Consider the following 57,362-nt stretch of genomic DNA (forward strand, 5'->3'; position numbering starts at 1 on the left):
TCACCGAGGAGCAACGGGTGGAGCTCTACACCGCCTCGCGGCTGACCATCGAGCCGGATTCGCGCGCCGAGCGCGGCTACCTCGATCTGCTGGCCGGTCGCCTCGGTCTTCCGGATGCGCTGGTCGACCACATCGAGGCGACGGTTTCCTCTGCCAAGGTTGGTTTGTAAGCGTATCAAACGGCCAGTTGCCTTTCCCGGACGGCTGGCCTAAGCCATGTCTCCTTATCTGGAGGAGCGCATGCGCGATCTATCGAATTTCAAGGGTTGCCCGGAACCCCGGCCGGTGACCCTCAAGGGGCGTTTTGTCACCGTCGAACCCTATGTCCGCGAGCAGCATCTGCAAGCGCTGTGGGATGGCCTCGGCGGCATGGGCATCAACCCGCTGCTGCGTTATTTTGCGCAGCCCGATTTCACCGGGATGGATGATTTCGCCAACTGGCTTCATTCGGTCTACTCCAAATCGGGCTGGCTGACGCACATCTTCCGTGACAACAGCTCCGGCAAGATCGTCGGCATGGCGAACTACATGCGGGCCGATCCGGCCAATGGCGTGATCGAGGTCGGCGGCGTCGCGCACGGTCCCGACATGAAGCGCTCGCCGCTCTCCACGGAAGTTCACTATCTCATGGCGAAGCATATCTTCGAGGCACTCGGCTACCGGCGCTACGAGTGGAAGTGCGATAATCTGAACGAGGCGAGCAAAACGACGGCGGCCCGCTACGGTTTCACCTTCGAAGGCGTGTTTCGCCAGCATATGATCTCCAAGGGCCGAAATCGCGATACGGCGTGGTTTTCGATGATCGATTCCGAATGGCCCGTCCTGAACGCAGCGTTCGAGGCCTGGCTGTCGCCTGACAATTTCGATCCGGACGGCAAGCAGAAGCGCCGGCTGGAGGAGATCCGCGCCGAGATCAGCAAGGAATCAGCCGCATGACGGCTCCGAAATCGGAAGGCCGTTCGCAGGCGATTGCGGCGGCCATCATCCTCGTGGCGGCTGGCCTGGTCCTCTATTTCATGCCGACCATTGTGCTCGCACTCGGCAGCTACTCACCTTATCTGGCGGCTGGCGTCGGCGCCTGCCTGATCCTTGCCTTCTTCGTTGTCTTCTGGCTGAGAGCACGCTATCAGCGCCGGCGCGGCAAGTAGCGCTGCAGGCGTTTGACTAGCTCTGCAGCGAGGCGCCGAGCAGCAGCGCGCCCATGGCAATCACCAGCAGGGCGCCTAGAATTTCTATCGTATTGCCGATCCAGGTCGAGGCGGCAGAGCCTCGGCCTGCGAGCCGCATCGCCGTGCCCTTGGCGGCAACGGCGAGCGTTGCCAGGAGTGCGACTGTTACAGCGGTGCCGAACGACATCGCGATCACCGACAGGACCCCGCCGAGATAGAGGCCGTTCAGCAGCGAGAAGGTCATTACCAGCAGCGCGCCGGAGCATGGGCGCAGGCCGACCGCGATGATGGCCGACCAGGCTTCCCGGATATTGAACTTTTCCGCGCCAAGTAGGGAGGGGTCTGGCATGTGTGATTGGCCACAGGTCTCGCAGGCCATGCCTGCAATGAATTTGTGTCCGGCCTTGAGCGCGTCTGCCTCGCCGAAGGCGTAGCTCGAGCCCTGCTTTTGTTCCTCATTCTCCTTCCAGTCCAGCATCATGCTGACGGGGCCGGAGGAGGTTGTCATAACCTCGCGGCGTGGCATGCCGCCGATGATCCCGCGCAGTTTGCGAAACAGCAGCCAGCACCCGAAGAGGGTGACCATGATGAAGCTGGCGATCTCCATCGCCTGCGTCGCTGCCGTTAGGGTAACGCCGGTGCCGCGCAGCACCAACCACGCTCCGCCGACCAGCGCGATTGCGACCACTCCCTGGAGGAAGGCGGACACGAAGGAGATCGATACGCCCCGCCTCAGCTCGATTTCGTTGGCGATCATGTAGGAAGAGATGACGGCCTTGCCGTGTCCGGGCCCGGCGGCATGAAAGACGCCATAGGCGAAGGAGAGGCCGATCAGTATCCAGAGATGCCACGAATCCTCGCGCATGGCGCGGAGCGCGCCCGTCAGCGCGCGATAGAAGGCCTGCTGCTGCGCGTTCACATAGAGTAGAATCGGTGCCAGCGGGCCGCCGGTCGGCTGGAAGCTCGGTTCCGACGTGCCGATGCCGAGCGGCGACTGCGCATGTGCAACGGCCATGCCCGCGATGAGCGCGAGTGCTATTTCCAGGGCAAGCGGCCGAAGGCGGTGCCTCAGCATGTCACGTCCAGTCGCGTCGCAAAGAGCTTAGACATGTTCGTCCCCGTCGGATCGTTGAAGAAAGCGTCGGTTAGGGACTGCTTGTTCTCGGCGATCACCTGGTCTGCATCCGGGCGAACGACCTGGTGCTTGCAGCTCTTGAAGCTGTCTCCGGCCAGGACCAGCTCGTTGTCGCTCGGAAAGTCGATCGACGTATAGAGCGTCGGGTCGTAGACGCCGAAGGTCAGGCGGCCCTTGAGCGGCATTTTTTCCGCTGGCTTGACCGCGAAGAACATCAGGAGCTGGCCCTGCTTGTAATCCACATGGATCAGATCGGGCTTCCCCACCTTGATGTTCTTACCGTTCATCGTGAGGTTCATGTAGTAGTCGTAGTCGACCAGAGAATCCCGCACGGTCTTGCCGACCTCGGCCAGTTCGTTCGGATCGAGCTTCAGGTCAGTGTTCTTGTCGAAATCCATCACGACGGATGACGAGAAGACCTCGTCGAAGCGCCAGACGTTGCGCAGTTCGGCAACATTGCCGTCATCGTCGGCGACGACCTCCAGCCGCGCCTCGACGAACACGTGCGGGTGTGCAAAGGCGGCGGCTGGCAGAAGCGACAGGAGCGACGCCATCAGGAATGTCGATTTCTTCATGCGTGCTCTTGCTGGGGGATCCCGTTGTTCACCGTGATTCCTCGCCAGAAAATGGGACGGAATTGGGACCAGCGCGGAGCGCCCGGCCGATCAGGGGTGCTTCCTGAACCAATTGTGAAGATAATCGACGAAGATTCGCACCTTGGCCGGCAGATAGCGCCGGTGCGGATAAACGGCATAGATGCCGCGATCGGTCGGAATGTAATCGTTGAACAGCGTCACCAGCTCTCCGTCTTCGATCGGCTTGCGGGCGATGAAATCAGGGATCAGCGCAACGCCAATGCCGGCAAGCGCCGCGCGCAGCGTCGCATGCGGGCTGTTGACTTCCATGGGGCCGGCGACGGCAACCGCGAAGGAGCTGTTGTCCGGATTGTAGAAACGGATGCTGCCCTGACTGCGCGAGTTGGTGTCGATGATGAAGGGGACGTTCGAGAGATCCGAGGGGTGGGCGAGATCGGGATGACGCTCTATGAAATCTGACGTTGCGCAAAGATGGACGCGGAAATCCGAAATCTTGCGGGCGATCATGCCAGAGTCCTCGAGCTTGGTCACGCGGATCGCGACGTCGAAGCCTTCCTCGATCAGATCGACGAACCTGTCGTCGGCCGCGATATCGAGGGCGAGATCGGGGTTTTCCTTGGCGAAATCGATCAGCGATTGTCCGACATCGGCATCGACAAAGGTGCGTGGCACCGAGATCTTCAACCGGCCTTTCAATTGCGCATTATTCTCGCGCACGAGATCGGCGAGGTTGTCGATCTCCTTGAGGATATCGGAAGCAGTACGATAGTAGGTGTGACCGGCTTCGGTCATGGAGAACTGGCGGGTGGTGCGGTTCAGCAGCAGGGCACCGAGTTCGTCCTCCAATTCACGCACGTATTTGGACAGCAGCGCCTTGGAACGGCCGGTGCGCCGCGCCGCGGCCGAAAAGCCTTCTGCTTCAACGACATCGATGAAGGCGCGGATGCGGGTGAGTGTGTCCATGGCTGATGTCTCCGAGCGCGTCGAACCGGCAGTCAAATCAATTGCTTGCTTGCCGTTTCACCACGTTGAACAAATTGCGGTGTATTGTTCAATTATTTTCTGCCGGGAGATGCGAAAAAACCGCTTGATTATGACGGTGAATATTCCTATCTCGTGGTCAGCCCAAAGTCGCACGTGCCCATGGGTGTCCGCCGAACCCTCGAATTGGTGAGGAAATCGGTAAGGTACCTGGAATTAACCCCTCCAGTCGCTATTCCGGCCAACCGGAAAATGCGAGGACGCCTGAAGCAACGACGGTGCGGGCCTTTTTGTTCTCTCCCTGCTTTCCATCAGCGGGGGTTACTGAAGAGGCACACCTTCATTGCCGGAAGTGCGGTTGGGATTCTCCCTCCAATCCATGGCAGACAAAGCCGGATCCATGTCGCTTATGCGGCGTTGATTCATCATTTGCGCGATCCAAGCGCTTGCTAAGGTTCCGGGGTCTCCACCGGCTGGTTCCTATGCGAGTGATTGGTTGCCCTTTGTCCTCCGGGTTTCCCGGAGCTCTGGAATTGGAAGAGGGATTGATATGACCACCCAGCGCATCCGCGACTTTCTCGCAACCCGACGTCCCGATGGTCCCTGCCTCGTGGTCGACCTCGACGTCGTGCGCGACAACTTCTCTGCTTTCCGCCATGCGATGCCGGACAGCGCGATCTACTATGCCGTCAAGGCAAACCCGGCTCCTGAGGTCCTGAAGCTGCTCGCCGACATGGGTTCCAACTTCGATTGCGCGTCTGTCGCTGAAATCGAAATGGCGCTCAACGCCGGTGCGACCGCTGCCCGTATTTCTTACGGCAATACGATCAAGAAGGAACGCGACGTTGCCCGCGCGCATGCGCTCGGCATCAGCCTCTTTGCGGTCGACAGCCACGAGGAAGTCGAGAAGATCTCGCGTGCCGCTCCCGGCGCCCGCGTGTTCTGCCGCGTTCTGACGGATGGCGAAGGTGCTGAATGGCCGCTATCGCGCAAGTTCGGCTGCGTGCCGCAGATGGCCGTCGACGTTCTTGTCTACGCGCACCAGCTGGGCCTCGAGTCCTACGGCGTATCGTTCCATGTCGGCTCGCAGATGACCAAGGTCGATGCCTGGGATGCGGCGCTTTCCGATGCCAAGCGCGTCTTCGTTCAGCTGGCCAAGCAGGGTATCCACCTGCAGATGGTCAACATGGGCGGCGGCTTCCCGACCAAGTATCTGCGCGACGTTCCGTCGGCGGAAGCTTACGGTCGTGCGATCTACCAGAGCCTGCGTGATCACTTCGGCAACCAGATTCCGAAGACGATCATCGAGCCGGGTCGCGGCATGGTCGGCAACGCCGGTGTCATCAAGACGGAAGTCGTGCTGATCTCGAAGAAGTCGGACAACGACGCTGCCCGCTGGGTGTTCCTCGACATCGGCAAGTTCGGCGGTCTCGCCGAAACGATGGACGAAGCCATTCGCTACCCGATCCGCACCGAGCGCGACGGCGACGAAATGGAGCCTTGCGTAATTGCCGGCCCGACCTGCGATTCGGCCGACGTGCTGTATGAAAAGAATCTCTATCCGCTGCCGATCTCTCTTTCGATCGGCGACGAGATCCTGATCGAGGGCACCGGCGCCTACACGACCACCTACTCGGCGGTCGCGTTCAACGGCTTCGAGCCGCTGAAGGCCTACGTCATCTAATGGAGCTCGCCCCGTAACCAGCCGGGGCGGCACTCTCACAATTCATATCAATCGCCGCTCATAACGGTTTTGGGTACGGGAGGCCACGATGGCCGCTGTTCTTGATGCTGTCCGCGCATTCTTTGCGCCTTCTGTTTTCACCATCGACGCCGAGAATGCCGGCGATGTCGTGGCGCGCGAGAATTTGCTCGATCGCGTCATGGGCCCGAACCGTCGCAAGAAGTCGTCGGAGAAGATCCGCCGCGGTCGCGTTCCGGCGGAAGGTCTGGCGCTGGTTGCGCGTGATCGTGACGGCCATGTCATCGGCACCGTGCGTCTGTGGAATGTCGAGGCTGGCGTCAATGCCGAGGGCGCGCCGATCAATGCATTGCTGCTCGGACCGCTGGCAGTCGATTCCAGCTTCGAAGGCAAGGGCGTCGGCTCGGCGCTGATGCGCGCTGCCGTTCTGGAAGCGAAAAACCGTGGGCACGGTGCGATCCTGCTCGTCGGCGATGCCCCTTACTACGAGCGGTTCGGCTTTTTTGCCGAGAAGGCTCAACATCTCGTCATGCCGGGTCCCTTCGAACGCTCGCGCTTCCTGGCGCTGGAGCTCACCGAAGGCTGGCTTGACGGTGCTGCCGGCATGATCGTTCCCTCGGGACGGATGCTGGCAAGCGCGCCGGTCCGCAGGGCGGCGTGATCGGCACAGCCTCTCCCCGACGGGGAGAGGCCTTTTTTCCCGGTTTCGGAAATCAAGTTTAGAGGCGCCGGAAGACCGGCGAACGCGTAGCCTAAACTTTTACGACTGCTTGCCCCCTTAGGCTTCGATCACTTCACGACGCTTGCGTCGATCAATTGTGTTCCGGCAGTCTGAACGACATTTTCAGGTATAGCGGCGATGAAGAACATCGTGAAAGCATAGACCGCGAATATAGTCGCTGCGGCAGTGGCCCTTAGAATCATTCATGCACTCCTATTCTCAGGAGTTCAATGTGGGCTCAAAAAGTGGCTTTCCAAAGAGTTTTCTGAACGCCAGATGAACAAAAAACTGTGAGAGCTAAAATTAATGATATTTTAGCAACACCTGAGTTTCGGCGCGGTGAGTATTGTATTCATGGTTTGTTCTCATGGATCTGCAATTATTTCAATCATTTAGATGAAAATTTCGGCAGAAGTTTTCCGCGCGCGGTGCAGGCTGATCTATGATCGGCTTGTCGTCGGGCAGGGAGCCGGGTTCATGAACCGTGCGTCCACCGTTCATATTTCTGCGCTCGACGGCGGCCGCAGAAGGTGGGTCTCACGCCGTCGGGGCGGGTAATCCAGCCGGAGAAGCCAGGTCGGGAGACGTTCCTGCCCGTGCTGGTCAAGCCGGCAAGCCGGATGCGGTCGGGCAGGCGGAGCAGCCTGACACATCATACAGCAATACCTCAGCCGTCTGCCCATCCCGTTGGGTTGCCGTCGCGGAGCAATGGCTCAACGCGGCACTTCGGCTTGCCCCGTGAACGCGGCTATGCCTGCAGTGTCGCTTCGCGATCGCCGACGGCGGCCGACCATAAACTTTCACGTCCGCGTGAGCCGCGCCGGGCGAGCGATGATTTCGCGGCGCGCCTACGCTAGTTCAGCGGGATGATCACGCGCCTCGCTTTTTTCGTCGTTCTTCTGCTGTCCCCATTTGCTGCCGTCGCGCAGCCGGAGAATGACCGGACGGCGGTTCTCCTCGGGAGGTTATCGTCACGCGCGGATTTGAAACCGCTGAAGACGGTGATCGTCGCCAGGGATGGGCGGACTGTCGCGGAGCAAGGCTATCGCGGCCACACGGCGAGCGAATCCGTCAACATCAAGTCCGCGTCCAAGTCGATTGTCTCCAGCCTCGTCGGCATTGCAATCGACAAGGGGCTGCTCGCAGGGCCGGAGCAGAAGATTGCATCCATTCTGAAAGCCGACCTGCCTGCCGATCCCGATCCGCGGCTCAACCAGATTACCATCGGCAACCTGCTCTCCATGCAGGCGGGGCTTGGTCGTCTGTCAGGTCCGAACTACGGCCGCTGGGTCGCCTCGCGCAATTGGGTGCGTTTCGCACTTGCCCAGCCTTTCGACGACGAGCCCGGCGGTCAGATGCTCTATTCGACCGCTTCCACTCACCTTCTCTCGGCGATTCTGACGAAGGTCGGCGGGAAATCGACGTTGGCTCTGGCTCGCGAATGGCTCGGGCCGGTCGACGGTTTCCGAATCGGCGCGTGGGAGCGGGATCCGCAGGGTATCTATCTCGGCGGCAATCAGATGGCGATGACGGCTCGCTCGCTGCTGGCTTTCGGCGAGCTCTACCGCAACGGCGGCAGGACGGCTGACGGCACGCAGGTGGTACCGGCGGACTGGATCGCGCAGTCGTGGCAGCACCGCACCAATTCCCGCTTCTCCGGCGACGACTATGGCTACGGCTGGTTCTCGCGGCAGATCGGCGGCGAAGAGGTCCACTTCGCCTGGGGTTACGGCGGCCAGATGCTCTACATCGTGCCCTCATTTGGCATGACGGTCGTGATGACATCGGACGAGAGCGGCCCGTCCGCACGCACCGGCTACCGGGATGCCCTGCACGGCCTTTTTGGCCGAGATTATTGCAGCCAGTCGCCCAACCTGAATGAGCGATTTCGGCCCATCGTTAAAAAGCGAGCGAGCTGTAAAAACAAAATTCAACAGCGCGGTTATAAGGTGCGCCGGCCATAGGTTGGAGAGCGCCCGAAATGATACTGGACCTGAGAACGATCTACGTCGTTTCGGCCATGACATGCCTCGTGCTCGGTAGCGTGCATCTCGCGGCGTATGGGACCGGCCGCTTTGGACGCTGGCCGGCATGGTGGGGCATCAGCAATCTCCTGATCGGTATTGGCTCCTTGTGCGTTTCGCTGCGGAATTTCGTTCCCTCGTTCGTCTCCCTTGACGTCGGCAACGTCGTGACAATCGCCGGTTACCTCCTGACATTCGTTTCCGTTCGCGTTTTTGCGGAGCGGCTTGTCGACAAACGCTACTGTGCGCTTGCCGTTGCCGGCGTCAGCTTGCCCGTTCTGCTTTTCACGGTCGATCCCGCCACGGTGTCAGCCCGTATCTTCTATGTTTCAATCGTATGCTGCCTCTGTGATCTTGCGATCTTGCGGGAAGGCGCCGCCATTCACCGGCGCGAGAAGCTGTTCTCGGCCGGGCTGCTTGCCTGGCTCTATGCGCCGACCGCGGCGATCTTCCTGGCTCGTAGTCTGTTTGCGGCATCCGGCCAGATCGCCGGACCGGGCGCCTTCGGCGATAGTGTTGTTCATGGATGGATGGGTGCCACGGCGGTGGTCTTCTTCGCTCTGCGCAGCGTCGTGATTGTCCTGATGGCCGCCGAGCGCAGCAGGAACAAGCTCATCGATCTGGCGCATCGTGATCCGCTGACCGGCGCGCTCAATCGCGGCGGTCTGGCCCAACGCCTGCCATTCAAGCGAGCGCAGTCGTTTGCGCTGCTCGCCATCGATATCGACAATTTCAAACAGTTGAACGACCAACACGGCCATGTGTTGGGCGACGACATATTGCGGCTCTTTGCCCGAGTGGCGCAGACGATGTTGCGGCCCAGCGATCTGCTGTCCCGTCAGGGCGGCGACGAGTTCCTGGCCGTTCTGAAGGACATAACCGATGCCGAGGCGGTGCAGACCGCCGAAAGCATGAGGCTGGCGTTTTCAGCGGCCGTTGGGCAGGTCCCGGGGCTGACAGTCTTTCCGACCCTCAGCATCGGCGTTGCCACTTCTGGCGAGACAGATGTCGATTTCGAACAGCTTCTGCGAAAGGCGGATGAGGCGCTATATGCTTCCAAACGCCGGGGCCGAAACCGCGTCGAAGCGTCGGAGGGTGAGCAGGCCGCCTGAGCAGTGTGCGGTGGCGGCGAGGCCTCTTCGCAAAAGGTGACGAGGCACCACTGCCCTTGCGGAGCCTCGGCTATCCCTCACCTCGAGCCGGTATTTTTGGGCGGCACGCTCTTGCCTAGGCTGCGATATCGACCACGCCACAATCGCCGGCTTCGGACGCGAAGGCCAGCAGCTTGCCGTTCTTGCTCCAGCTCATCGAGGTAATCGCGCCCTTGCCAGGGCGGCGCAGCAGCGCTTCCTTGCTGTCGGCAATGCGCACAGCGAGGATCATGCCGTCGATGAAACCGATCGCCAGGATGTCTTCGACAGGGTGGAACTTCACCGAGGTCGCCATGATGTTGGCGCGGGTGCCGAGTTCGAGCGGTGCCTTGCCCATCGGGCCGTCCTTGCCCTGGAACGGCCAGACGATCGCGGCCGGCGCGCCTGAGGAGGCAAGCCATTTGCCCTTCGCCGACCAGGAGAGCGATTTCACCTTGGCCGGGTAGCCCGTCATGCGCATGTGGCGGGTCTCGGCGCCGGCCTTGGCGTCGAGCTTCCAGCCATGCAGCGCATTCTCCTGCATCATGGTGACGAGGAAATTACCATCCGGCGAGAAAGTGACGCCGGTGTGGGCGCCTTTCCATTCGAGATCGACGGGCTTGGCAGCGGTCCCGACCCAATGCAGCGACACGCCATTATAGCGCGCAGCGGCAATGCGCATGCCCTTCGGGGCAAAGGCGAGGCCTTCGACGGTGCGCTCTTCGGTAAATTCCTTGGTCGTGCCGTCGGCGAGGCGCACGAAAGCGCTCTTGCCATAAGAATAGGCGACGGCGCCCTGCGGGCCGGCGGCAAGCTGCGAAATCCACTTGCGCGGCGCGCTGGCAAGCTCGGTCACGCCGGCGTCGGCCGCGATGCGCAGCACCTTGCCGTCCTCGCCGCCGGAGATCAGGCTCTCGCTGTAGGGATCTCGGATGCAGCTCAGCATGCCCTGATGGGCTTCGCTCACCTTCTCGCCGCCATCGAGACGGTGGAAGGTGCCGGCGGCATTGGCGAAGAAAGGGGTGTCACCTAAAAATTCGACGGCCAGGATATGGCCGTCGAGATCGAACGGGGCAACTGTCGGCATCAGGCTGCCGCCTCGCACGCCTTGAAGGAGGCTTCGAGCTTTTCGCGATCGAGTTCGCGGCCGATGAAGACGAGCCGGGTCTCATGCTTCTCACCGTCCTTCCACGGGCGCTGGTGATCGCCTTCGACGATCATGTGCACGCCCTGCACGACATAGCGTTCCGCATCGTCCTTGAAGGCGATGATGCCCTTGAGGCGCAGGATGTTCGGCCCCTGCGTCTGCGTGACCTTCTGGATCCAGGGGAAGAACCGTTCAGGGTTCATTTCACCGCCGCGCAGCGAGACCGACTGCACCGTCACGTCATGGATCGGCGACATGGCGCCATGATGATGGTGGTCATGGTCGTGATCATGGTGGTGATGGTCATGATCGTGGTCGTGATCATGCGCATGGTGATGATGGTGGTCATGATCGCAATCCGGACCGCAGACGTGATCGTCGTGGTCATGGTCGAGGAAGTGCGGATCGTTTTCCAGCGCGCGCTCCAGATTGAAGGCACCCTGATCGAGAACACGTGCGAGATCGACACCGGAGCGGCTCGTCTTGTAGACGCGCGCCGAGGGATTGATGGCGTGGACGATGTCTTCGATCTGCGCCAGCTCTTCCGGTGTTACGAGGTCGGTCTTGTTGATCAGGACGACGTCGGCAAAGGCGATCTGGTCTTCGGCCTCGCGGCTGTCCTTCAGGCGCAGCGGCAGATGCTTGGCGTCGACGAGGGCAACAACGGCGTCGAGTTCCGTCTTGGCGCGCACGTCGTCATCCATGAAGAAGGTCTGGGCGACCGGAACCGGATCGGCCAGGCCCGTCGTTTCAACGATGATGCCGTCGAAACGGCCGGGGCGGCGCATCAGCCCTTCGACGACGCGGATCAGGTCGCCGCGCACGGTGCAACAGACACAACCATTGTTCATTTCGTAGATCTCTTCGTCGGATTCGACGATGAGGTCGTTGTCGATGCCGATCTCGCCGAACTCGTTGACGATGACTGCATACTTCTTGCCGTGGTTCTCCGACAGGATGCGGTTGAGCAAGGTGGTCTTGCCGGCGCCGAGGTAGCCGGTGAGAACGGTAACCGGAATTGGCTTCTGCTGGGTGGGGATCGCGTCGGTCATAAGAACCTCGAGAGATGGCACGCCCGGGGGCGGGGCTGAAAATTCGTCGGTCACATATAAGGAGTTGCGAGCGGCAGTTCAAAGGGTTTTGTATGTTATAAGATCACATCGCGACGGGATGGTTTTCAATCAAGCTCTGCTGCGTCGAATGCGTCGACGTCCTGCAGCAGTTCGACCAACCCCTTTACGGAATGTGCAATCAGTGCCTCGCCTTTTTCCGCTGTCGCCAGCGATGCGTTGCCTGCCACGCCTGATGGGCTGAGATCCGACATTTTCCATCCGAAGGCATGTGGGCCGTAAGCACGCAAATGTTTGAAGCGGGCGGCAAAGTCGGACTGGCGGGACGGGAAGTCAGCGGCCTTGGTCACGTCGACCTTATCAGGGTGAAGCGCCAGCATCACCGACGTCTCGATGTCGCCGCCGTGGATGTCGATCGCTTTTGCCTCGGGCGAGATGATACCGGCGGGAACGCCGAAGCGTGTCCAGCTCGTCGCCACCGCTAGCATGTTGAAACGGACGCGAGCTTCCGTCGCAACGATCGTCATCAACGGCGAGTTGCCGCCATGGGCATTCAGCATCACCAGTTTACGAATGCTCATGTCGGAGAGCTTTCGGGCAATGCCCAGCCAGCGTTCGATGGCCTCGCCATATGTCAGCGTTTGCGTGCCCTTCACGTCCATATGCTCGACCGAGTAGCCGACATTTTCGGTCGGTAGGAACGTCACCGGCAGGGCGGCGGGAAGGGTGGCCTTGAGCCGGGCAACGATGCCTTTGGCGATCAGCGTGTCGGTCTCGAAGGGCAGGTGAGGGCCATGTTGCTCACGCGCGCCGAGCGGCAGAACAGCGATCCATCGGCAGCGGTCTGCGGGCGGCAGGTTCGGATCGTTATCCTCGAAGTCGCGAGAAGGCTCCGTCATCCGGCTAAGACCTCTTGTTTATGACGAAATGATGCGCAATGTCATAACGCAGCGTTCTCAATGCTTAGCGCATAACCCCTTAAATCGAAATCGATTTAGGGGACACTATTATGAATGTTCTGGCTCCCTTGCACAGGCAAGGTGCGTGCAACGCAGCAAAGTCAAAGGGATGGCGATGGGGAAGAAGCACAAGGACGGAAAGAAGCAGAAGTCCAAGAAGAAGGACCAGACCGAATATACAGTCGTCGATCTTTCGCCGGCTTTGACGCAGGCGGCTCGGTCGATGCGCACCGTCTTGTCGCGCAACCTCCTCGAAAGTGGCCTCTATGCCGGCCAGGACGGCGTGATCCTTCTGCTTGCCGAAAGTGACGGGATGACCGCCGGCGGGCTGGCGCAGAAGCTTGGCGTCAAGGCGCCCACGATGACACGCACGATCGGGCGCATGGAGGCGCAAGGGTTCCTCGAGCGCAAGGCGGATGCCGACGATGCCCGCCTGACCAAGGTCTATCTGACCGAACTTGGCCGCGGCAGTGTCAAGGCAATCGAAATGGCGTCCTCGGCCTGCGACCGGATGGCAACCCAGGAATTTTCCGAGAAGGAAATCCGCAATCTTGTCCGTCTGTTGAAGGCAATCGACGGCAACTTGCAGTCCGCCGCCATTCCTCTCGATGAGCCTGAGGAAATCTGACAGATTTGTGAAATTACGAATTGCCTCGCTGCGTTTAATCTTTTAATTAAACATTTTAATAATGCTCGACTCTTCTGATGTCGGGCGCATGAAAAACCGCGCGTTGCCTGGGGAGGACACGTGGCTCAAAAGATAAAGCTTTCGACGATCGCCGAAACGCTCGGCATTTCCACAGCAACCGTATCTCTTGCCTTACGTGACAGCCCGCTCGTGGCTGGCGCCACCCGAGACAAAATCAAGGAACAGGCGCGGGCGCTCGGCTATATCTACAATCGCCGCGCTGCCAGCCTGCGGACGTCCCGCTCCGGCATCATCGGCGTCGTCGTGCACGACATCATGAACCCGTTCTATGGAGAAATCCTGAAGGCGATTGAAAGCGAGCTCGATCGCAGCCGGCACACCTTCATTCTGTCGAACCATTACGACTCCGTCGAAAAGCAGCGCACCTTCATCGAAACGTTGCTGCAGCTCGGTGGCGACGGCGTCATCATGTCGCCGGCAATCGGCACACCACCGGAGGATATGCAGCTCGCTGAAGACAACGGCATGCCGGCGATCCTGGTTGCCCGCTCGTTGGACGGATTGGACCTTCCGACCTATCGTGGTGACGACAGCTACGGCATTTCGCTCGCTACCAACCATCTGATCGGCCTTGGCCATCGGTCGATCGCCATGATCGGCGGCACCGACCAGACGTCCACGGGGCGCGATCGCTATCAAGGCTACGTCAACGCGCTGCGCAAGGCCGGCATCGAAGTGGATCCGGGTCTGCGCATTCCCGGCCCACGCTCGATGCAAGGGGGCTTCGAGGCAGCGGTGCATTTCCTGTCGTTACCGCAAAAGCCGACAGCCGCCGTCTGCTGGAACGATCTCGTCGCGATCGGCCTGATGAACGGCATCGCCCGCGCTGGTCTCGTTCCGGGCAAGGATATCTCCGTCACCGGCTATGACGATCTCGAGGAAGCGTCGATATCGATGCCGGCGCTGACGACGGTCTGGAACGGCCAGGCGGAAGTCGGACGTCTTGCAGCCCGCGCGCTTCTCGATCGCCTGGCCGGCAGCCACGAGCCGGACGGCCTCCATCTCATCAAGCCCGAGATGCGCATCCGCCAGTCGACCAGCCCCCACCGTCCGCGCTCGTAAGCAAGCCAAGAGGAAATGCCATGTCCCGCATCGCTGTTCTCGTTCCCGGGAAGATACACGAGCGCGTCCTGACGCGCCTGAAGGAGAGCTTTGACGTTATCGAAGCCAATCCGGCGACGCTTGACGCGCAGGCCGCGGGCAAGATTCGCGGCGTCGCCGTCTCGGGCGCGTTCGATGCGGCTGCGATCGACGGCCTTCCGAATGTCGAGCTGATCTCCAGCTTCGGCGTCGGCTATGACGGCGTTGATGCGAAGCACGCGGCCACTAAGGGCGTGATCGTTACGAACACGCCCGATGTGCTGAACGACGAGGTCGCCGATACTGCGATCGGGCTGTTGCTCAACACGATCCGCGAACTCCCGCGTGCGGAAAATTGGCTGCGTGCCGGTAACTGGAAGCCAGGACAGAACTATCCGCTGTCGCGTTTTTCCCTGAAGGGGCGGCATGTCGGAATCTACGGTCTTGGCCGCATCGGCCAGGAGATCGCCAAGCGCCTGGAGCCCTTCAAGGTGAAGATCAGCTACCACACCCGCACGCGCCACGCCGATGCGCCATACGGCTACTATCCGTCGCTGAAGGATCTCGCCGAGGCCGTCGACACCCTGATTTCCATCGTCCCGAAAACCCCGCAGACCCACAAGACCATCAATGCGGAAATCCTCTCCGCACTTGGCCCTGACGGCGTTTTCATCAATGTCGGGCGTGGCTGGACGGTCGATGAGGATGCGCTTGCTCACGCCCTGAAGTCCGGAACCATCGGTGCCGCAGGTCTCGACGTTTTCTACGACGAGCCTGATGTGCCGGCTTCGCTGCTCGATCTGCCGAACGCCGTGCTTCTGCCGCACCTTGCGTCAGGCTCGGTGCCGACGCGCAATGCGATGGCGGATCTGGTCGTCGATAATCTCGTTGAGTGGTTCGCAAAGGGCAGACCTTTGACGCCCGTGCCGGAGACGCCGCCAAAGGCGTGAGGCCCCATCGACCGGTCCTTTTGAGGGCGGGCGAAACGGAAGCTTGCGGCACGGCTTGAACGAAGCGGAGTGCGCATACATCTATCAGGATGCCGGTTCTGTTCACTGCAACCGTGCCGGGTCTCGCTGATCGAACATGGTTAGGAACGAAGCGTCATGAACGAAATGCGACGCAAGCTGACGACCATCTTCTCTGCCGATGTTCAGGACTATACGCGGCTGATGGGCGCCGACGAGGAGGGTACTCTCGCCATGCTCAAGTGGTCGCGCGATGCGATGTCGCGCCTGATCGGCGCGCACGGCGGCCGGGTGATCAATACCTGGGGCGACGGCCTGATTGCCGAATTTCCGAGCGTCGTCGAAGCGGTGCGCGCTGCCATCGACGTCCAGAACGAGCTCGTCGGCATGAATTCTGCCCGGCCGGCGGAGGGACGGATGCTCTACCGGATCGGCATCAATCTCGGCGATGTCATCGCCGAGGGTGACGATATTTATGGTGATGGCGTCAACATCGCCGCCAGGCTTCAGGCCTCGGCACCGGCCGGTGGCATCGTGATTTCCAACACGGTCTATGACCAGGTCCGCAACAAGGTTGCGGTTGGCTTCGACTTTCTTGGGCCGCTGACGGTGAAGAACGTCAGCGAGGCGGTGCCGAGCTATGCTGTGCGGATTGGAGACGACGTGTCGACAGCGCCCGCGCCACCGGCTCGTCCGCTACCCGCGGCTGCCGCGCCCGAACCGAGCCAGCCCTTTGGTCCGAGGGTGCGGAAGATTGGCGGCGTGTTCGCGGTTATCGCCATCGCTTTGATCGCGATCAATCTCGTGTCGTGGCAGGGCGTCTTCTGGGCCGTATGGCCACTTCTCGGCCTTGCCTTCGTCTCGGCGATGGCCTGGGTCCGCAAGCAGAGCCGTTTTGACCAGCGAATTGCCGGATTGGTCGTCATCGGCATTGGCATCGTCATGATCAATCTGCTGGCATGGCATGGGGTGTTCTGGGCGATATGGCCGCTCCTAGGCTTGGCGGTCACCGTCGGCCTGCGATGGGCCATGCGAGGGTAAAGGCCAGAGCTCCTGCTCTCGCTTCTCTGCCTATTCGAATAGTCTCATCAGGCCCATGGTCACTCTATCGCCATCCGGCAGGGCCAACGATCTGCCGCGCGCCCGCATGGGACAAATTGATTCGACTGCCTGTGACCGCTGTGATCCACTCGCCAGGTCTTATTGCCAATCTCAAAGTATCCAAACCAGGGAGCTGAACATGGGCAATACTTCTGTGCAGAGCGAGACTACGGTCAGGACTCCGGCAATGCGGACGGCCGACATGAAGCTTGAGGTCATCGTCGTCCCGGTGTCGGACGTTGACCGTGCCAAGCAGTTTTACGCCAATCTCGGTTGGCGGCTCGACGCCGATGTCGTCACGGGCGACGATTTCCGGGTCATTCAATTCACGCCTCCGGGTTCGCCGTGCTCCGTCATCTTCGGCAAGAATGTGACGGCCGCCGCGCCCGGTACGGCGCAGGGGCTCCATCTTATCGTCTCCGACATCGAGGCGGCTCGCGCCGAACTTGTGAAGTATGGCGTAGACGTGAGCGAGGTGTTCCATGATGCTGGCGGCGTATTCCATCATGCCGGCGAGAATTCCCGATTGACGGGACCGCATCCAGAACATCGCAGCTACGCCTCTTTTGCGTCGTTCAGCGATCCCGATGGCAACGGCTGGCTGTTCCAGGAAGTGACGGCGCGATTGCCTGGCCGAATAGACGCCGACGAGACGTTGTTTGCGTCGTCAACCGATCTTGAGGCAGCTTTGCGCCGGGCGGCGGCCGCCCATGGAGAGCATGAGAAGCGCATCGGCAAGCACGATGATGACTGGTCCACCTGGTATGCGGCGTACATGGTCAGCGAACGGGCAGGCCGGCCCCTGCCATCGTGAGTTGCTCGATGACGCGTCGGCGATTTGCGGGTCGATCAGGCGGAGGTCTTTTCGGCCGCTTTTGAGAGTTTGGCTGCAGCGTAGCCCCTCACCGCATCGCCGAAGGCGGTGAAGATCTGGTTCGATGGCTTGTCGGTCTCAGCCCAGTATTCCGGATGCCATTGAACCCCGACCGCAAAGGCCGGAGCATCGGTCACGGACACGGCCTCGATCGTACCGTCTTCGGCCACCGCCTCCACTTGCAGGCGCGGCGCGGTCTTGGCGATGGCCTGGCGATGAAGAGAGTTCACCCTAATCTCGCCAGGGCCGACGATGGCCGCGATGCAGGAGCCTTCCTTGACGAAGACGCTCTGGCGGATCGCGTACTTGCCGTCACGGTCCACCTCGGCCGGCGTGCGGTGATCCCATATGCCCGGCTGGGTCTGGATCTCGCTGGCGAGCGTGCCGCCCAGTGCGACGTTGAGCTCCTGAATGCCGCGGCAGATTGCGAGCAGCGGAATGGCGCGGTCGATGGCGCGGCGGATCAGCGGCAGGCTTGTGGCGTCACGCGCGATATCGAAGGGCCCGTCGGCGTCGGTCGCCGTTGCGCCGTAATAAGACGGGTGCACGTTGCTGGCCGAGCCCGAGACGAGAACGCCGTCGACGCGGTCCAGAATCGCGTCCGTGCCGTAGCCTTCCTCGAACGCCGGAATGATGAAGGCCATGACGCCGGCGGCGTTCAGCGCAGCGCGGACATATTGATGCTGGACGGCGTGCCATGTGGCACCGTCGAAGGTGCGGATATCGGCAGGAACGGCGACGATCGGCTTCGTCATTTTAACCCCGGTCGGTAGATGCGGTTCGTTATTGTGAGAGCCGAGAACGGCTTGGAAGTCAACGTCTCGGCGCAATCGCTGGCGGAATTGCGGCGCTGTCGGCCGGTTGCTCGGGCGTGTCTTGCCTAACTCGCTGATTTTGATGCAAATGCGCTTGGCGCCATATTGCCGTCGTGATGCCAAAGACTAATGGGACAGTGCTTGAAACACGGTCGCCACCGTGCTTAGGTTCCCGCCATTGCTGCGGGCAGAGACGAGGGTTCACCTCGCAGCACCATCTATACGGGAGGTTTTTGATGGATCGTCGTTCATTCATGAAGAAAGCAGGAACCGCCGGGGCCGGCGCGGTCGCTGCTGCGGGTACATTGGCGGCGCCCGCCATTGCACAAGAGAACCCTAAGATTTCCTGGCGCATGACGTCGTCTTTCCCAAAGAGCCTCGATACGATCTATGGCGCGGCGGACGATATCTCCAAGCACCTTGCCGCAGCGACTGATGGTAACTTCACCATCCAGCCCTTTGCCGCAGGCGAAATCGTTCCGGGCCTGCAGGCGGCTGATGCCGTCAGCGCCGGCACGGTCGAGGCAGCGCATACCTGCTCCTACTATTTCGTCGGCAAGGATCCGACCTACGCGATCGGCACGGCAATCCCGTTCGGTCTCAACGGACGCCTGACCAATGCCTGGTTCTACGAAGGCAACGGCAACAAGCTGATGAACGAGTTCTACGCCACGCAGGGCATTTACGGCCTGCCGGCGGGCAATACGGGCGCTCAGATGGGCGGCTGGTTCCGCAAGGAAATCAATACGCTTGACGATCTGAAGGGCGTCAAGATGCGTATCGCCGGTCTTGCCGGTCAGGTCATCAGCAAGGTTGGCGTCATTCCACAGCAGATCGCCGGCGGTGACATCTATCCGGCCCTCGAAAAGGGCACGATCGACGCTTCCGAATTCGTCGGCCCGTACGACGATCTGAAGCTCGGTCTGCACAAGGTTGCGAAGTACTACTACTATCCCGGCTGGTGGGAAGGCGGTCCGACCGTTCACGCCTTCTTCAATCTGGAAAAGTGGAACAGCCTGCCGAAGCACTATCAGGCGGCGCTGACCGATGCCTGTGCCTTTGCCAACACCAACATGATGGCGAAATACGATGTGAAAAACCCGCCGGCGCTGAAGCAGCTGGTATCGGAAGGCGCGACCCTGCGGCCCTTCAGCCAGGACATCTTGGAAGCTTGCTTCCAGGCGGCCCTCGGCATCTATGCCGAGATTTCGGCATCCAACCCGTATTTCAAGAAGATCTACGAGGATCAGACCGCGTTCAAGCGCGATGCCTACCTCTGGGCGCAGCTGTCGGAATACACGTTCGACACGTTCATGATGATCCAGCAGCGGGCCGGCAAGATCTGAGCGCTGGCTCAGGCCGAGACAAGAAAAAGCCCCGGATTTCGGTCCGGGGCTTTTTTGTTGTCAGTTGATCTTGGGTGGTTGGCTGAGATCGGTGGCCGGTGGCGCGGGAGTTGCCGGCGCGGGCGCCGGTGGCTGGCCGGGCAGGCCATTCAGCGGCGGCAAGGTCAGGCCGGGCATCTGTGGTGAAGCGCCGCCCGGTGTTCCCAGCGGTGGCAGCGACAAGCCGTTGCCGCCGAAGCCGGGCACCTCGATCTTGATCGAGTTCGGATCGATCTTCGGCCCCTTGTCGAGCCAATAGGTTACCGATTGTGGCCAGAAAATCACGATCGCAACCAGGATCAGTTGCATGCAGACCCAGGGCAGGGCACCCATGTAGATATCCGAGGTCTTGACGCTGCGATCGGCGATGGAGCGCAAGTAGAAGAGCGCGAAGCCGAACGGCGGATGCATGAAGCTCGTCTGCATGTTGACGCAAATCAGCACGCCGAACCAGATCAGGTCGATGCCGAGCGCCGAAGCAACCGGCGCCAGCATCGGGATGACGATGAAGGCGATCTCGAAGAAATCGAGGAAGAAGGCCAGCACGAAGATGAAGATGTTGACGAAGATCAGGAAGCCGACGGGGCCGCCGGGGATACCCGACAGCATGTGCTCGATCCAGCGCGAGCCATCCATGCCCTGGAAGACGAGGCTGAAGCAGGTCGAGCCGATCAGGATCATCACTACCATCGAGGTGATGTGCATGGTGGAGCGCATCGCTTCCTGCATCAGCGGCCAGGTGAGACGGCGATGGATGGCGGCAAGCACCATGGCGCCGACGACGCCAAGCGCACCGGCTTCGGTGGGCGTCGCCAGTCCCATGAAGATCGTGCCGAGGACGAGGAAGATCAGCACGATCGACGGCACCATTCCCGACAGCACCTTCAGGAGCAGCCCCCAGGTGAAGTCGCCGCGCACTTCCTTCGGCAGCGGCGGCACGGTGGCGGGCTTCAAGATCGACAAGATCAGGATATAGCCCATGAAGATCGCGACCTGCAGGATCGACGGGCCGATAGCGCCGAGATACATGTCGCCGACCGATTTGCCGAGCTGGTCGGCAAGCACGACGAGCACGAGGGAGGGCGGAATGACCTGGGTGATGGTGCCGGAGGCGGCGATAACGCCGGTGGCGAGCCGTGGGCTGTAGCCATAACGCAGCATGATCGGCAGCGAAATGACGCCCATGGTAATGACCGAGGCAGCAACGGTGCCGGTGATGGCACCGAGCACGGCGCCGACAAGGATCACCGCGTAGGCAAGGCCGCCCGGAATGCGGCCGAACAGCTTGCCGGTTCCCTCCAGCAGGTCCTCGGCAAGGCCGCAGCGCTCCAGGATAGCGCCCATGAAGGTGAAGAAGGGGATGGCGAGCAGCAGGTCGTTGGAGACGATGCCGAAGAAGCGCAGCGGCAGCGCTTGCAGGAAGGCTTCGCTGAAATGTCCGGTGGCGATGCCGATAATGCCGAAGAACAGGCCGACGGCAGCCAGCGAAAAGGCAACCGGAAAGCCGTAGAGCATGAAGAGGACCATGCCCACGAACATGGCCGGCGGAATGATGCCGAAATCAAACAATGGTGTTCCTCCCGGTCCGGCTTACTGCAGCGGCTTTTCGTATTTTGTATCGATCAGGATGTAGCCGGTGAGGGCAGCAATCCTCTTGATCAACTCCGAGATGCCCTGAAGGGATAGCAACCCGAAGCCGAGGAGGAGGATGAGCTTGACCGGCCAGCGGATCAGGCCGCCGGCATTGGCGGAGATCTCATGCTGCTGGTAGGAGGACAGGAAGAACGGCCAGCAGAGCCAGGTCAGGAAGATGCAGGCCGGGATCAGGAACACGATCAGGCCGATGATGTCGATCCAGATCTTCGTCTTGTCGGAGACTGCGCCATAGATCAGGTCCACACGCACGTGCTCGTTCATGCGCAGCGTATGAGCAGCGCCCAGCACGACGATGAAGGCGAAGAGATACCATTGGATCTCGAGCCAGCCGTTGGAGCTGTAGTTGAGAGAATAGCGGATCAGCGCGTTGGCGGCGCTGATCAGACAACAGAACAGCACCATGTATTCGGATAGTTTGCCCATGAATTGGCTGACCGCATCGATCAACCGGCTGACGGTCAACAAAGCCGGCATGCCTTCCCCCTTGTTATGTCGCGCGTTTTTATGCGCCTTTTATCTTTTCACCGGTTTAGACCACGGCTTTTCAAATTGAAAGATTAAAGGGGGCGTGTTGGAATATAGTCGTACAGACCCTCCCAGACGCGCGTGGCGTTAGTCGTGAAGCGGCAAGACAACCTGTGGCTAGCCGCTAAGCCCGAAAAACTTCTCCAAATGGCTGCATAAGTCCTTGCAAACGCTAAAATTCATCCCAGGGTTTTGAAAAATTCGACAAAATGTATCGATTACCCGAAATCAATTTTTAAAGGGTTGCGGGTAAGGTTTCGCCGCACAGGGAAAGTATGGATGAAGCCACATAACCCGAACAGGGTCCCTCCCGACGTTTATCTGTCGTTTGTCAGCTCCCTCTTCGGGAATCGCATGACACTCGTCGCGGGCGTCGTCGTGCATGTGGTTGCCTTCCTCGCCGTTGCCCTGAAAACCAGTTCTCCATTCTATGTCGTCCTGTCGGTCGGTTTCCTTGCCGTTTTCGCTGGCCGGATGGTGACCTTCCGCATGTTCGACAAGGTCGACAAGCGGACGCTTTCGCGCGAGCAGATCGAACATTGGGAAACCGTCTACGTCATCGGTGCCGCGTCAACCGCGACGATCCTCGGCATCGGCAGCGGTTACGCGATCTTCATCCTGCAGGATCCGTTCGCCGAGCTCGCCTGCATCGCGGTCACCATGGCGTCGATGGTCTCCGTCGTCGGCCGAAACTATGGATCGCAAAAGGCGATCGACCTGCAGACGCTGGCCTGCTGTCTGCCGATGATCATCTGCAGCCTGATGGCGCTCGACTTCTATCGCGCGATCCTGTCGGCTTTCCTCATTCCGTTCGGCCTGACGACGCGGGCAATGGCCAACGGCGTGCGCGAGTTCCTCTATGAGAACGTCATTGCGCGTCGCGAGATCTCGATGATCGCCGACCGCTTCGACACGGCACTCAACAACATGCCGCATGGCCTGGTGATGGTCGATCCGGAAAACCGTATCCAGGTTATCAACCGCAAGGCCTGCGACCTTCTGAAGATCGGCGACCCTGAGCGGCTGAAGGAACGCGACCTCGGCGCGGTGCTGCGCTACGGCGCCCGCTACAGCTTTATGGATTCCACGCAGCCGGAGCTGATCCTGCGGCAGATGACGCATGTCGCCGAGGGCAAGCTTTCGCGCACGCTGATTCACTTTCCAGAGGATCTGTCGCTGGAGTTTTCGGCGAGCCGCCGCGCCGATGGCGGTGCCGTCTTGATTTTCGAAGACGTGTCGAGCCGCGTGAAGGCGGAGCAGAAGATCCTGCACATGGTTCGCTTCGATGCGCTGACCGGTCTGCCGAACCGCGAATACTTCAGCCATCTCGTGCAGGACTACCTGACCAAGCACCAGAAGAAGCGCGGCCCCGTCGCCTTCATGGTTCTCGATATCGACGAGTTCAAGCATGTTAACGATATGCGCGGCCACATCACCGGCGACCGGTTGTTGTGCGCCATCGCAAGCCGTATCGCCAAGCAGGCGGGCAAGGCCATCGTCGGCCGCTTGATGGGTGACCAGTTCATTCTCTTCTTCCCGCATGCGAAGGACATGGCCACGCTCGACGCGGAGATTCACCGCTTCCACGAGAGCATCCAGGGCAATTACGAGGCGGATGACGTCACCTTCCTCGTTTCGCTGAGTGCCGGCTTTGCGATCCTGGAAAGCGATGCCTTCGCGATGGAGGAGTGGAGCATCAAGGCTGATCTCGCCCTCTTCGAGAGCAAGTCGAAGCAGCGCGGTGGCATTGCCGGCTTCGAACGCGAGATGGACGGTCGCTATATCGAGCAGCAGAAGCTCAAGGCGGATCTGCGCGAAGCGATCGGCAACCAGGGTCTGAGCGTTGCCTACCAGCCGATGTTCAAAGCGGACGGAACGCGCATCGAATGTGCCGAGGCGCTGGCGCGCTGGGTGCATCCCGAGAAGGGCGCGATCCCACCGGATGTCTTCATTCGCCTTGCCGAAGAGATGGGCATCATCTCCGAGATCACCCGCTCCATCCTGATGAAGGCGTGCAAGGACTGCATGAACTGGCCGGATCATATCGCGGTTTCGGTCAACCTGTCGGCGCGCGATCTGCGTGACGCCGACATTCTTGCCGTGGTCGCGGAAGCGCTCGAGGCCTCGGGCCTCGAGCCAGCGCGACTGCATCTGGAGATCACCGAAAGCTGCCTGATCGACGAGCCGGCTGCGGTGCGCGCGATCCTCGCCGAACTGAGGGCACGCGGGATCACGATTGCGATCGACGACTTCGGCACCGGCTTCTCCAGCCTCAGCTATCTCGACACGCTGCCGCTCGACATCGTCAAGATCGACCGCTCGTTCCTGCGCAACATCGTCGAGGACGGGCGTCGGCTCAAGCTGCTGCGCGGCACCGTCAACCTGGCGCGCGAACTCGGTCTGAAGATCGTCACCGAAGGTGTCGAGACCACCGAGCAACTGGCCTTGCTCAACAAGTATCGCGCCACCGATCTCGTGCAGGGCTACGTTTTCTCGCCGGCAGTTCCGGCGCAGAACATCGCCATCCTCTCCCAAAGCCTCAGCCGCCGCACGGCGCCGCGTCGTCGCTCGAAAGTTGCATAAGCCCGCTCGCTCTTGCAGCCGAGGATGCATCGCGCACACGCAGCGCCGTTAACCTTAACAATTCAAATATAATGCAAATTCTCGCACCGTTCTTGCTCTTCCGCTGGTTCCATATGATTAATGCTTCGTTAACAGGCGAACCGAGCAACTATGGCAGACAACCCTTTAAAGACGAGTGATTTCAGCAGCAAACTCCTCGAAATAATGAACCACGTCGAATACCGCCGCGTCGAAAGCGGCGAGGATATGGAAGAGGTGGAGCGCCTGCGCTACAAGGCCTACAAGGCCCGTGAAGTGCTTCCAGTCGCCGCCAAAAGCATGATCGACGAGGCCGACTTCGACAGTCAGGCCTATGTTTTTGGACTGTACTATTATGAACAGCTCGTCAGCACGATCCGCATCCATCACGTGACCCCGGACCATCGTGTCTCACAATCGGGCGGTATCTTTCCGGTGGAAATGGATGCGTTTCTGGATGCCGGACTGAGCCTGATCGATCCGGCGCGCTTCGCTGCGGATCCGGAACTCAGCACGGAAATGCCGTGGATTCCCTATCTTACGCTGCGTCCGAACATCGTCGCTGCCGCGCATTTTCGCGCGGACCGTGTGATGCAGCACGTGCGCCCGGCGCATGCGGCCTTCTACAAGCGTGTCTTCTATGCCGATACCGTCGTCGCGAGCCGCATGACCGAGACCTACGGTTTCGATCTGACGCTGATGGCGACCAATGTCATCGAGGTCGGCCGAAAGCTCCTGACGCGCTATCCCTTCTTCATCTCCAGCGCCAGCGAACAGCGCATGATGTTCTCGCGCACTCCCAATGACACGCTGCCGCCGCTCACCATCATCCCGACGGCACGTTTCATGGCTGAAGGCGATCTCGGAACCGATCTTCCGCTGTGATCCCATCCGCTTGAATTTGGCTGAGAATGCACGCCTGCCTGCGGCATTCTCATGCATTGCGCTTTATCATAGCTTTGTGTAATCCCTCTGCAGGGAAATTCCCTCGCGGGATCGAGGGAATCACGGCAGTCGACCGGCCGCATTGCTTTATCGGCCGGGAAGTTTGAGGGAGACGATATTCATGGCTGAGCATCACACCGGACCTGCCGAAGTTGGCGCGCCGATGGATTACAAGGAACATGAGCAGACTTACAGCATGTTCCTTGCCGCAGCGAAGTACGGCACGCTGTTTCTTGTCGCGCTCCTGCTCGGCATGACCGCTGGCTTCTTCACCGGTGCTGGCTTCCTTGGCGGCCTCGTCGTCCTGCTGATCGTCTTTATCGCTGGCCTCGTTCTGCTGCGCTAAGCGCGGCGTGGGAGGGGCGCTTTTCCAGAGCTTTGACTGAATGTTCGGACTGAGCAGGGAGGACCTGCGGCAGGCTGGCTGACCCGGAGGAGGGGGCGGTTGGGCAATATTGTTTTTGTCGCCAAAGAAACCACGGGAGATGAGACGCGCGTCGCCGCGTCCGTCGAAACCGTAAAGAAGATGGTAGGGCTTGGGCTCGACGTCGTCGTCGAGGCCGGAGCGGGGACCAAGTCGAAAATTCCGGATGCGGAGTTCGAAGCGATCGGTGCACGGATCGGCTCCGTCGGTGCTGCGGCCACGGCCGATGTAGTGCTGAAGGTGCGCCGTCCCACGGACGAAGAGATCGGTGGCTACAAGAGCGGCGCGATCGTGATTGCGGTCATGGATCCCTACGGCAACGACGAAGCGATCGCCGCCATGGCCAAGGCCGGGCTCTCCAGCTTCGCCATGGAACTGATGCCGCGCATCACGCGCGCGCAGTCAATGGACGTTCTTTCCTCGCAGGCAAACTTGGCAGGCTACCAGGCAGTCATCGAAGCGGCGGCGGTGTATGATCGGGCCATGCCGATGATGATGACGGCCGCCGGCACCGTTCCGGCGGCCAAGGTCTTCGTCATGGGCGCCGGCGTTGCCGGGCTGCAGGCGATCGCCACGGCTCGTCGTCTCGGTGCTGCGGTCTCGGCGACCGACGTTCGCCCGGCGGCGAAGGAACAGGTTGCTTCCCTGGGTGCGAAATTCATCGCCGTCGAGGACGAAGAATTCAAGGCGGCCGAGACCGCTGGCGGCTACGCCAAGGAAATGTCCAAGGAATACCAGGCGAAGCAGGCGGTTCTTGTGGCCGATCACATCGCCAAGCAGGACATCGTCATCACCACGGCGCTGATCCCCGGACGCCCGGCACCGAAGCTGGTGTCGCGCGAGATGCTGAGGTCGATGAAGCCGGGTGCGGTTGCCGTCGACCTCGCCGTCGAGCGCGGCGGCAATATCGAAGGCGTCAAGCCGGGCAAGGTCGCAGACGTCGACGGCGTGCGCGTTATCGGCTTTGCAAACATGGCCGGCAGGATTGCCGCCAGTGCCTCTCAGCTCTACGCCAAGAACCTCGTCACCTTCCTCGAGACCATGGTCAACAAGGAAACGAAGACGATCGCCCTCAATCTCGAGGACGAACTGATCAAGGCGACGATGCTGACGCATGCGGGCAATGTCGCGCACCCGGCGTTCGGCGGCGCGAAGAAGGGGATAACTGATGGCCAGTGAAGCAATGGACAAGGCGCTGGAGCAGCTGAACCAGGCTGTGAATGCGGTGACGGCTGCTGCCGCTCATGCCCCCGAAGCGGCAAGTGCCGCAACCGGCGGCGCGATCGATCCCTTCGTGTTCCAGTTCGCGATCTTCGTGCTGGCGATCTTCGTCGGCTATTACGTCGTCTGGTCGGTGACGCCGGCGCTGCACACGCCGCTGATGGCTGTCACCAACGCGATCTCCTCGGTTATCGTCGTCGGTGCGCTTCTGGCGGTCGGCATTTCGACGAGTGGGCTTGCGACCGGCTTCGGCTTCATCGCGCTGGTCCTCGTCTCCGTGAACATCTTCGGCGGCTTCCTTGTCACCCAGCGCATGCTGGCGATGTACAAGAAGAAGGACAAGTGAGGACCGCATGACCAGTATCGCAGCCTTCCTCTATCTTGTTTCCGGGGTTCTCTTCATCCTGGCATTGCGCGGACTTTCTCATCCGGCCACCAGCCGCAAGGGCAATCTCTACGGCATGGTCGGCATGGGGATCGCCATCCTCACAACGCTGACGCTGGCAACGCCGTCCTTCGGCGGTTTCGTGCTGATCGTTCTCGGCCTTGCCATCGGCGGCGGTGCGGGCGCCTATATCGCCCGCGTCATTCCGATGACTTCGATGCCGCAGCTGGTCGCCGGCTTCCACTCGCTGGTCGGCCTTGCCGCCGTGCTGGTGGCGGCTTCCGCGCTCTACACGCCGTCATCCTTCGGCATCGGCAACATCGGTGAGATCCATACCGAGGCGCGGATCGAAATGGCGCTCGGTGTCGCGATTGGTGCGTTGACTTTCACCGGCTCGATCATCGCCTTCCTGAAGCTTGACGGGCGCATGTCCGGCAAGCCGATCCTCCTGCCTTTCCGGCATCTGATCAACGCCGCTCTCCTGGCGCTGATTGTGCTCTTCATCATCGGCCTGGCCGCGACGGAAAGCCATGTTGACTTCTGGGCGCTCGTCGCGCTGTCGCTGGCGCTCGGCGTGCTTTTGATCGTGCCGATCGGCGGCGCCGATATGCCTGTCGTCGTGTCGATGCTGAATTCCTATTCGGGATGGGCGGCGGCCGGTATCGGCTTCACACTCGGCAACCTGGCGCTGATCATCACCGGTGCGCTCGTCGGCTCTTCCGGTGCGATTCTGTCCTACATCATGTGCAAGGGCATGAACCGCTCGTTCATTTCGGTCATCCTCGGAGGCTTTGGCGGCGAAACGGCTGCAGGCGGCGCGGACAATTCCGACAAAACGGTCAAGCTCGGCTCGGCGGAAGATGCCGCTTATCTAATGGCGAACGCCTCGAAGGTCATCATCGTTCCAGGTTATGGCATGGCGGTGGCGCAAGCGCAGCATGCACTTCGTGAAATGGCCGACAATCTGAAGAAGAACGGTGTCGAGGTGAAATATGCGATCCATCCGGTCGCCGGCCGCATGCCGGGCCACATGAACGTACTGCTGGCCGAAGCGAACGTGCCTTACGACGAGGTCTTCGAACTCGAGGATATCAATTCGGAATTCGCGCAGGCGGATGTCGCCTATGTCATCGGCGCTAACGACGTTACCAATCCGGCGGCGCGCGACGACAAGACCTCGCCGATCTACGGCATGCCGATCCTCGACGTCGACAAGGCCAAGACCTGCCTCTTCGTCAAGCGCTCGCTCGGCTCCGGCTATGCCGGCATCGACAATACGCTGTTCTATAAGGACGGCACGATGATGCTGCTCGGCGATGCCAAGAAGGTGACCGAGGAAATCAACAAGGCGATCGGCCACTGAGGCCTCGTCAGGTTGCTGATCACAGCGAGGGCCCGGCTTTCGATCCACGCCGTTGTTTTGCCCCGTAACCGGCAGAATGGTTGGTTCAATCGGACTGACGTTGTGTTCTTAGGCGACGCATCGCTCCACGGGAATAGAAAGGAGAGAGGCAGGGGCCTCTCTCCTCCCCGGCGCGACCTGCGATCAGGTGGCAGCCGGCGCCAGCGTCAGTTTCTCCACGCCGAGCGCGAGGTTCAGGCCTTCCTGGGCCTGCACGTTCAGTGGCTGGAGCATGAAGGATTGGTTTGTACCACCGGCAATCACCTTGGCACCCGCACCCGCGCCGAAGCTCGCATCGGCTCCTACGCCGTAATACTCACCGGCCAGCGCGTAGTCGGGAATATCGGTTCCGGTCTTGGCCAGAACCTGCCATATCATGACTGTCTTGCCGGTCTGGCCGACATCCAGGCCGAATTTCTGAATCTTTCCGGCATAGACGACCTTGGGTCCGCCTTCCGCCGGCGTGTAGGTGCAGAGCAGGTTCTTCTGCGAGGTGAAGATCAATCCCTGACCGCCCTCCGATCCGCAGACGAGCTGACCGAGCGCGATGTAATTTGCGGCACTTGCCGGGTTTGCGATGGCGGCTACTGCGGCAGCCGCCGCGGCAATCATCGTTTCCCTGAACATGGTCTTCTCCTTTCGAGTAGCCTTTCCGAAACGAACGTTCGGCGGGATTGTTCCGTGGCCTATGCACGCTCCAAAGTGCGGCGAGGGGCCGTCAATGCCCAGTAAAAGCCTTCCGGCCGGAAGTCGATTTCGATGGTGCCACCAAAAGCGGCAGCGGCGTGGTTCTTGATGATCGTCGTACCAAAGCCTGAGTTCTCTGGCGCGCGCGCGGGCGGACCGTCACGCTCCTCCCATGCGAAACGAAGCATGGGTTCGCTACGCTCTTCGTCTCGCACGTTCTGCCAGCTCAGCAAAACACGGCCATGCGGCACGGAAAGGGCACCGTATTTCACCGAATTCGTTGCCAGCTCATGCAGAACGAGGCCGAGGTTTTGCACCACCTCGGGCCTCAGCGTGAAATCCTTGCCCGATATCTCGACCTGCTCGGCAGCCTGCGGAAAACTCTTGAAGTGGATGTCGATCACCCGCCGCAGCGATGCGCCTGCCCATTGCTCGCTGGTGAGCAGATCGATCGAGCGTGAAAGGCCTTCGAGGCGATCGACTACCGCTGCCTGGTATGCCTCGACACTGTCGGCGCGCTTGGCGACCTGGCGCATCATCGCCTGCACCAGGGTCAGCAGGTTCTTGGTGCGGTGCACGAGTTCGTTCATCACGAAGTGCAGGCGGTCCTCGGTCTGGCTCCGGTCGAAAGAGGCATTGGAGAGCGCGACCGCGACCTGGTTGGCCTCGATAACGCTGGTCTCGATCGGCGCCACGATGTGGCCTTCGCCCATGCGATTGGCCATGTCGGCGATCGCGCGGATCGTCGTGCGGACCTGGCGCGCTACCACATAGGCGGCCAGAATCGCGACAAGCATCAGCGCCAGGCCGCCGATGACCAGAAAGCGCCATGTCGTCAGTATCGACGCCTGCGCCGTGGCGACGGGTCCCCAGATCACGGCCTTCCAGGACCAGCCCGGAATCTGTGCATAGCCCAACATTGCCCTCGGCAGGACCTGCCTATCTTCGTAAACGCCGCTGGAATTGACCAGCGACGGCAGGATGCTCGGATTGAAAGGTTGGCCGAAGCCGATATTCGTGGCGCCGGCGGAGGCCACAACATGGCCGCCCTGATCGATGACCGCGGCGGACCAATCGTTCGGGAGGCCTTCCGTGGTGACGAGCCTCGCAAGGTCCCTGGCGTTCTGCGTGATGATCAACGCCCTGACCTTGCCGGTCTGCATCGGCATGGTGACGTTGTAGACGAATTCGCCGCTCGTTCGCCCCATGAACACGTCGGAGGCCTCGATCCTGCCGGATTTGATAGCCGCTTCGACAGACGGGAGATTGCCAGCCTTGCCAAGAGGCTCGCCATAGTCCCGGCGGGTGTTCAGGAGCTGCTGCCCGTTTTCGTCGATGGCGATGACATACAGATTGTCTGCCCGCAGGGATATTTCGGTGCGCGCGTGGAAGGCAGCGAAGTCGTTGCTCTCCAGTTCCGGCGAATTCGACAGCAACCTTAAAGTTGTAGCCATGTCCTGAAGCTGGCGATCGATGGACCGGGCGAGAGCGGTGGCATCCTGCGCTGTTTCACGCTTCAAAATCGAGCGCTGGTTGTCTTCCAGCTGCGCCAACAGAAGTGCCACGAGGGCGAAAATCGGCAGAGCCGTCGCAAGCGCCATCGCGATCAGGTAAGTCCCGATCGACGCCTTCGGAAAGAAGCGGATGCGGCCTTTCATGAGCCTATACTGCGCTGGTTTACGCGGCCGAAAACGCCGGCGCGCCCGCCGCTTACGGGCATGAAAGCAAAAAACTGGATCACCGCAATTGCCCTCAACGCGCCCCGGCTCTCCTGATAGCCTGCTATCGAAACGACTGCATGTTAGGGACAGGTGTTGGTCCTTGCAACACACTAAAACATGTCGCCTGGCAATTCGCAAATTTTTGTTCGATTTGTGGTTTCAGCCAAATCTTCCGAGGCGGAAGGAAGCGAGAAATGGATCCGCATCACCCGAAAGAATCTCGTTAGACGCGAGTAGACCGACGAGCGGCGCGAGCGTCACCCCGGAGTGCAGCACGGTAATATAAAGGCCGCTCTGGCCGCAATTGCCGATGATCGGGAAGCCGTCCTTGGGCGTCGGACGGTAGCCAACGGTGAAGAATTCCATGCTCAGCCGGTCGCTCTCCGTCAGGCTGTCCTTCATCTTCGCAAAGAGTGCCGAGGCCGTCGCGTCCTGGTCGGCGCCCGGATCGGTGCCGCCGAAATCGGAGCCGGCGATGATGCGGCCGTCGGCCGTCTGGCGCATATGGAGGTCGGTCGCCATCACGAGGCCGTTCAGCCGCTTCTCGAATGGACGGGAGTGGACGATCAAGCCGGGCGGCGCCCCCAGGGGAAGTGTGACGCCGACGGAGGCAGCGAGAGGCGCACTGCCGGCGCCGGCCGCCAGGACAACATGGTCGGCGCCGATAATACCGGCCGATGATACGACCCCGGAAATCCGTTCGCCACTGCGAATAAATCCATCGACGGCAGCGTTGACGAACTTGGCCCCTTTGGCTTCCGCATCGGCGAGCAGCAGCCGCGCTGCCGCCACCGGCTCAACCGCGCCTTCCTCCGCGACCAAGAGAGCAGAATCGGGCAGCTGCTTCAGGTAAGGCTCGCGGGCCGCAATGGCTGCGCGGTCCAGCTGTTCGATGCCATAGCCCCACGACGCATGCTCGACGGCAAACGCCTCGAGCCGATCGGGCGGCAGGTCCCAGCAGATGCCGCCGCACCAGGACAGCGGCAATCCGGGGAGCTCGCGGGCCAAACGCTTCCATTCGGCCATGGAGCGGCGGCGAAAGTGAAAATAGAATTCCGGGTTGCCCCAGCTCGCATTGATCCAGGCAAAGGAACTGGTGGTGGCTACACCGCCGATGTCCTCGGCAACGACAGTGACGGCGGCGCCCTCACGCGTCAGGTGCCAAGCGATGGAGGCACCGACAATGCCGGAACCGACGACGACTACATGCTGTTTGGCTGTCATCGTCGGTCTCCTGCTTATGCCTTAGCCGGTCGTCGCTGCGCCTACGCGGGCCAGGCCGTCCTTCGCCGGCTGGTACTTCGGATCGAGACCGATCGCATGACGGTAGGAGCGGGCCGCCTTGTCCTTTTCGCCGCGACGCTCGTAAACCAGCGCCTGATTGGCCCAGGATTCGGCGACATTCCCATTGAGCTCGATCGCGTGATTGAAGTCGGCAAATGCGTTGTCGTCGTCGTTCAGCGCGATGTAGGAGATGCCGCGACCGTTGTAGGGTTCCGGCGCGTTCGGCGAGAGCGAGATCGCCTTCGAAAAGTCGTCGATCGCCTTATCCTGCTGATTGCGCTTCTGATAGATCAGGCCGCGATTGTGATAGGCGCGGCCATCGGTCGTGCCGTTCTGAATCGCCTTGTTGAAATCGTTGAAGGCAGCATCGTCCTGGCCGGCGGTGCGGTAGACGTTGCCGCGGCCGATCAGTGCCACGTCGTAGTTCGGGTTGATCTGCAGCGCGGTGCTGTAGTCCTGAATCGCCTGCTGCTGCTGGCCCATGTTGCGGTAGACCAGCGCGCGGTTGGCGTAGGCCTGGTAGAAACGCGGGTTGAGCTGTAGCGCCGTATTGAAGTCGTTCAACGCTTGGCGGAAATCGCCGCCGCGGCCATAGGCTGAGCCGCGAACGTTGTAGCCTTCCGGATCCTTCGGATTGGCATTGATCACAGAGGTCAGCGAGGCGATGTTTTCCTGCGAGCCCTGCGCCTTATCGATGCGGATGATGGCATCGGACGTGTTGCTTGTCGTGCAGCCAGCAAGGCCTAGCGCGGTGACGATTGCGAAAACCGGTAGAACAGCGATTTTCGGCGAACGCAGAGAGCGGGTCTTGGTGATGTCAGCCATACGGGCTTGTTTTCCCCCAGTGCAGCCGGTCCGTTTCAAGGACGGGCTTCAGCAGCAATTAAAAAAGGCGGCGGCGAATAGATCGCCCCCGCCAACATGCATCTGAAAACGTCGAAATAACGACAGCTACGCTTAGCGTGCGACGAGACCTTCGCGCTGTGCCCGCTTGCGAGCCAGCTTGCGAACACGACGAACGGCTTCGGCCTTCTCGCGAGCGCGCTTCTGCGACGGCTTTTCGTAGTAGTCGCGCATCTTCATTTCGCGGAAAATACCTTCGCGCTGCATCTTCTTCTTAAGAGCGCGGAGAGCCTGATCGACATTGTTATCGCGGACAAGTACCTGCACGAGAATCACGTTCCTTTGGTTTGGTTGGTGCCGGCGTCGGCAAGGCGCCAGAGGCAAAAAATATACGGTTCGCGCGGCCGGAGCCTTGCGATTGAGGATGCGGATAGCAGAATGGCGGGTGGAAGTCCATATGCTCTCGCGGTTCTTGCCGCAAAAAACCGCCGCTTGTCCCCAGTGCCGCCCTTATTTGAGACCACACAAGGCGGCTATCCAGCATAGCTGGGTGTCCCTGACGCGTCGCGGATTGGCGTTGGCCGACCTGCCTGAACCTAAATAGCCCGCTTCCTTGCCTTGTTTATTCCGCAGTTTGCGTTATATGTAAGTCATCGACTGTTGGTTGTGACCTTTGTCAAAGAGCGCGAAGCTCCGTCAGATTTCCTCTCAAAATCGATCTTAGCCTTGTGAATAGACGCATGGCAGTAACGACCATTGAAAGGAGATCGTTATGAATTCAGGTACCGTTAAGTGGTTCAACAGCACCAAGGGCTTCGGCTTCATTCAGCCGGATGACGGAAGCACGGACGTTTTTGTTCATATTTCTGCGGTTGAACGTGCTGGTCTGGGCAATTTGTCCGATGGCCAGAAGATCACCTATGATCTGGTTCGCGACAAGAAGTCCGGCAAGAATTCTGCCGACAACCTGCGAGCAGCCTAATCTCATTCGGCCCGGCTGACCACGGATGTACTGGCAGCTGAGAGCCTGATGGCGAAGGTCGGGGTTAAACCCGGCCTTTTATGCTTTTTGACGATCAAGACAGTTCGGTGAGACCAAATGGCACGAATGCCAAGATACGCTGTCGGCGACAGTATCGTTCTGAAGGACGGTTTCGTTCGTACCGAAGAGGCGAGCAGGACCTGTAAGATTGCGGCGATTCTTCCGTCTGACGGCAGCCGCCCGCAATATCGGGTTCGATTCGAGACCGAAAACTTCGATCGGCGCATTCTTGAGAGCGATATCGACGTGAACCAGTCGGCATCGCCGACGCGAAGAGTTGACGCGGCTGCTGATATCCAGGGCGGATCCTGGTTGAAAACTTCAAGCATTAGGGTGCGGAAGTAGTTTCCACTCTGACCAACCGGCAAACGAGTTTGCCGCACGAAAGGAAAGAATTTGCAGGTTCTCGTTCGAGACAACAATGTCGACCAGGCGCTCCGTGTCCTGAAGAAGAAGATGCAGCGCGAAGGTCTGTTCCGCGAGTTCAAGGCGCGCAGCGCCTATGAAAAGCCATCCGAGAAGCGTGTCCGCGAAAAGGCCGAGGCAGTTCGCCGCCAGCGCAAGCTTGCGCGCAAGAAGCTTCAGCGCGAAGGTCTCCTTCCGGCCCCGAAGAAGGCAGTCCGTCCGGCCCGCTGAACTACCCATCGGGCAGGCTCCGTCTAGATAGAGAGAGCAGATGACTTCAAAAGACGAATTCTTCAATCCGGCCAAGCTCTCCCCGCGCGATAAGGCGGCTACCACCGATACGACAGCAAAAGCGATCATCACGGCAGAGGCCGCGGCTCGCGAAAAGAAGACGGAGAAGCTGAGGGCGTTGCGCTTGCAGCAAGAAGCCGAAGCGCCAACGCCCGCCGCGCCTGCCAGGAAGCGGCGGACTGCGCCCAAGTCGGCTCCATCCTCCTAGGAGCCTCGCGCCAGTGCGCGCGAGGGCTTTCTTAGCCTGATGGAATAGAGCCAGCCTCTCTGCCTGGTGGGCAGTCCACACGGATCGTTTGAGGCAGGTGCGAAAGCGTCACTGCGCCGTGACCTGTTGGAGCGTTGGCACCATTTCCACGACGGGCGGGTTCCATTTTCCTGTCGGCGCTTCACTTTTCGGCCCGTAATGGCGCATGGTCAGGTTGAACGGCCCTGCGGGTGCCAGTAGCCAGTTCGCTTCTTTTCCCTCGCCCGGGCTCTTGTTCTGGAAGTAGAGATCAAGCGACCCGTCCGCATTGTAGGCGAACGGCATCCAGCTGCTGACGGCAAACCGGTTCAGGCTGTTGGCGACTTGGAATCCCTCCGGATCGTAAAGCGTGACGGACCAGAACGCCTTGACTGGTGGCAGGCTCTCTTTTGTCGAAGTGAATCTTATAGCTGTTTGCGCCGTTTAGCGGATTTCCCTTCTCATCGCCGAGGTTGAGCGGATAGATCGCGTCCTCCGGCAGGTTTGCGCCAAGCCCGAGCTGCGCGACGATCGCCCGTTTCAAGTAGTAATTACCGTAGACACCCATGGTGTCGGTGTTCATCGGCCAGTTGTTGGCAACGCGAGCAAGTTGCGATTTTCCAGTCCATCAGCTTTTGAGCTTCGGCCGGAACATCTTTCAAAGCCTCGGCGATGTCGGGCGCGACCTTGCTTTTATCGAAGCTCTTGCCCGGCTCTATCCCGATCCGCTTCATCCGGCCTATGATCGGCTGGTCGGTGGCGTGCGGCGGATTGACCTTCAGCAGTTCCGTTGCCTAGGCGAAGAAGTCCTCTGCCGCCATCCCGTCGACTGTCGTCTTTGGCGGAGTTTTCATATCGATGTCAGGATCGATCGTGACCTTGGCCGGCTCGGCCGTTTTACCCCATTGCGACAGTGGCGTGACCGTGTAGCCAGCCTGGATCTTGTGAACGGCGTCGTAGTCGGACGGTCCATCCGGTTTCGTACGTCCGATGACCCAAACATACGGTGTCGGTGCATCGATCCGTTGCGTTCCGGCGGGGAGCTCCTTACCTGTCCAGCCAGGGGGAACGACGGCAAAATCGGCTTTCGCGGTTCCCGTCGTACGCCAGCCAGGCGAGGCGAATACAGAGTAGAGCGTGTCGAAATTGGGCCGAACGACATCCCTGAATTCCGCAGTCGGAACTGCGGGACGTCGGTGAACATGTTGGCCGGCCGTCGTCCCATTGTCTTGCCAGCCTCAACGTTGGTTGCTTGCTCGCGGGTGAGATATGCATCGACGCCGATCGCTGCCGCATCCCCCTTGGCCAGAGCGTCCTCGGCGGCGACAGCCGGACCGTTGAGGTATCCTCCGGACAAGAGCAGACCAACTGTAAGGGTGATGAAATGCGATTGCAGGACGAAACCTCCCAATGACCCCACAGCAGGCTTCGCAGCCGTGTTGGTCTGTTTCAATTGATGCCAGATCGGACACCGACCCATATGCGCCGACGTCTGGCTTATGAATATTGCCTCTGCTGCGGACGCGGGGGCCTCAACGCCCAGAAAGCGCTTGCGCAGCGCGTGAACTATGCGCTCAAGAATTGTAAGTGCAGACACTCTAAAATAAGAATGATGGAGAGACCGGAAACCGACGCAGGCCGGTCCGACTTTTCCCGCTGGTGTTTACCCGCCGCGAAGAGACTACGCGATCTCGTTCATTCTTGCTGTGTGTCAAAAGAAAAGCCGCTTCGCGTCGCAAAAGAAACGTTGTGCCGCATTTGGATTTGCGATTTGTATGGCCGACGAGAAGGGACCTTTCCCCGAAGGAGATGAAGGCGGATGCGCAGATACTCGGTTTTTGCCGTGGCACGGGAGGCCTTGCGAGGCCACAAGGGCTGGGAGAAGCAATGGACTTCGCCGGAGCCCCGCGCCGAATACGACGTCATCATCATCGGCGGCGGTGGGCATGGTCTGGGTGCGGCCTATTATCTCGCCAAGGAGCACGGCATAACCAATGTCGCGGTCCTCGAAAAGGGCTGGCTCGGCGGTGGTAACACCGGTCGCAACACGACCATCATCCGCTCGAACTATCTCTACGACGAGAGCATGCATATCTACGAGCATTCGATGAAGCTCTGGGAGAACCTGTCGCAGGATCTCAACTACAATGTCATGTATTCGCCGCGCGGCGTGATGATGCTGTCGCACAATGTGCATGACCAACAGTCCTTCAAGCGCCATATCCATGCCAATCGTCTCTATGGCATCGACAACGAGTGGCTGACGCCGGAGCAGGCCAAGGCCTATTGTCCGCCGCTCGATATCTCGGCCAGCGCCCGCTATCCGATCAATGGCGCTGCCCTGCAGCGCCGCGGCGGCACGGCGCGCCACGATGCAGTGGCCTGGGGCTATGCCCGTGCGGCGTCCGATCGCGGCGTCCACATCATCCAGAACTGCGAAGTGACCGGCATCCGCCGCGGCCCGGACGGGCGCGTCACGGGTGTCGAGACGAACCGCGGGTTCATCGGCGCCAAGAAGGTCGGCGTTTCGGCGGCCGGCCACACGACGACGGTCATGAAGATGGCCGACGTGCGCGTGCCGTTGCAATCGAGCCCGCTGCAGGCGCTGGTGTCCGAACCGCTGAAGCCGATCTTCCCTTGCGTGGTTATGTCCAACACCGTGCATGCCTATATCTCGCAGTCCGACAAGGGCGAACTCGTGATCGGCGCTGGCACCGACCAGTACAATTCCTACAGTCAGACCGGCGGCCTGCAGATCATCACGCATACGCTGGATGCGATCTGCGAGCTGTTCCCGATGTTCCGTCGCGTCAAGATGATGCGCCAGTGGGGCGGCATCGTCGACAACACACCGGACCGTTCGGCGATCCAGTCGAAGACGCCGGTTCCGGGGCTCTACGTCAACTGCGGCTGGGGCACCGGCGGCTTCAAGGCGACGCCGGGTTCGGCCAATCTCTTCGCGCATCTGATCGCGCGCGACGAGGTGCACAAGTTCAATGCCGGCCTGACGCTGGACCGTTTCCGCACCGGCCGCCTGATCGACGAAGCCGCCGCTGCCGCTGTCGCCCACTGACACGAGGACACCATGCTTCTTATCTACTGCCCATACTGTCAGGAAGAGCGCTCCGAGCTCGAATTCCGCGGCGCCGGCGATGCCCATATCGCTCGCCCGACCGACATTGCTTCCATCTCCGACGAGGCGTTCGAGGAATATTTCTTCCTGCGCGACAACCCGAAGGGGCTGATCTTCGAACGCTGGCGCCACCAGCACGGATGCGGCCGCTTCTTCAACGCGGCGCGCGACACGATCAGCGACAAGTTCATCATGACCTATAAGGCAGGCGAGCCGAAGCCTGAGATCGGCGAAGCCGCCGTTCCACACGCACCCGTCGAGACCTACGAAGCGCTCGAAGGAGAAGCACAATGAGCGGCACGAACCGTATTGCAGGCAAGGGCCGCCTGACCCCGGCCAGAACCGCGCGCTTTACCTTCGATGGCAAGAGCTATACGGCGCTGGAGGGCGATACCGTCGCCTCGGCGCTGATTGCCAACAACATCCATCTGGTCGGCCGCTCGTTCAAGTATCACCGCCCGCGCGGCATTCTCTCGGCCGGCGCCGAAGAGCCGAACGCGCTGATCGACGTTGCGCGCGACAGCGCCCGCAAGCAGCCCAACGTGCGTGCCACGGTGCAGGAAGTCTTCGACGGCATGATCGTGCAGTCGCAGAACCGTTTCCCATCGCTGTCCTTCGATATCGGCGGCATCAATAACCTGATGTCGCCCTTCTTCGCGGCTGGCTTCTACTACAAGACCTTCATGTGGCCGAAGGCGGCCTGGAAGCATGTCTACGAGCCGATGATCCGTCGCGCAGCCGGTCTCGGCGTTGCGCCGAAAGAAGCCGATCCCGATCACTACGCCAGCCGCTACGCGCATTGTGACGTGCTGGTCGTCGGTGCCGGCGTCGCCGGTCTTTCGGCAGCCCTTGCTGCGGCTCATGCCGGTGTCAAGGTCATCCTCTGTGACGAGCAGGCGGAAGCCGGCGGTGCGCTGCGTTTCGACAGCGGTGTCAAGATCGACGGTCTCGACGGTTATGAGTGGGCGCAGAAGACCGTTGCCAGCCTGAAATCGATGGACAATGTGCAGGTTCTCACCCGCACCACTGCCTTCGGCTACTACAACCACAACTTCGTCGGTCTCGCCGAACGCGTCACCGATCATGTCGCGAACCCGGGCCGCCACCTGCCGCGTGAGCGTCTGTGGCAGCTGCGCGCCAAGCGTGTCATCCTCGCCAACGGCGCGATCGAGCGCCATATGGTGTTCCCGAACAACGACCGTCCGGGCATCATGCTGGCCTCGGCCGCGCGCATGTATCTCAACCAGTACGGCGTGGCCGTCGGCCAGAAGGTCGGGGTCTACACGGCGCACGACTCTGCCTACGAGGCCGCCTTCGACCTGAAGCGCGCCGGTGTCGAGATCGCCGCGATCGTCGATTGCCGGCACACGCCCGGTGCTGCCGTTCTGGCGGAAGCCCGCTCGCTCGGCATCGACGTGCTCGCCGGTCAATCGGTCGTCAACACCTCGGGCAAGCTGCGCATCTCGTCCATGACCGTTGCCCGCAACGGCGGCGGCTCTCCACGCAAGATCGCGGTCGACGCGCTGCTGGTCTCGGCCGGCTGGACGCCTTCGGTGCACCTGTTCTCGCAGTCGCGCGGCAAGGTGAAGTTTGAGCCGGAAACGCAGCGTTTCCTGCCCGGCACCTATGCGCAGGATTGCCTCTCCGTTGGCGCCTGCAACGGCACGGATGATCTGCAGCAGACGATCGAGGAATCGCTGGCCGCGGGTGAACTGATGGCCCAGGCAGTCGGCAAACCATCCGGCGGCAAGATCAGCATCACCGCCGAGCAGGCGCATCAGTGGACGGGCGGCATGATCGGCGCTGCCGAAGGGGCGGGTCCGGAGACCCGCACCAAGGCGTTCATCGATTTTCAGCACGACGTCTGTGCCAAGGATATCCGCCTTGCCGTGCGCGAAGGCATGCACTCGATCGAGCATATCAAGCGCTTCACCACGAACGGCATGGCGTCGGATCAGGGCAAGCTCTCCAACATGCATGGTCTGGCGATTGCCGCCGAAATGCTGGGCAAGGAGATCCCGCAGGTCGGTCTGACGACCTTCCGTGCGCCCTACACGCCGGTCACCTACGGTACGCTGATCGCGCATTCGCGCGGCGAGCTGTTCGACCCGGCGCGCAAGACGCCGTTGCACCCGTGGGAAGAAGCGCAGGGTGCGGTGTTCGAGGATGTCGGCAACTGGAAGCGCGCCTGGTTCTATCCGCGCGCCGGTGAGACGATGCATCAGGCGGTCGCCCGTGAATGCAAGACGGCGCGCGATGTCGCCGGCGTGTTCGATGCTTCGACGCTCGGCAAGATCGAAGTCGTCGGCCCCGACGCCGCCGAGTTCATGAACCTCATGTACACCAACGCCTGGGACACACTGAAGCCCGGCAAGTGCCGCTACGGCATCATGACCCGCGAAGACGGCTTCGTTTATGACGACGGCGTCGTCGGGCGTCTGGCTGACGATCGCTTCCATGTGACGACGACGACCGGCGGTGCGCCGCGCGTTCTCCACCACATGGAAGACTATCTGCAGACGGAATTCCCGCATCTCAAGGTATGGCTGACTTCGGTGACCGAACAATGGGCGGTCATTGCCGTGCAGGGGCCGAAGGCACGCGAAATCATCGCCCCGCTGGTCGAGGGCGTCGATATTTCCAACGAAGCCTTCCCGCATATGAGCGTTGCCGAGTGCACGGTCATGGGCGTGCCGGCGCGTCTGTTCCGCGTGTCGTTCACCGGCGAGGTCGGCTTCGAAATCAACGTGCCGGCCGATTACGGCCAATCGGTGCTGGAAGCGGTCTGGGCCAATGCAGAGCCGCTCGGCGCCTGCGTCTACGGTACCGAAACGATGCACGTTCTTCGCGCCGAGAAGGGCTATATCATCGTCGGGCAGGATACGGACGGTACCGTCACGCCTCACGATGCCGGTCTTTCCTGGGCGGTTTCCAAGAAGAAGACGGATTTCGTGGGCATTCGCGGGCTGAAGCGACCGGATTTGGTGAAGGAAGGCCGCAAGCAGCTCGTCGGTCTTATCACCAAGGATCCGAACCTGGTGCTCGAAGAGGGTGCACAGATCGTCGCCAACCCGAACGAGCCGAAGCCGATGACGATGCTCGGCCATGTGACCTCGTCCTACTGGTCGGAAAATCTTGGGCGATCGATCGCCTTTGCGCTGGTCGCCGATGGCCGCAAACGGATGGGCGAAACGCTCTATGTGCCGATGCCCGACAAGACGATCGCCGTCGAGGTGACTGATATGGTGTTCTTTGACAAGGAAGGAGGCCGCATCAATGGCTGATATGGCAGTTCGCAAATCCGCTCTTTCCGGCCAGCATGGCGGCTCGGCCACGGTACGGCTGACGCCAGCCTCTGCGGCAAGCCGCGTGGCGCTTCGCGCGCCGGCGGAGTCGCTCAAAGCTCTTTCCTCCGCGCTTGGTGTCACGGTGCCGGCTTCCCCGAAAACCTCCGGTCGCAAGGGTGGTCGTGCTGCCCTCTGGCTCGGCCCGGATGAATGGCTTGTCATCGACGAATCCGGGGCAGACCTGATGGGTGCGCTCGCCAAGTCGGGCGTGCTGCATTCGGCCACCGACGTCTCGCACCGAAACGTCGCGGTTATCGTCTCCGGCCCCGGGGCGGAAGCGACGATCTCCGCGGGCTGCCCGCAGGATCTGTCGCTCGAGGTCTTCCCGGTCGGCGCCTGCTCGCGCACGCTGTTTGGAAAGGCCGAGATCGTGCTCTTCCGCACCGAGGACGATACATTCCGAGTCGAATGCTGGCGTTCGTTTGCGGATTTCGTATTCGGCCTGCTGGCCGAGGGCGCCGAAGACGCGGCGCATTAAGCGCTGCTAACTTGCAATGCCCGATCGGGGATGGTGCTCTTGTGCCGTCCCCGATCGGCTTCAAGTTGTATGACGGCTGTCATTCGTGTCATCATCCACCGGGCGCGCGCGGTCCGTATCGAAGCGCCGTCGCAACGAGTGGGGGATGTCTTTGATGATGCTGCATCACGTTTCCATTGTCGCCATGGATCTCGACCGTTCCGTCGGCTTCTATCGCAATGTCTTCGGTCTCGAGCAAATCGAGAGGCCACCTTTCAGTAGTGTTGGAGCGTGGTTCGCCTGCGGGGCGCTGCAGGTCCACATCATTGTCAATCCGGCCGGAACCTTCCGGCGTGCGGCGACCATAGACACGACCGACGGACATTTCGCGTTCCGTACCGATGATTTCGAGGGATGTATCCGGGGGCTGATTGCGAAGGGTTTTCGCGAGGATGCTCCAGAGGGCGATCCCTGGCGGTTGCGTGTTAGGCGCAATGGCCCGGCGGGGTTTCCACAAGCCTATCTGCTCGATCCCGATCGCAATATCGTTGAAATCAACGGCGCGCCATAGCGACGCGTCAAACACCGCCCACCAAAGTCAAGAGCATAAGGTCTACGCGTCTTCCGGCCGGTCCTTGGGGTCGAACTGGATGATGGTGATCCACCGCGCGGTGAGCGCCGGTTTCTTCTCGTTCTCGATCTCGATTGTGACCTCATAGGTCGTCATCAGCATGCCGGCGCCGCGGAAGCGGGCTTCGGCGAGGACAAAGTGGCCGCGGATGCGTGCCCCCGATTTGACCGGCGAGAGGAAACGGACGTTCTCGAAGCCGTAATTGATGCCCATGGTCTGCTCGCGGACCTTCGGCAGGCTGTCGTAGTTCATCGCCGAGAGCAGCGAGAGGGTAAGAAAGCCGTGGGCGATGGTGCTGCCGAAGGGACTTGATGCAGCGCGCTCCGGATCGACGTGGATGTACTGATGGTCGTTGGTCGCATGCGCAAACGCATCGATCATGGCCTGATCGACGACGATCCAGTCCGAGAGACCGGTTTCAGTGCCGACCAACCCACGTACATCCGCGAGCGAAATTTCCTTGGCCATTGATTCCCCATGAGAAAGCGGCTGCGCAAGCCTTACAATGGGATTGTGACGATTGCGACAAGGAATTGCAGGCGGGAGCCCGTCAGATCAACTTTCGAGATAGAAAGAGACCGAGCGGCGCGGTACGATGGCAGAAGTTGCGGATTTCTCCGGCGCATCCGGGGCAAGAAGCCGCCATGAAGGCGGTCCGGGTAATGTAAAGATTTCCTCGCCGCCCGAGCGATTGAAGAGAACCGCCAGCCGCGTGGCCTTGTTGGTTAGGCCATCGCGCGTCGAAAGCACCATTCCGAGCGTGGAAAAGTTCGGCGTCTCCCACTCTTGCACGCTCATCGCCCGGCCGGAGGGCGAGATCCATTCGACATCGCCGTTGCCCTTGAGGAAGCCCATTTCCGAGAAGGCGGAGAAGCGCTTGCGCAGGCCGGAGATGAATGCGGTATGGGCGATAAGATCGTCGTCGAGCCCTGCCCAGTCGACCCAGGTGATCTCGTTGTCCTGGCAATAGGCATTGTTGTTGCCGCGCTGAGTGCGGCCGGCTTCGTCGCCTGCCGTCAGCATGATGCTGCCGCGGGTGGCAAAGAGCGTGGAGAGCAGCGCCTTCAGGTCGTCATGGCGCTTGCGAATAATATCGGGGTAGCGGGTTTCGCCCTCGACACCGTTGTTCCAAGTGTGGTTCTCGTTGTGGCCGTCGCGGTTTTGCTCACCGTTCGCCTCGTTATGCTTGCCGCTGTAGGATACGACATCCCTCAGCGTGAAGCCGTCATGGGCGGCGAGGAAGTTGACGCTGCGCGTCCCTGTCCCAGCGTTTCGGGAGAAAATATCGGAGGAGCCGGCAAGGGTGGTCGCGAGCGGGCCGGTCTTGTAGTCGTCGCCGCGCCAGTAGCACCTGACATCGTCGCGCACGCGGTCGTTCCATTCGAGGAATGGTGCCGGAAAATTGCCGAGCTGATAGCCGCCTGGGCCGATGTCCCAGGGCTCGGCGATCATTACGCGGTCCGCCAGCACATCATCGGCGAGCATCGCCGTCAACGTTTCGCCATGTGCCTCGAACCCGTCTACGGTGCGGCCAAGTACGGGGGCGAGGTCGAAGCGGAAACCGTCAATCCCTGCGCCGAGCACAAAGTGGCGTAGGCTGTCGATGATCAACTGCCTGATATAGGGATGATCGCAAGCGACGGTGTTGCCGGTTCCGGTATCGTTGACCAGTTCGCCCGGCCGACCGGGCAGGTGGCGATAGAAAGAGAGATTGTCGAGGCCGCGCAGCGACAGCGTCGTGCCGAAGCGGTCGCTTTCGCCGGTGTGGTTGAAGACGAGATCGAGGATGACGGCGATGCCTTCCGCATGGAGCGTCGCAACGGTGTCGCGTAGTTCCGCCATGCCGCCAGGGGCAAGCCGCGGATCGAGCGCCATGAAGGCAATGGGGTTGTAGCCCCAGCTGTTTCGCAGACCGAGCGGCGGCAGATGCCGCTCGTCGATCCACGCGGTGATCGGCATGAGCTCGACGGCGTCGACGCCGATGCGCTTGAGATGGGTAATCACCGAGGGATGTGCCAAAGCCGCGACCGTGCCGCGCTGGGCTTCGGGGACATCCGGATGCAGGATGGTGAAGGGCCGGACAGCGACTTCGTAGATGAAGCCGCCCGGCTTGAAGAGGGGCTTTGCCGGTCTTACCGTGATATCGCGGGTGACGACCGCCTTCGGCACGAGATGCTGTGTCTCGGCGCCGAAGGCGCCGAGCAGGGGATCGTGGTGGAAGGGGCGATCGAGTTCCTTGGCGTAGGGATCGACCAGCAGTTTCGACGGGTCGAACCAAAGGCCGCTGTCAGGCGCATAGACGCCATCGGCGCGGTAGCCATAGAGCGCGCCTTCCTTCAATCCGTCGACGAAGAGGCGATGGACATGGTCATCGCCGCGTTCCATCGGCAGGCGGGCCAGTTCCTTGTCGTCGTCGCTGAACAGGCACAACTCGATCTGTCCGGCATTGTGCGACCAGACGGCGAAATCAACGCCGGTCTCAAAGATGCTTGCCCCGCCTTGCCCGGATTTGTTCGCCGCCATGCTGCTCCGGTCAGGTGATCACGGAGGGAGCATCGCGGCCTGTGCGGCTGCGGATATCCGCAATGGTCTCGGCGGCGGCGATAAGATCGGCGAGCGCCTGCTGCGTCTCGATGTTGTGGCGGGTGGAATCCGGTTCGTACCGCTCGAGGTAGACGCGCAAGGTGGCGCCCGATGTTCCCGTTCCCGAGAGACGGAAGACAACGCGCGAGCCGCCTTCGAAGAGGATACGAATGCCCTGATGCTCGCTGACGGACTTGTCGACCGGGTCGTGATAGGCAAAGTCATCTGCCTTCTCGACTTTCAGTGGGCCGAAGGCCTGGCCCGGCAGGGAAGCAAGCTGGCTGCGCAGGTTGGCGATCAGGCCGTTTGCTGCGTCGGTATCAACGCCTTCATAGTCGTGGCGCGAATAGTAGTTGCGGCCATAGGTCTGCCAGTGCTGGGTGACAATGTCCTCGACGCTCTCGCCGCGGACGGCCAGAATGTTCAGCCACAGCAGAACCGCCCAGAGGCCGTCCTTCTCGCGCACGTGGTTGGAGCCGGTGCCGGCGCTTTCCTCGCCGCAGATCGTCGCCATCCCGGCATCGAGCAGGTTGCCGAAGAACTTCCAGCCGGTCGGCGTTTCGTACATGCCGATGCCACGGCGCTCGGCGACGCGATCAGCAGCACCAGACGTCGGCATGGAGCGGGCGATGCCGGCGAGACCGCCGGAATAGCCGGGCGCCAGATTGGCGTTGGCCGCGAGGATCGCAAGGCTGTCGGACGGCGTCACGAAGATGCCGCGGCCGATGATGAGGTTGCGGTCGCCGTCGCCATCGGATGCTGCGCCGAAATCGGGCGCATCGTCGCCCATCATCTCGTCGTAGAGTTCCTTGCAGTGAACCGGGTTCGGGTCGGGATGGTGGCCACCGAAATCGGGCAGCGGCATGAAATTGCGAACCGAGCCGGACGGGGCGCCGAGGCGGTTTTCGAAGATTTCCTTCGCATAGGGGCCGGTGACGGCGCTCATCGCATCGAAAGCGATGCGGAAGCCAAGGCTGATGAGGTTGCGGATCGCGTGGAAGTCAAACAGCTCTTCCATGAGCGCCGTATAGTCTTCGACCGAATCGAGCACCGAGAGAATCATGCCACCGGGCAGCTCGTCCTTGCCGATGCGATCGAGGTTCACATCCGCGAAGTCGGCGATCTTGTAGGTGTCGATCACCTTGGTGCGCGCATAGATCGCGTCGGTGATCTTCTCCGGCGCCGGACCGCCGTTGCTGATATTGTACTTGATGCCGAAGTCTTCGGTGGGGCCGCCCGGGTTATGGCTGGCCGACAGAATGATGCCGCCGAAGGCCTTGTACTTGCGGATGATGTGCGAGGCTGCCGGGGTCGACAGGATGCCGCCCTTGCCGACGATCACCTTGCCGAAGCCATTGGCGGCGGCCATCTTGATCGCCTTCTGGATGACTTCCCGGTTGTAGTAGCGTCCGTCGCCGCCGATGACAAGGCACTTGCCCTGGAACCCTTCCAGCGAATCGAAGATCGACTGGATGAAATTCTCGGCATAGTTCGGCTGCTGGAATACCGGGACTTTCTTTCGCAGGCCCGACGTGCCCGGCTTCTGATCCTGGTAGGGCTTGGTGGATACGGATTTTATCATTTTCTCTCACTTGCCTTTGGGGGCGAGGCTTGAATAGAGGGCAGCGTAGCGCTCGGCGCTCTTTTCCCACGAGACATCCGATTTCATGCCCTGCTTTTGCAATTGGGTCCAGACTTTTTGATCGGCGTAGAGATGTAGCGCGCGGCGGATGGCCTGCAACAGGCCCGATGCCGTCACAGGCGAGAATTGTATCCCGGTTGCCACTTTCGCCGCAAGAGCGGCATGGTTGGCATCGATGACGGTATCGTTCAACCCGCCGGTGCGGGCGACGATCGGCACGCAGCCATAGCGCAGGCCGTAAAGCTGCGTCAGGCCGCAGGGCTCGAAGCGCGAAGGAATGATAATGGCGTCGCAGCCAGCCTGCATGAGATGCGACATCGGCTCGTTGTAGCCGATGGAAACGCCGATCCGTCCGGGGTGGCGGGCTGCGGCGGCGAGCAGCGAACCTTCCAGCGCCGCGTCTCCAGAACCCAGAATGGCGAGCTTTCCACCCATGTCGACGATCTGATCGGCTGTGGCGGCGATGACGTCCATGCCCTTTTGCCAGGTGAGGCGGCTGATAATGCAGAAGATCGGTGCATTGTCGTTGTGCAGTCCGAAGAACTCCGCGACCGAGGTGCGGTTTTCGACGCGGCTTTTCAGTGTGGTGCCGTTGTAATGCGTGTGGACAACAGGATCGGTCGACGGATTCCAGACGTCGGTATCGATGCCATTGACGATGCCGTGGAGCGAATCGATTCGGTTTGCGATGACACCCTGGAGGCCCATGCCGAACTCGGGGGTCAGGATCTCGCCTGCATAAGAAGGGCTGACGGTGGTGATGGCGTGGGCCGTCTGCAGGCCACCCTTTAGGAATCCGATATTGCCGTAGTATTCGATGCTTTCCGTTGCGAAGGCATGCGGCGGCAGGCGGAGGCCGGGGAAGACATCGGCACCGAACTGACCCTGGAAGGCGATGTTGTGGATTGTCAACACGCTCGGCAATTCCGGCGTCGGGTTGTAGCGCATGTAGACTGAGGTCATCGCCGACTGCCAATCATGCGTATGCACGAGGTCGGGTCGCCAGCCCGGCATCAATCCCGCAGCAATCTCGGCGCCGGCAAGCGAAAGCGCTGCGAAGCGGCGCCAGTTGTCGGAGTAGTCCCTGCCCGTCGCATCGAGATAGGGACCGCCGGCGCGGTCGTAATAGGCGGGCGCATCGAGCACGAGGATATCGATCCCCTCGTGCTCCACTTCCAGGACCGTCGCGGGCTCGCCGAGCAGATCATCGAACTGAAGCCGGGCGACGGGATTGCGGATCGCCTTCATGACGGCAGGATAGCCGGGCATGAGGGTCTTGGTTTCGACGCCGAAACGCTTGAGGGCGATCGGCAGGGCGCCCGCCACGTCGGCGAGGCCCCCTGTCTTGATAAGTGGGAAGACTTCGGACGAAACCGAAAGAACTTTCATTGGTCACATACCCAGCTTGTCGATCATTGGCTGGGTGATGAGGCAAATTCCGCTTTCGGTTCGCCGGAAGCGCTTGGCATCGAGGTCCGGATCCTCGCCGACGATGAGGCCCTCCGGAATGACGACGCCGTGGTCGATCACGACATTCCGGAGCTGGGCGTGCCGGCCGATCTTGACGCTCGGGAGAACCACCGCACCTTCGAGCTTGGAATAGGAGTTGGCGCGCACGCCGGTGAAGAGGAGGCTCTTGTTCAGCGTTGCGCCCGAGATGATGCAGTCGCCGGCCACGACGGACGAGGTCGCCGAGCCACGGCGGTCCTCGTCGTCATGGACGAATTTTGCCGGCGGCGAGATTTCTGCGTAGGTCCAGATCGGCCAGGACTTGTCGTAAATATCCAGTTCCGGAACGATCGCGGTGAGGTCAATGTTGGCCTGCCAATAGGCATCGATCGTCCCAACGTCGCGCCAATAGGGCTCATGCTCGAAATCGGAGCGGACGCAGGATTGCGCGAAGCGATGGGCCACGGCCTTACCGTTCTTGACGATGTATGGGATAATGTCCTTGCCGAAATCCTTGCTGGAGTTCGGGTCGGCCGCGTCGCGGCGCAGCGCATCGATCAGGAACTTCGTGTGGAACACGTAGATGCCCATCGAGGCCAGCGCGAATTCCGGTTTGTCGGGAATACCCGGCGGGTCGGCAGGCTTTTCGATGAAGTCGATAATCCTATCGTTCTGGTCAACATGCATAACGCCGAAGCCGACGGCTTCCATGCGCGGCACTTCCAGGCAGCCGATGGTGACATCGGCGCCGGAATCGACGTGCTGCTGTAGCATCCACTCGTAGTCCATCTTGTAGACGTGGTCGCCAGCGAGGATGACCATGTATTCCGGGCCGTAGGGCTCGATGATATCGATGTTCTGGTAGACCGCGTCGGCCGTGCCTTCATACCATTGCGTCTCGGAGACGCGTTGGGAGGCCGGCAGGATGTCGAAGCTTTCGTTTCGCTCGGGGCGGAAGAAGTTCCAGCCGCGCTGCATATGGCGGATCAGCGAGTGCGCCTTGTACTGGGTGGCGACGCCGATGCGGCGGATGCCCGAGTTCAGGGCGTTCGACAAGGCGAAATCGATAATGCGCGTCTTGCCGCCGAAATAGACTGCCGGCTTGGCGCGACGATCGGTGAGTTCCTTCAGGCGGCTTCCCCGACCGCCGGCAAGAACATAGGCCATTGCGTCGCGGGCAAGTGGCTGAACACGTTTTTCTACCATTTTTATCCTCCCACCAGTCTTCAGTTCTCAGGTTCAAGCATGATTGTCGCCAGAGGCGGCAAGGTGATCGACGCGGCGATGTTGCCGCCGGCGTTGACGGCCTGAACGCGGCCGCCATTGCCCTTGCCGCTGCCGCCGTAGATGTCGGCATCGGTATTCAATATCTCGCGCCACCGTCCCTCGAACGGGAGGCGGACTGTATAGTTCTCGCGGTAAACCGGCGTCAGGTTGCAGATGACGGCGACCGGCTTTTCGCCCGGTGCCTTGCGGATCCAGGCGAAGACGGAGTTCTCGTGGTCGTCGGCGATCAGCCACTCGAAGCCATCGCCCTCGCAATCGCGGGCATGCAGCGCCGGCTTGCTGCGATAGGTAAGGTTGAGGTCGCGCACCAGCCGGCGCATGCCCTCGTGCATGCGGTACTGCAGCAGGTTCCAGTCGAGCGACTTCGCCTCGCTCCACTCGGCCCATTGCGCGAATTCCTGGCCCATGAAGAGCAGCTTCTTGCCTGGATAGCCCCACATGAAGGCGTAGTAGGCCCGCAGATTGGCGAACTTCTGCCAGTCGTCGCCCGGCATCTTGGCGATCAGCGAGCCCTTTCCGTGTACCACCTCGTCATGGGAGAGCGGCAGCACGAAGTTTTCCGAATAGGCGTAGAGCAGGCCGAAGGTCAGTTCGTTGTGATGGTGCTTGCGGTGGATCGGCTCGCGGCTCATGTAGGAGAGCGTGTCGTGCATGAAGCCCATGTTCCACTTGAAGCCGAAGCCGAGGCCGCCTTCGTGCACCGGCTGCGACACTTTCGGCCAGGACGTCGACTCCTCGGCGATGGTCATAACGCCGGGATGCTCGGCGTAGATGCGGGTGTTCATGTTCTGCAGGAAGCGGACGGCCTCCAGATTCTCGTTGCCGCCGTACTCATTCGGGATCCATTCGCCGTGCTTGCGGGAATAGTCGAGGTAGAGCATCGAGGCGACGGCATCGACGCGCAGGCCGTCGAGATGGAACTTCTCGGCCCAGTAGAGTGCATTGTTGACGAGGTAGGAGATGACTTCGGTGCGGCCGAAATTGTAGATCGCGGTGTTCCAATCGGGATGGAAGCCCTTGCGCGGGTCTTCGTGCTCGTAGAGCGCCGTGCCGTCGAACCAGCCGAGGCCGTGTTCGTCGGTCGGGAAATGGGCTGGCACCCAATCGAGGATGACGCCAATGCCGACCTTGTGGCAGCCGTTGACGAAGCGCGCGAAACCCTCAGGCTCGCCGAAGCGGGCGGTCGGGGCATAGAGCCCGGTCGTCTGGTATCCCCAGGACGGATCATAGGGGTGCTCGGTGATCGGCAGGAACTCGATGTGAGTGAAGCCCATGTCGACGCAGTAGGGGATCAGCCGGGATGCCAACTCGTCCCAGGAGAGAAACGTGCCGTCATCACGCCGCTGCCAGGAGCCGGCATGAACCTCGTAGATTGAAATCGGCTGACGACGCTTGTCGGTCTCGCTCCAGTGCTTCAGATGCGCTTCGTCGTCCCATTCCTGCAGCAGTTCGGACGCCGCGACCGAGGCCGTCTTCGGGCGCAACTCGCTGCGACGGGCAAACGGATCGGCCTTCAGCGGCAGAAGAACGCCGTCGTGGCCGCGGATCTCGAATTTGTAGGCGACGTCCGTCGGAACATCAGGGGCGAAGATCTCCCAGATACCGGCGCCGGAGCGGAAACGCATAACATGGCGGCGGCCGTCCCAGCCGTTGAAATCACCGACGACGGAGACACGCTGGGCGTTCGGCGCCCAGACCGCGAAATGGATGCCCTGTGCGCCCTCGTGCTTGATCCAGTGCGCGCCCATCTTGTCGAAGAGGCGTAGGTGGGAGCCCTCCCGCACGTAATAATCATCCATCGGTCCAAGGACTGGTCCGAAGCTGTAGGGGTCGGTCACAGCCCACTCGGCGTCCCCGCGCCGCGCGCGGTAACGCACCGGCTGCAGCTTCGTCACCGAAACCTGTCCGGCGAAAAAGCCGTCCGGATGCTGCCGACTCAGTTCCCCGATGGCGCTGCCATCGAGCGCCATCGCCGTCACCTCTTCGGCACCCGGAATGAAGCAGCGGGCGACATAGGCATCGCCCGATTTGTGAACGCCGAGAACGGCGAACGGGTTGGAATGCGACCCTGCGAGGATTGCCGCTATCTCGTCTGCCGAAATCTCCCAGGGAAGTCTGACTTCAAGGGTGGCTTTCGGCGTTTTCATCCGGCTCTCCAGATTTCCTTGGCATATTGGCGTATCGTTCGGTCGGACGAGAACCAGCCCATCCGCGCCGTGTTGCAGATTGCCTTCGAACTCCATGCCGATGGATCGGTCCAGAGTTGGTCGACGTCGCGCTGGGCCTGGGCATAGGCATCGAAATCGGCAGCAACCATGAACCAGTCATGCGCATAAATGCCCTCGATCAGCGCCGCGTATCGGTTTCGGTCGTCATGCGAGAAGACGCCCGAACTGATCGCCGACAATGCCTGAGACAGCTCACGCGACGCCTCGATGATGGCGCGGGGATTGTGGCCATCGGCACGGGCGGCGGCGACTTCGTCGGCACGCAGACCGAAGATGATGATGTTGTCCTCGCCGACGTGATCGCGCATCTCGACATTGGCGCCGTCGAGCGTTCCGATGGTCAGCGCGCCGTTGAGGGCGAACTTCATGTTGCCGGTGCCGGATGCTTCCATGCCGGCCGTCGAGATCTGCTCGGACAGGTCGGCGGCGGGCACCATGACCTCGGCCAGAGAGACGTTGTAGTTCGGTACGAACACGACCTTCAGCAAGCCGCGGACGGCCGGGTCGTTGTTGATCGTGCGGGCGACGTCGTTGATCAGTTTGATGATCAGCTTGGCGTTATGATAGCTCGGTGCCGCCTTGCCGGCGAAGAGTTTGACGCGCGGGACCCAGTCCAGCTCGGGGTGCGAGCGAATCTGATCGTAGAGCGCGACGGCCTCGATGATGTTGAGCAGCTGGCGCTTGTATTCGTGGATGCGCTTGATCTGAATATCGAACATCGCCGACGGATCGAGCTTGATGCCCATGCGGCTGGCGACAAGATTGGACAAGGCGACTTTGTTGGCACGCTTAACCGCCGCAAACTTTTGCTGGAAGCTTGCATCGTTCGCGAACTTGTCGAGGGGCTTCAGCTTTTCGGCATCATCAAGGAAGTCGTCACCGATCGCCTCCCGGATCAGCGAGGTCAGGCCGGGGTTGCACTGCTGCAACCAGCGGCGCGGCGTAATGCCGTTCGTCTTGTTGTTGATGCGGTCGGGATAGAGCTTGTGCAGGTCGGCAAAGACCGTAACCTTCATCAGGTCGGTGTGCAGCGCCGAAACGCCGTTGATCGAATGGGCGCCGACGAAGGCGAGATTGCCCATCCGCACGCGGCGCTCGCCGCTTTCCTCGATCAGGGAAATCGATCGGATCTCCGTCTCGGAGAAAGTCTTGGTCTTGCGCGCCTCGACCAGCACCTTGGCGTTGATCGCGTAGATGATCTGCATGTGGCGCGGCAGCAGGCGCTCGAAGAGCGGAATCGGCCAGCTTTCCAGCGCTTCGGGAAGAAGCGTGTGGTTGGTGTAGCCGATCGTGCCGCGGGTGATGTCCCAGGCCTGGTCGAAGTCGAGGCCGTGAACATCGCACAGCAGGCGCATCAGTTCGGCGACGGAAACGGCCGGATGTGTATCGTTGAGCTGGATCGCCACCTTGTCGGGCAGCGACGTGAAGTCGTCATACTGCTGCAGGTGACGGCGCAAAATGTCCTGCAGCGATGCGGAGGAGAAGAAGAACTCCTGGCGCAGGCGCAGCTCCTGACCGGCCGGCGTCGCATCGGCCGGATAAAGAACGCGAGTCAGGCTTTCCGCCTTGTTGCTTTCGCGCAGCGCGCCGATGTGATCCCCGGCGTTGAAGGCATCGAGCAGGATCGGGTCGATCGGCTGGGCAGACCAGAGGCGCAGCGTGTTGACGCGCTTGCCGCGCCAGCCAACGACAGGCGTGTCGAAGGCCGCGGCAATGACGCGCTCGGCCGGTTTCCACACATAGCGCGGCTCGCCCTCGGGGTTGCCGACGACATCCACCGTGCCGCCGAAGCCGATTTCGTAAGCGCTTTCGCGACGCTCGAACTCCCAGGGATTGCCGTGCGCCAGCCAGCTCTCCGGCAGTTCCACCTGCCAGCCGTCGGCAAGCTGCTGGCGGAAGAGGCCGTGTACGTAGCGGATGCCGTAGCCATAGGCAGGCACCTCGACGGTCGCCATGCTTTCCATGAAACAGGCGGCCAGACGGCCGAGGCCACCGTTACCGAGGGCTGCATCTGGCTCGAGGCCCGCAATGACGGAAACATCGACGCCGAGCGAGGCGAGCGCGTCGCGAACCTGTTCCATGAGGCCGAGGTTCGAGATCGCATCGCGCATCAGGCGGCCGATGAGGAATTCGAGCGAGAGGTAGTAAACGCGCTTGTCGCCGGTCGCATAGACCTTGCGGGTCGATTCCATCCACTTGTCGATGATGCGGTCACGCACGACGAGGATGGTGGCAGTCAGCCAGTCATGAGGCTTGGCGACCTTCGCATCCTTGCCGATGCGGTAGGTCAGGCGCTCGATGATTTCCTCGGCGAGAATTTCAGGCTTGGAACTGCGGGGGGCGGGGGAAGGGATGGTCGGCTTCGAAACGGTGTTCATCGTCAGTCCTCGCCAATTCTGTTTGGTTTCAGTGCGTTATGTCAATTTCAATCGGTTTACCACGCACTAAAGACGCAGTTTATGCATCGTTACAACGCACTTGCAACAAGGGAATTACCCAAACGATAAAATTGACGAGGCTCGACGCTCCTTTGCGGAAAGAGCTTGATTTCAATCGGTTTTTCCGATTTTGATACGCGCGTTTCGAAACGAAAAGCCGCTCCGGTTGGTTCCGGAGCGGCTTATTTGTTGGGAAAACTGCGCGAAGAGATCAGTTGATCAAGCGTGTTGTCTGATTGGAGGTCTTTGCGCCGATCTCCTTGAAGGCGGAGAGAAGATCGGACATGCTTTCTGCCTTGAAGTAGTGATTGTCGTCTGTCGCGCAATACTTCAGCAGCGCCTGGCCATTCTCAGGCGCCATGAAGGCGACCGTGTAGATTTCGATATCCTTGCTCTTGGCGGTATTGCACGTGTCCTTGGTCAGGGTGTCATACGAACGACCACCCGATGGATCGTTGTTGTTGTCACCGTCCGTCATGAAGACGATATATTTCTTGGGCGTCTGCTGAGTCTTGGCCTGGTGCAGCGCGGTTTCGTTGTCATTTCCGGCGTTGTTCAGGGCGGTCAAAGACGTGTAGGCCTTGTTCATAGCCCCGCTGGAATTCGTGCCGTTGGCTGCGACCAATGCGTTGACGTAGGTGGTTACACCACTGGTTCCCCAGGCGAGCGCGGTTTCCGCATAGGTTTTGATGTCATAGGCGACGGCACCCGTGCGGGAGTAGATGTGGGTCGGGTCCGCCTTGTCCAGTTCTGCCGTCAGATTGCCGACCGCAAGCTTCAATGCTTCAATTTTAGTGTAATAGCCTGTGCAGGTCTTATTGTTGTTCCTGCCGCAGGTATAGCTGTAGGTGGTCGTCGTCGGCTCGCCCATCGACCCCGATTTATCGAGTGCGAGAAAGATCGAGACGGAACCCTGCTTTTCGGAGTAACCGCTCGCCGTTTCGCTTGCCGCGCCGATATTGGTGGTCTTGAAGCCGATGACGTGTGCCAGGCCGCTCAGATCCATGCTGTAGGAAGATGAGACGCTCACGCTGTAGCTTGCGCCGCCGCTGGAGGTCGTCTTGGTCGCCGTGGCAGTGGTGGCATTCCTCAGTGCGGTCGTGTCGCCAATGAAGTTTGCCATCTGGCCGGCAAGGAAATCCTTCGCGAAGGCCGAGGCGGTCGTTGTGTCGATCTTTCCGTCAGCAAGGGCGGAGGCGGTGGCAAGCGCCGCAGCATCGGAGGCTTCCTGCAGCTGATGCTTCGCCATTGCAGCGTTGGTGATGTCAACGGCGAGCGCGCCCGCTCCTATTGTGACCGGCAGCAGAACTGCGCTTATGATCCCGAAATTGCCATACCGGTCGTTCCGCAGCCGAGACAGGCTCGACTTCAGCGCTTGAAAGGTGCTCATCATGTTCACCTGAGTTAGTGCCCCAATATGCTTAACTCATGCGCCTCAATTCTTGAGTTCACCTTTATCAGGTCGTTAAGATTCTAACGGAATGTCACTTTCTTGTGCGCAGCCTCGGTGAAAACGCCTTGCCTGAGGGATGCGCAGCGCCAATACAGCTATCGGATGTCAATCAACTGAGCGGGATCACATCCACTGCCTGGACGGCGCGTTGGCCGCCGTAGCTCTTCAGGACGCCGATGACAGGCGCGACGTCGGCGTAGTCGCGGCCATAGGCGACGACGATGTGGTCGGTGCCGGCTGGGATGTTGTTCGTCGGGTCGAGCTCGATCCAACCGATCGTTTCGCCGCACCAGACCCTGACCCAGGCGTGCATGGCGTCGGCGCCCTCCAGCCGCTCCTTGCCGGGCGGCGGAATGGTGCGTAGGAAGCCCGAGACATAGCCAGCCGGGATGCCGAGGCTGCGGAGCGCAAGGATCATCACATGGACGAAGTCCTGGCAGACGCCGCTCTTCAACTGGAAGGCCTCGAGCGGGGTCGTATCGACGGTCGTGGCTTCGGCGTCGTAGGTGAAATCCCGATGAATTTTGGCGCAAAGTGCCGTGGCGATCTGCAGCACCGTCAGTGACGGTTCGGCGCTGGCCTTCGCATATTCCGAGATCGCGCGCGTTTCCGGCAGGCGGGGGCTGTTGCCGAGAAAGTGGTGCGGGGAATCGGGCTTCAGCGACCAGACGCCCGCGACTTCATCCGGCAGCTTCGCAAGCACCGGCGAAAAATCTACCGAGATCGAATGGCTCTCCACCTGGACGCGGGCCTGCATCCGAATGTCCAGCTTCTCGTGCGGCGCGCGCAGCATGAAGGAGGTTGCCGGGTGCTCGAAGAAATCGACGAAGTGCGCCTGCTCGTCCGGCGTTGGCGAGACCTTGATCGAGCCGGCAATCAGCCGCTGACGGTTTGGCAGCGACAACGGCATCAGCCGCATGATGTGGCGCGCGCCGGAAGCCGGCGTGTCGTAGATGTAGCCCATGTGCAGGGAGAGGTCGTAGAGCACGCGCGTCACCCGAGATATGTGCGGGCGAGAAGGTCGGACAGCAGTTCCAGCTCGCGTTCGAGGCGACGATAGACATCGACACTCATCGTCTCGGGCGTCATGACGGCAAGGCCGGAGTGCAGACGCATCGCTTCGCGGTAGAACGGCGACATCTGGCCGTTGACCAGTGCGTTCGGCAGTTGTTCGACCTCGCGGTGGATCTCATTCATCTGGAAGAGGATCGAACGCGGGTTGAGCGGATCGAGCGCGAGCAGATCGGTCACCGTCAGGCGGGCGGTGTTGACGTTATAGCGACGGCGATGGGTCATGACGCTGTCGCCGATCTCGAGCAGCATGTCGAGCGCGCCGTCCGGGGCGTCCGGCCCCGACATGTGGCCGAGCAGGCGCGTCATGTGCAGGCCGCGCTCGATATGGCGGCCGAGCGAGAGGAAGCGCCAGCCGGTGAAGCGATACATGTTCTCGTGCACGAGACCTGCGAAGCCGGCGAGCTTGCGCAGCAGGA

General features: G+C 61.0%; 52 protein-coding genes and 1 pseudogene (2 of these 53 only partly in view). 27 read left to right on the forward strand and 26 right to left on the reverse strand.

The window, feature by feature from the left end:
• From FHX09_RS04410 to FHX09_RS04420, 3 genes are all read left to right on the forward strand, one after another.
• Positions 1-170, forward strand: partial view of a tellurite resistance TerB family protein gene (locus FHX09_RS04410; RefSeq protein ID WP_132589112.1) — the final stretch only. Its footprint begins 541 nt before the window's first position; only the last 170 of its 711 coding nucleotides appear in the window; the start codon falls outside the window, past its left edge; its stop codon occupies positions 168-170.
• 70 nt (positions 171-240) lie between these two features.
• Positions 241-936 (forward strand): GNAT family protein, encoded by a 696-nt coding sequence (locus FHX09_RS04415; RefSeq protein ID WP_007802898.1) that lies wholly within the window; start codon positions 241-243, stop codon positions 934-936.
• A complete protein-coding gene (locus tag FHX09_RS04420; RefSeq protein WP_007802896.1) occupies positions 933-1,148 on the forward strand; it encodes a hypothetical protein in 216 nt (71 codons plus the stop codon). The genes FHX09_RS04415 and FHX09_RS04420 overlap by 4 nt, the downstream gene beginning before the upstream one ends.
• Before the next feature lie 16 nt (positions 1,149-1,164).
• On the opposite strand, the gene FHX09_RS04425 is transcribed toward FHX09_RS04420, so the two are convergent.
• From FHX09_RS04425 to FHX09_RS04435, 3 genes are all read right to left on the reverse strand, one after another.
• The gene (locus FHX09_RS04425) at positions 1,165-2,184 is read right to left on the reverse strand and encodes a nickel/cobalt transporter (protein WP_245505428.1); all 1,020 of its coding nucleotides are present in this window, start codon (positions 2,182-2,184) and stop codon (positions 1,165-1,167) included.
• 53 nt (positions 2,185-2,237) lie between these two features.
• Positions 2,238-2,879 carry a DUF1007 family protein gene (locus FHX09_RS04430; protein WP_132589114.1) on the reverse strand — a complete coding sequence of 214 codons (642 nt, stop codon included), beginning with the start codon at positions 2,877-2,879 and terminating at the stop codon, positions 2,238-2,240.
• A 90-nt stretch (positions 2,880-2,969) separates the two neighbouring features.
• On the reverse strand, positions 2,970-3,863 hold the full coding sequence (locus tag FHX09_RS04435) for a LysR family transcriptional regulator (RefSeq protein WP_132589115.1): 894 nt from the start codon (positions 3,861-3,863) through the stop codon (positions 2,970-2,972).
• A gap of 568 nt (positions 3,864-4,431) precedes the next feature.
• Here FHX09_RS04435 and odc2 point away from each other — a divergent pair.
• Positions 4,432-5,565, forward strand: a complete 1,134-nt coding sequence (odc2, locus tag FHX09_RS04440; RefSeq protein WP_007802889.1) for an ornithine/lysine decarboxylase — start codon at positions 4,432-4,434, stop codon at positions 5,563-5,565.
• An 88-nt stretch (positions 5,566-5,653) separates the two neighbouring features.
• Positions 5,654-6,244, forward strand: coding sequence for an N-acetyltransferase (locus FHX09_RS04445; protein ID WP_132589116.1), 591 nt, complete (start codon positions 5,654-5,656; stop codon positions 6,242-6,244).
• Between the two features lie 128 nt (positions 6,245-6,372).
• On the opposite strand, the gene FHX09_RS30285 is transcribed toward FHX09_RS04445, so the two are convergent.
• Complete coding sequence (locus FHX09_RS30285; protein WP_007802883.1) at positions 6,373-6,507, reverse strand: hypothetical protein; 135 nt, start codon at positions 6,505-6,507, stop codon at positions 6,373-6,375.
• A 663-nt stretch (positions 6,508-7,170) separates the two neighbouring features.
• Here FHX09_RS30285 and FHX09_RS04450 point away from each other — a divergent pair.
• Complete coding sequence (locus FHX09_RS04450; protein WP_348649156.1) at positions 7,171-8,268, forward strand: serine hydrolase; 1,098 nt, start codon at positions 7,171-7,173, stop codon at positions 8,266-8,268.
• 17 nt (positions 8,269-8,285) lie between these two features.
• Positions 8,286-9,440: a GGDEF domain-containing protein gene (locus FHX09_RS04455; protein ID WP_132589118.1), complete on the forward strand. Its 1,155-nt coding sequence runs from the start codon at positions 8,286-8,288 to the stop codon at positions 9,438-9,440.
• A gap of 115 nt (positions 9,441-9,555) precedes the next feature.
• Here FHX09_RS04455 and FHX09_RS04460 read toward each other — a convergent pair whose 3' ends face one another.
• From FHX09_RS04460 to FHX09_RS04470, 3 genes are all read right to left on the reverse strand, one after another.
• On the reverse strand, positions 9,556-10,545 hold the full coding sequence (locus FHX09_RS04460) for a WD40 repeat domain-containing protein (protein ID WP_132589119.1): 990 nt from the start codon (positions 10,543-10,545) through the stop codon (positions 9,556-9,558).
• The gene (locus tag FHX09_RS04465; RefSeq protein ID WP_007802875.1) at positions 10,545-11,657 is read right to left on the reverse strand and encodes a GTP-binding protein; all 1,113 of its coding nucleotides are present in this window, start codon (positions 11,655-11,657) and stop codon (positions 10,545-10,547) included. Before FHX09_RS04465 ends, FHX09_RS04460 begins: the two co-directional genes overlap by 1 nt.
• 125 nt (positions 11,658-11,782) lie before the next feature.
• Positions 11,783-12,574, reverse strand: a complete 792-nt coding sequence (locus tag FHX09_RS04470) for a creatininase family protein (protein ID WP_132589120.1) — start codon at positions 12,572-12,574, stop codon at positions 11,783-11,785.
• Positions 12,575-12,743: 169 nt separating this feature from the next.
• Between FHX09_RS04470 and FHX09_RS04475 the strand changes: the two genes are divergently transcribed.
• The 5 genes from FHX09_RS04475 to FHX09_RS04495 all read left to right on the forward strand — a co-directional run bounded on the left by FHX09_RS04475 (position 12,744) and on the right by FHX09_RS04495 (position 17,306).
• Positions 12,744-13,262, forward strand: coding sequence for a MarR family winged helix-turn-helix transcriptional regulator (locus FHX09_RS04475; protein ID WP_132589227.1), 519 nt, complete (start codon positions 12,744-12,746; stop codon positions 13,260-13,262).
• 120 nt (positions 13,263-13,382) lie between these two features.
• Positions 13,383-14,405 carry a LacI family DNA-binding transcriptional regulator gene (locus tag FHX09_RS04480; RefSeq protein ID WP_007802861.1) on the forward strand — a complete coding sequence of 341 codons (1,023 nt, stop codon included), beginning with the start codon at positions 13,383-13,385 and terminating at the stop codon, positions 14,403-14,405.
• A gap of 20 nt (positions 14,406-14,425) precedes the next feature.
• Positions 14,426-15,373, forward strand: coding sequence for a 2-hydroxyacid dehydrogenase (locus FHX09_RS04485; protein ID WP_184449337.1), 948 nt, complete (start codon positions 14,426-14,428; stop codon positions 15,371-15,373).
• A gap of 156 nt (positions 15,374-15,529) precedes the next feature.
• Positions 15,530-16,432, forward strand: coding sequence for an adenylate/guanylate cyclase domain-containing protein (locus tag FHX09_RS04490; RefSeq protein ID WP_184449339.1), 903 nt, complete (start codon positions 15,530-15,532; stop codon positions 16,430-16,432).
• A 199-nt stretch (positions 16,433-16,631) separates the two neighbouring features.
• Positions 16,632-17,306, forward strand: coding sequence for a VOC family protein (locus FHX09_RS04495; RefSeq protein ID WP_183722924.1), 675 nt, complete (start codon positions 16,632-16,634; stop codon positions 17,304-17,306).
• Positions 17,307-17,341: 35 nt separating this feature from the next.
• Here FHX09_RS04495 and FHX09_RS04500 read toward each other — a convergent pair whose 3' ends face one another.
• Positions 17,342-18,121: a gamma-glutamyl-gamma-aminobutyrate hydrolase family protein gene (locus FHX09_RS04500; protein ID WP_132589124.1), complete on the reverse strand. Its 780-nt coding sequence runs from the start codon at positions 18,119-18,121 to the stop codon at positions 17,342-17,344.
• Between the two features lie 296 nt (positions 18,122-18,417).
• On the opposite strand from FHX09_RS04500, the gene FHX09_RS04505 reads away from it, so the two are divergent.
• Positions 18,418-19,527, forward strand: a complete 1,110-nt coding sequence (locus FHX09_RS04505) for a TRAP transporter substrate-binding protein (RefSeq protein ID WP_183722926.1) — start codon at positions 18,418-18,420, stop codon at positions 19,525-19,527.
• A 60-nt stretch (positions 19,528-19,587) separates the two neighbouring features.
• On the opposite strand, the gene FHX09_RS04510 is transcribed toward FHX09_RS04505, so the two are convergent.
• Together FHX09_RS04510 and FHX09_RS04515 are read right to left on the reverse strand one after the other, a co-directional pair.
• On the reverse strand, positions 19,588-21,135 hold the full coding sequence (locus tag FHX09_RS04510; RefSeq protein ID WP_007797659.1) for a TRAP transporter large permease subunit: 1,548 nt from the start codon (positions 21,133-21,135) through the stop codon (positions 19,588-19,590).
• Positions 21,136-21,156: 21 nt separating this feature from the next.
• Entirely contained in the window at positions 21,157-21,696 is a 540-nt protein-coding gene (locus FHX09_RS04515) for a TRAP transporter small permease subunit (RefSeq protein ID WP_007797661.1), read from the reverse strand.
• A gap of 330 nt (positions 21,697-22,026) precedes the next feature.
• On the opposite strand from FHX09_RS04515, the gene FHX09_RS04520 reads away from it, so the two are divergent.
• The 6 genes from FHX09_RS04520 to FHX09_RS04545 all read left to right on the forward strand — a co-directional run bounded on the left by FHX09_RS04520 (position 22,027) and on the right by FHX09_RS04545 (position 28,686).
• Complete coding sequence (locus tag FHX09_RS04520) at positions 22,027-24,330, forward strand: EAL domain-containing protein (RefSeq protein ID WP_132589126.1); 2,304 nt, start codon at positions 22,027-22,029, stop codon at positions 24,328-24,330.
• A gap of 150 nt (positions 24,331-24,480) precedes the next feature.
• Positions 24,481-25,233 carry a hypothetical protein gene (locus FHX09_RS04525; protein ID WP_088692114.1) on the forward strand — a complete coding sequence of 251 codons (753 nt, stop codon included), beginning with the start codon at positions 24,481-24,483 and terminating at the stop codon, positions 25,231-25,233.
• 181 nt (positions 25,234-25,414) lie between these two features.
• Positions 25,415-25,639, forward strand: coding sequence for an aa3-type cytochrome c oxidase subunit IV (locus FHX09_RS04530; protein WP_007797669.1), 225 nt, complete (start codon positions 25,415-25,417; stop codon positions 25,637-25,639).
• A gap of 99 nt (positions 25,640-25,738) precedes the next feature.
• On the forward strand, positions 25,739-26,896 hold the full coding sequence (locus FHX09_RS04535; protein WP_007797672.1) for a Re/Si-specific NAD(P)(+) transhydrogenase subunit alpha: 1,158 nt from the start codon (positions 25,739-25,741) through the stop codon (positions 26,894-26,896).
• Entirely contained in the window at positions 26,886-27,284 is a 399-nt protein-coding gene (locus tag FHX09_RS04540) for a proton-translocating transhydrogenase family protein (RefSeq protein ID WP_007797674.1), read from the forward strand. The genes FHX09_RS04535 and FHX09_RS04540 overlap by 11 nt, the downstream gene beginning before the upstream one ends.
• Positions 27,285-27,291: 7 nt before the next feature.
• Positions 27,292-28,686 carry an NAD(P)(+) transhydrogenase (Re/Si-specific) subunit beta gene (locus FHX09_RS04545; RefSeq protein WP_007797677.1) on the forward strand — a complete coding sequence of 465 codons (1,395 nt, stop codon included), beginning with the start codon at positions 27,292-27,294 and terminating at the stop codon, positions 28,684-28,686.
• A 183-nt stretch (positions 28,687-28,869) separates the two neighbouring features.
• Here the strand turns inward: FHX09_RS04545 and FHX09_RS04550 are convergent, their stop codons facing one another.
• The 5 genes from FHX09_RS04550 to rpsU (FHX09_RS04570) form a co-directional block, all read right to left on the reverse strand.
• The gene (locus FHX09_RS04550; protein WP_132589128.1) at positions 28,870-29,352 is read right to left on the reverse strand and encodes a DUF992 domain-containing protein; all 483 of its coding nucleotides are present in this window, start codon (positions 29,350-29,352) and stop codon (positions 28,870-28,872) included.
• A gap of 59 nt (positions 29,353-29,411) precedes the next feature.
• Entirely contained in the window at positions 29,412-31,070 is a 1,659-nt protein-coding gene (locus tag FHX09_RS04555; protein WP_184449341.1) for a sensor histidine kinase, read from the reverse strand.
• Between the two features lie 222 nt (positions 31,071-31,292).
• The gene (locus FHX09_RS04560; protein ID WP_132589130.1) at positions 31,293-32,357 is read right to left on the reverse strand and encodes an FAD-binding oxidoreductase; all 1,065 of its coding nucleotides are present in this window, start codon (positions 32,355-32,357) and stop codon (positions 31,293-31,295) included.
• Positions 32,358-32,378: 21 nt separating this feature from the next.
• A complete protein-coding gene (locus FHX09_RS04565; RefSeq protein WP_007797686.1) occupies positions 32,379-33,242 on the reverse strand; it encodes a tetratricopeptide repeat protein in 864 nt (287 codons plus the stop codon).
• Between the two features lie 132 nt (positions 33,243-33,374).
• The gene (gene rpsU / locus FHX09_RS04570; protein ID WP_003585885.1) at positions 33,375-33,587 is read right to left on the reverse strand and encodes a 30S ribosomal protein S21; all 213 of its coding nucleotides are present in this window, start codon (positions 33,585-33,587) and stop codon (positions 33,375-33,377) included.
• A 445-nt stretch (positions 33,588-34,032) separates the two neighbouring features.
• On the opposite strand from rpsU (FHX09_RS04570), the gene FHX09_RS04575 reads away from it, so the two are divergent.
• The 3 genes from FHX09_RS04575 (at position 34,033) to FHX09_RS04585 (ending at position 35,206) form a co-directional block, all read left to right on the forward strand.
• Positions 34,033-34,242 (forward strand): cold-shock protein, encoded by a 210-nt coding sequence (locus tag FHX09_RS04575; RefSeq protein WP_007797690.1) that lies wholly within the window; start codon positions 34,033-34,035, stop codon positions 34,240-34,242.
• A 456-nt stretch (positions 34,243-34,698) separates the two neighbouring features.
• A complete protein-coding gene (gene rpsU / locus FHX09_RS04580) occupies positions 34,699-34,938 on the forward strand; it encodes a 30S ribosomal protein S21 (RefSeq protein ID WP_007527643.1) in 240 nt (79 codons plus the stop codon).
• Between the two features lie 40 nt (positions 34,939-34,978).
• Positions 34,979-35,206: a hypothetical protein gene (locus FHX09_RS04585; protein WP_132589132.1), complete on the forward strand. Its 228-nt coding sequence runs from the start codon at positions 34,979-34,981 to the stop codon at positions 35,204-35,206.
• Between the two features lie 108 nt (positions 35,207-35,314).
• On the opposite strand, the pseudogene FHX09_RS04590 reads toward FHX09_RS04585, so the two are convergent.
• Positions 35,315-36,449 (reverse strand): annotated as a pseudogene (locus FHX09_RS04590) (DUF1214 domain-containing protein).
• Between the two features lie 594 nt (positions 36,450-37,043).
• Here FHX09_RS04590 and FHX09_RS04595 point away from each other — a divergent pair.
• The 5 genes from FHX09_RS04595 (at position 37,044) to FHX09_RS04615 (ending at position 42,732) form a co-directional block, all read left to right on the forward strand.
• A complete protein-coding gene (locus FHX09_RS04595) occupies positions 37,044-38,297 on the forward strand; it encodes a sarcosine oxidase subunit beta family protein (protein ID WP_132589133.1) in 1,254 nt (417 codons plus the stop codon).
• A 12-nt stretch (positions 38,298-38,309) separates the two neighbouring features.
• The gene (locus FHX09_RS04600; protein WP_007797704.1) at positions 38,310-38,651 is read left to right on the forward strand and encodes a sarcosine oxidase subunit delta; all 342 of its coding nucleotides are present in this window, start codon (positions 38,310-38,312) and stop codon (positions 38,649-38,651) included.
• The gene (locus FHX09_RS04605; protein ID WP_132589134.1) at positions 38,648-41,641 is read left to right on the forward strand and encodes a sarcosine oxidase subunit alpha; all 2,994 of its coding nucleotides are present in this window, start codon (positions 38,648-38,650) and stop codon (positions 41,639-41,641) included. Before FHX09_RS04600 ends, FHX09_RS04605 begins: the two co-directional genes overlap by 4 nt.
• Positions 41,634-42,182, forward strand: coding sequence for a sarcosine oxidase subunit gamma (locus tag FHX09_RS04610; protein WP_007797712.1), 549 nt, complete (start codon positions 41,634-41,636; stop codon positions 42,180-42,182). The genes FHX09_RS04605 and FHX09_RS04610 overlap by 8 nt, the downstream gene beginning before the upstream one ends.
• A gap of 154 nt (positions 42,183-42,336) precedes the next feature.
• On the forward strand, positions 42,337-42,732 hold the full coding sequence (locus FHX09_RS04615; RefSeq protein ID WP_132589135.1) for a VOC family protein: 396 nt from the start codon (positions 42,337-42,339) through the stop codon (positions 42,730-42,732).
• Positions 42,733-42,774: 42 nt separating this feature from the next.
• Here FHX09_RS04615 and FHX09_RS04620 read toward each other — a convergent pair whose 3' ends face one another.
• The 10 genes from FHX09_RS04620 to FHX09_RS04665 form a co-directional block, all read right to left on the reverse strand.
• On the reverse strand, positions 42,775-43,260 hold the full coding sequence (locus FHX09_RS04620; RefSeq protein ID WP_132589136.1) for a MaoC family dehydratase: 486 nt from the start codon (positions 43,258-43,260) through the stop codon (positions 42,775-42,777).
• Between the two features lie 87 nt (positions 43,261-43,347).
• Positions 43,348-45,315 (reverse strand): glycogen debranching protein GlgX, encoded by a 1,968-nt coding sequence (gene glgX, locus FHX09_RS04625; protein WP_132589137.1) that lies wholly within the window; start codon positions 45,313-45,315, stop codon positions 43,348-43,350.
• Between the two features lie 10 nt (positions 45,316-45,325).
• Positions 45,326-46,957: an alpha-D-glucose phosphate-specific phosphoglucomutase gene (locus FHX09_RS04630; RefSeq protein ID WP_007797725.1), complete on the reverse strand. Its 1,632-nt coding sequence runs from the start codon at positions 46,955-46,957 to the stop codon at positions 45,326-45,328.
• A 6-nt stretch (positions 46,958-46,963) separates the two neighbouring features.
• Positions 46,964-48,406 carry a glycogen synthase GlgA gene (gene glgA, locus FHX09_RS04635; protein ID WP_007797728.1) on the reverse strand — a complete coding sequence of 481 codons (1,443 nt, stop codon included), beginning with the start codon at positions 48,404-48,406 and terminating at the stop codon, positions 46,964-46,966.
• A 3-nt stretch (positions 48,407-48,409) separates the two neighbouring features.
• Positions 48,410-49,672, reverse strand: coding sequence for a glucose-1-phosphate adenylyltransferase (gene glgC / locus FHX09_RS04640; RefSeq protein ID WP_132589138.1), 1,263 nt, complete (start codon positions 49,670-49,672; stop codon positions 48,410-48,412).
• Positions 49,673-49,692: 20 nt separating this feature from the next.
• Positions 49,693-51,900: a 1,4-alpha-glucan branching protein GlgB gene (glgB, locus tag FHX09_RS04645; RefSeq protein WP_132589139.1), complete on the reverse strand. Its 2,208-nt coding sequence runs from the start codon at positions 51,898-51,900 to the stop codon at positions 49,693-49,695.
• A complete protein-coding gene (locus tag FHX09_RS04650; RefSeq protein WP_132589140.1) occupies positions 51,897-54,359 on the reverse strand; it encodes a glycogen/starch/alpha-glucan phosphorylase in 2,463 nt (820 codons plus the stop codon). The genes glgB and FHX09_RS04650 overlap by 4 nt, the downstream gene beginning before the upstream one ends.
• 271 nt (positions 54,360-54,630) lie before the next feature.
• Complete coding sequence (locus FHX09_RS04655) at positions 54,631-55,809, reverse strand: TadE/TadG family type IV pilus assembly protein (RefSeq protein WP_132589141.1); 1,179 nt, start codon at positions 55,807-55,809, stop codon at positions 54,631-54,633.
• Between the two features lie 172 nt (positions 55,810-55,981).
• Positions 55,982-56,869 (reverse strand): transglutaminase family protein, encoded by an 888-nt coding sequence (locus tag FHX09_RS04660; RefSeq protein ID WP_184449343.1) that lies wholly within the window; start codon positions 56,867-56,869, stop codon positions 55,982-55,984.
• Positions 56,866-57,362: the end of a circularly permuted type 2 ATP-grasp protein gene (locus tag FHX09_RS04665; protein WP_132589143.1), read on the reverse strand. The gene runs 1,921 nt beyond the window's last position; only the last 497 of its 2,418 coding nucleotides appear in the window; the start codon falls outside the window, past its right edge — the gene reads right to left on this strand; it ends in the stop codon at positions 56,866-56,868. Before FHX09_RS04665 ends, FHX09_RS04660 begins: the two co-directional genes overlap by 4 nt.

The sequence above is a fragment of the Rhizobium sp. BK538 genome (assembly GCF_014197575.1).
Taxonomy (GTDB): Bacteria; Pseudomonadota; Alphaproteobacteria; order Rhizobiales; family Rhizobiaceae; genus Rhizobium.

Coding starts and splice junctions, on each gene's coding strand:
- FHX09_RS04415 (WP_007802898.1), top strand. CDS start 241: ATGCGCGATCTATCGAATTTCAAGGGTTGCCCGGAACCCCGGCCGGTG.
- FHX09_RS04420 (WP_007802896.1), top strand. CDS start 933: ATGACGGCTCCGAAATCGGAAGGCCGTTCGCAGGCGATTGCGGCGGCC.
- FHX09_RS04425 (WP_245505428.1), bottom strand. CDS start 2,184: ATGGCCGTTGCACATGCGCAGTCGCCGCTCGGCATCGGCACGTCGGAA.
- FHX09_RS04430 (WP_132589114.1), bottom strand. CDS start 2,879: ATGAAGAAATCGACATTCCTGATGGCGTCGCTCCTGTCGCTTCTGCCA.
- FHX09_RS04435 (WP_132589115.1), bottom strand. CDS start 3,863: ATGGACACACTCACCCGCATCCGCGCCTTCATCGATGTCGTTGAAGCA.
- odc2 (WP_007802889.1), top strand. CDS start 4,432: ATGACCACCCAGCGCATCCGCGACTTTCTCGCAACCCGACGTCCCGAT.
- FHX09_RS04445 (WP_132589116.1), top strand. CDS start 5,654: ATGGCCGCTGTTCTTGATGCTGTCCGCGCATTCTTTGCGCCTTCTGTT.
- FHX09_RS30285 (WP_007802883.1), bottom strand. CDS start 6,507: ATGATTCTAAGGGCCACTGCCGCAGCGACTATATTCGCGGTCTATGCT.
- FHX09_RS04450 (WP_348649156.1), top strand. CDS start 7,171: ATGATCACGCGCCTCGCTTTTTTCGTCGTTCTTCTGCTGTCCCCATTT.
- FHX09_RS04455 (WP_132589118.1), top strand. CDS start 8,286: ATGATACTGGACCTGAGAACGATCTACGTCGTTTCGGCCATGACATGC.
- FHX09_RS04460 (WP_132589119.1), bottom strand. CDS start 10,545: ATGCCGACAGTTGCCCCGTTCGATCTCGACGGCCATATCCTGGCCGTC.
- FHX09_RS04465 (WP_007802875.1), bottom strand. CDS start 11,657: ATGACCGACGCGATCCCCACCCAGCAGAAGCCAATTCCGGTTACCGTT.
- FHX09_RS04470 (WP_132589120.1), bottom strand. CDS start 12,574: ATGACGGAGCCTTCTCGCGACTTCGAGGATAACGATCCGAACCTGCCG.
- FHX09_RS04475 (WP_132589227.1), top strand. CDS start 12,744: ATGGCGATGGGGAAGAAGCACAAGGACGGAAAGAAGCAGAAGTCCAAG.
- FHX09_RS04485 (WP_184449337.1), top strand. CDS start 14,426: ATGTCCCGCATCGCTGTTCTCGTTCCCGGGAAGATACACGAGCGCGTC.
- FHX09_RS04490 (WP_184449339.1), top strand. CDS start 15,530: ATGAACGAAATGCGACGCAAGCTGACGACCATCTTCTCTGCCGATGTT.
- FHX09_RS04495 (WP_183722924.1), top strand. CDS start 16,632: ATGGGCAATACTTCTGTGCAGAGCGAGACTACGGTCAGGACTCCGGCA.
- FHX09_RS04500 (WP_132589124.1), bottom strand. CDS start 18,121: ATGACGAAGCCGATCGTCGCCGTTCCTGCCGATATCCGCACCTTCGAC.
- FHX09_RS04505 (WP_183722926.1), top strand. CDS start 18,418: ATGGATCGTCGTTCATTCATGAAGAAAGCAGGAACCGCCGGGGCCGGC.
- FHX09_RS04515 (WP_007797661.1), bottom strand. CDS start 21,696: ATGCCGGCTTTGTTGACCGTCAGCCGGTTGATCGATGCGGTCAGCCAA.
- FHX09_RS04520 (WP_132589126.1), top strand. CDS start 22,027: ATGAAGCCACATAACCCGAACAGGGTCCCTCCCGACGTTTATCTGTCG.
- FHX09_RS04525 (WP_088692114.1), top strand. CDS start 24,481: ATGGCAGACAACCCTTTAAAGACGAGTGATTTCAGCAGCAAACTCCTC.
- FHX09_RS04530 (WP_007797669.1), top strand. CDS start 25,415: ATGGCTGAGCATCACACCGGACCTGCCGAAGTTGGCGCGCCGATGGAT.
- FHX09_RS04540 (WP_007797674.1), top strand. CDS start 26,886: ATGGCCAGTGAAGCAATGGACAAGGCGCTGGAGCAGCTGAACCAGGCT.
- FHX09_RS04545 (WP_007797677.1), top strand. CDS start 27,292: ATGACCAGTATCGCAGCCTTCCTCTATCTTGTTTCCGGGGTTCTCTTC.
- FHX09_RS04550 (WP_132589128.1), bottom strand. CDS start 29,352: ATGTTCAGGGAAACGATGATTGCCGCGGCGGCTGCCGCAGTAGCCGCC.
- FHX09_RS04555 (WP_184449341.1), bottom strand. CDS start 31,070: ATGAAAGGCCGCATCCGCTTCTTTCCGAAGGCGTCGATCGGGACTTAC.
- FHX09_RS04560 (WP_132589130.1), bottom strand. CDS start 32,357: ATGACAGCCAAACAGCATGTAGTCGTCGTCGGTTCCGGCATTGTCGGT.
- FHX09_RS04565 (WP_007797686.1), bottom strand. CDS start 33,242: ATGGCTGACATCACCAAGACCCGCTCTCTGCGTTCGCCGAAAATCGCT.
- FHX09_RS04575 (WP_007797690.1), top strand. CDS start 34,033: ATGAATTCAGGTACCGTTAAGTGGTTCAACAGCACCAAGGGCTTCGGC.
- FHX09_RS04585 (WP_132589132.1), top strand. CDS start 34,979: ATGACTTCAAAAGACGAATTCTTCAATCCGGCCAAGCTCTCCCCGCGC.
- FHX09_RS04595 (WP_132589133.1), top strand. CDS start 37,044: ATGCGCAGATACTCGGTTTTTGCCGTGGCACGGGAGGCCTTGCGAGGC.
- FHX09_RS04600 (WP_007797704.1), top strand. CDS start 38,310: ATGCTTCTTATCTACTGCCCATACTGTCAGGAAGAGCGCTCCGAGCTC.
- FHX09_RS04605 (WP_132589134.1), top strand. CDS start 38,648: ATGAGCGGCACGAACCGTATTGCAGGCAAGGGCCGCCTGACCCCGGCC.
- FHX09_RS04610 (WP_007797712.1), top strand. CDS start 41,634: ATGGCTGATATGGCAGTTCGCAAATCCGCTCTTTCCGGCCAGCATGGC.
- FHX09_RS04615 (WP_132589135.1), top strand. CDS start 42,337: ATGATGCTGCATCACGTTTCCATTGTCGCCATGGATCTCGACCGTTCC.
- FHX09_RS04620 (WP_132589136.1), bottom strand. CDS start 43,260: ATGGCCAAGGAAATTTCGCTCGCGGATGTACGTGGGTTGGTCGGCACT.
- glgX (WP_132589137.1), bottom strand. CDS start 45,315: ATGGCGGCGAACAAATCCGGGCAAGGCGGGGCAAGCATCTTTGAGACC.
- FHX09_RS04630 (WP_007797725.1), bottom strand. CDS start 46,957: ATGATAAAATCCGTATCCACCAAGCCCTACCAGGATCAGAAGCCGGGC.
- glgA (WP_007797728.1), bottom strand. CDS start 48,406: ATGAAAGTTCTTTCGGTTTCGTCCGAAGTCTTCCCACTTATCAAGACA.
- glgC (WP_132589138.1), bottom strand. CDS start 49,672: ATGGTAGAAAAACGTGTTCAGCCACTTGCCCGCGACGCAATGGCCTAT.
- glgB (WP_132589139.1), bottom strand. CDS start 51,900: ATGAAAACGCCGAAAGCCACCCTTGAAGTCAGACTTCCCTGGGAGATT.
- FHX09_RS04650 (WP_132589140.1), bottom strand. CDS start 54,359: ATGAACACCGTTTCGAAGCCGACCATCCCTTCCCCCGCCCCCCGCAGT.
- FHX09_RS04655 (WP_132589141.1), bottom strand. CDS start 55,809: ATGAGCACCTTTCAAGCGCTGAAGTCGAGCCTGTCTCGGCTGCGGAAC.